Here is a 57,671-nt window from a genome sequence, read left to right on the forward strand (position 1 = left end):
AAATCGCCGTCATGGGCGCCGAAGGCGCCGCCAACGTCATCTTCCGACGCCAGATCGCCGACGCCGACGACCCCGAAGCCATGCGCCGGAAGATGGTCGACGAGTACAAGGCGGAACTGATGCACCCCTACTACGCGGCGGAACGCGGCCTCGTCCACGACGTCATCGATCCCGCCGAGACCCGCGAAGTCCTCATCAGGTCCCTCGCGATGCTCCGCACCAAGCACGCGGACCTGCCGTCCCGCAAGCACGGCAACCCGCCCCAGTGAGGCGTCCGCGACGGGGTACGGCGGCAGGACGACGATGACAGGAGAAAGGCTCGCAATGACCAAGCAGGAGCGGGCGGTCCGGACCCGGCACGCGCTGATACAGGCGGCGTCGGAGGTCTTCACCGAGGGGGCGTTCGCGTCCGCCTCGCTCTCCGCCGTCAGTGGCCGGGCCGGAGTGAGCAACGGCGCGCTGTACTTCCACTTCAGCAGCAAGAACGCCATGGCGGTCGCGGTGCAGGAGGAGGCGTCCGCGCGGCTCGCGGGGCTGACCGCGGCCGCCGAGGCGCGCGGCGGCGGAAGCCTGCACGTCCTGGTCGACGCCACCCACCTGCTCGTGTCGCTCCTGGAGTCGGACAGCGTCGTGCGGGCCGGCTTCCGCCTGGCCCACGGCAGGGACGTCGAGGGCGGTGTCGATCTGAGGCGGCAGTGGCACCGCTGGGTGGAGGACACCCTGCGGCGCGCACTGACCGAGGGGCGGCTCGCCGTGGACGCCCCGGTCGACGCCGCCGCCTCCGCCGTCGTGGCACTCACGACGGGGTGGGAACTGCTGAGCTCCCAGGACCTCGACTGGCTGTCCCCGGACACCGTCACGGCCTTCTGGCAGCTGCTCCTGCCCCGTCTGTCCGACGAGGCGGTCGCTTAACAGACCGCGTGGTCTCTTTGCGGGGTCGGAGTAACCGACCCGCTGGACGCATGTCGGCTGCTTCGACGGTCGACGCATGAACGAACCAGCACCCGCTGCACGCCAACTACCAGCGCGTACCGGTAAGTTTACCCTCGATAAAAACAGGACGGTCGGTTTCTTATTGACAAACCGTGCGTCCTGTTTTTAACCTCAGGTGCTCCCGCGAGCCGTCTGGCCGGCTCGTCCGTGCGGGGGGGAGGAAGCACCTACACATGCAGCGCATGGAGGAGAAGAGACCATGGACATCTCTGTGCTGGGCGGGCTGGTCGTCCGGGAGAACGGCGTCTCCATAGCGCCGACCGCCCCCAAGCCCCGACAGGTACTGGCGCTGCTGGCCTTCAACGCCGACCAGGTGGTGTCCGTGGCCACGCTGTCCGAGGAACTGTGGGGCGCGCGGCCTCCGCGCAGCGCCAAGGCCACCCTGCAGACCTACGTGCTGCAGCTGAGGGAACTGATCGCCTCCGCCCTGCTCCAGGACCCCGCCGAAGCGGCTCCCCGCACGGCGAAGGACGTCCTCGTCACCGCCCCCGGCGGCTACATGCTGAAGACCTCGCACGCCGACAGCGACGTCCAGGAGTTCGAGCGGCTGGCGGGGCTGGGATACCGCTCCATGGACGCCGGCGACTACACCGCGGCGGCACGGCAGCTCCGCGAGGCGCTGGCCCTGTGGAAGGGGGACGTGCTGACCGACGTGCAGACCGGACCGCAGCTCTCCCGCGAGGCCCGCAGGCTCGAGGAGAGCCGGCTGTGCGCCCTGGACCAGCGGATCGAGGCCGAACTCAGGATCGGCCGCCACCGGGAACTGCTGGGGGAGCTGTCCGCGCTGGTCAGCCGGTACCCCACGCACGAGGCGCTGCACGGCCAGTTCATGGTGGCGCTGCACCGCTCCGGCCGGCGCTCCGAGGCCCTGGAGACCTACCAGCGGCTGCGCCGCACGCTGGTCCGCGACCTGGGTCTGGAGCCGTCGCCCGGCATCCGCAAGCTGCAGCGTTCCCTGCTGATGACCGGCCCCGAGCAGGCGCCCCACACGGCGGTCGCCGTCGGGCACGGCGTCGACCGCCGCGCCCACGCGATCTGACGCGGTCCGGCGGGCCGTCCCGCGCCGCGCCTCCTCTTCCGTCCGACCGTCCTGGAGTTGCCCCCATGCTCAGTGTCCCTCCGCGCCCCGACGCTCCCGAGGGGTCCCTGCTCGCGCTCGTCAACCTCACCGCCGAGGTCGTGGCGGTGCTGGCCGACGTGCTCCAGCTGAAGCCCGAGCAGATCGACCCGCGGCAGACCTTCCGGGTCCTCGGCCTCGACTCCATGCTGGCCGTCGAGTTCGTGGCGGACGTCAACCGCCGGTGCGGGACCGCGGTCCGGGTAGGGGCCCTGGCGGACCACCCCACCCCCGTCGCGCTCGCCCGGCACGCCTCGTCCACCCTCCCCTCCGCACCCCTGGCGTCCCTGGCCTCCCCGCCGTCCGCCGAGCCGGAGGACGAGCGGCCGGTGGCGGACACGCGGACGGCGCCCGACGTGCTGGGCGTCCGGCACGTCCTCAAGGAGGAGCTCGCCGCCCTGCTGTCCTGCTCCCCGCACGACATCGACGAGCAGGCCCCGTTCCGCCTCCTGGGCGTCGACTCCATCCTGGGAGCGGAGTTCCTCGCCGCCGTGAACCGGGTGTACGGCACGGCGGAACGCGGTCCCGTCCTCCAGGACCACCCCACCGTGGCGGCGCTCGCCGCCCGTCTCGCCCGCACCCTGGCGCCCCGGCCCTGGGACGTCGACTCGGTCTTGGACTTCGTGCGCGACGGAAGGCTCGGCATCGACGAGGCAGTGACCCTCCTGTCGCAGCACGGCTGAGGCGGACGGCGATGGACGTACGCGACGTACTGACCCGCTACCGGGACGGACTGCTGGACCGCGCCGACGCGGCGCACCTGCTGAACTCCCTGACCGGCGCGACGGCCGAGACGCGGGAGACACCTCTCCCGCCCGACGACGCCCCTGCGCCGCACGGCCCTCCGGTCCGGGCGAGGCTCCGCCAACGCCCCGGCCCCGACGCCGTCGGGCCCGGCCCCGTCGGCCCCGACGCCGTCGCCGTCGTCGGCATGGCCGGCCGGTATCCCGGCGCGGACGGCCTCGACGCCTTCTGGGAGAGCCTGCGCGAGCCGGCGCCCGCCGTGCCGGCCGCACCCCTGCGGCCCGGCCCGCCGCTGCCCGAACAGGCCCGCGGCGCACTCCTGCTGGACGCGGTGGCGGAGTTCGACCCGGAGTTCTTCGGACTCGCCGAGGACGAGGCACGCCTGATGGACCCGCAGGAGCGACTCCTGCTGGAGACCGCCTGGGAGGCCCTCGAACAGGCCGGGCTCGCCGGATCACGGCTGGACACCCTCACCGGCCGGGACGGTCGGAGCCGGGACGTCGGGGTCTTCGTCGGGCTGTCGTCGGCCGACTACCACCTGCTGGGCGCCGAGGCATGGGCGCGCGGCGGGCGGGAGATGCCCCAGGGCCACTCCTGGGGTCCCGCGGGACGCCTGGTGCGACTGCTCGGCCTGAACGGTCCGCCGCGCAGCCTGTGGGGCTGCGGCCTCACCGCCGTGGAGATGGCGGTGGCGGCGGTGGCCGCCGGGGAGTGCGCGGCCGCCGTGGCCGGCGGGGCGGAACTGCTGCTGCATCCCTCACGCGCCCGGTCCGGCGCCGGCGAGGGAGTGGGCGCCCTGGTGCTGCGGCCCCTGGGGGACGCCCTCGCCGACGGGGACCCGGTGCTCGCCGTCGTCCGGACCACCCCGGCGGGCGCCTGGCCGCCCGCGCCGGACCGGGAGGCGGCGGCCCTCCACGAGAGCTGTGACGCGGCGGGGCGGCGGGTCGGCGACGCCGGTGCCGCCACCTCGATCGCCGCGATCACCGCCGCGGTGCTGCACCTCGACCGGGGCGAACGCGCACCCGCGAAGGACGACGGGCGGCTCCGGCCCCGGAACTCCCCCCGCCGCGCGGTCGTCGCACCCGCGCGCCGCCACGACGACCAGACCTCCGGATGGGGCGGCCCGGGCCCCCTGATCCTCGAGGAGTGCCCGCCGCTCCCACCGGAACCGGCACCGGGCCACCCCGCGGACGGTGACGAGGCGGTCCTGCTCTCCGGGCCGACCCCCGGCCACCTGGCGGCGTCGGCACAGCGGCTCGCCGACTGGCTGGACACCCAGGACCCGCAGACCCTCGACCTGCCGGGGCTCGCCGGGGAACTGCGGCTGCGCAGACTCACCGGGCCGTGCCGCCTGGCGATGGGCGTCCAGGACGCCCCGGGCCTGCGTGCCGCCCTGGAGGCGTTCCTGCGTACCGGCGAGGGCGCGGCCGACCTCCGCAAGGACACCGGTGACCCCCACCGGCTGAGCGGCCTGCCGGAGACGGACGCCTATCTCGCCGCGCTCTGGCGGGCAGGACACCGGGCGCAGGTGACCGGCCTGTGGCTGACGGGGGTCCAGGTCCGCTGGCCGGCTCTGGACGCCGGGCGGGCCCGCCGTCCCGGCGCCGCGCCGCCCACCTCGGTGTTCCTGCGGCGCCCCCTGTGGCTGCGCGACGGACAGGAGGCCGCAGGATGAGCGTGGCCGCACAGCCGGCGACCCGCACGGTACGGCTGTGGTTCTGCCCCGACGAGGAACTGGGCCCCGAGGTCGCCGCGGTGCTGGGCGACCACTGGCTGGACGAACACGAACGGCAGACCCTCGAGCAGTTCCTGTTCGACCGCGACCGCCGCCAGTACCTGCTCTCCCACGTGCTGGTGCGCCGGGTGCTGGCCCTGGAGTGCGGCGTCCCGGAGAAGGAGGCCGACATCTGGCGTTCCTCCCGCGGCCGGCCGTTCCTGCGGAAACCCGCGGGAGGACTGCCCCGTGACGGTCAGGAGCTCGACTTCAACCTCTCCCACGCGGGCGGCCACAACGTCGTCGGAGTGGTGCGCCGCCACCGGATCGGGGTGGACGTCGAACGGCTCGACCGGGGCGACCAGGGCTTCGACACCATCGTGCAGACCTTCGCGCGCAGCGAGCAGGACTGGGTCGCCCGCGCCGCACCCGGACGGAGCCGGGACCAGCGGGTGCTGCGCCTGTGGACCCTGAAGGAGGCGTACACCAAGGCGCGCGGACTGGGCCTGGGCCTGCCCTTCGACAGCTTCTCCTTCCGACTCGACGAGGACCGGGGCGTCCTCGGGTTCCGCCCGCCGGACGACGACCACGGGCACCGGTGGCGGTTCCTCGAACTCGAGCCGGTGCCGGGCGTGCTCGCCGCCGTGGCCGTGATGGCGGAGGAGAACGAGGAACTCGTCCTCGAACTGCGGCACGGCTTCCCCTGGAGCAGGAAGGCCCCCCGGACCCTGGCCGTTCCGGAGTACCTCGGGCCGGCCTGACCGGCCCGCCCAGCCCGGCGCGAGCGATCCTCCAGCGGCTCTCGAACACTCTTCCAGCGGTTCGTCGGACGGTGAGACATACCGATCCGACGAACCGTGGGGAGCGCTGGCCATGGGTGACCTTCCGCCGGTCCTCGACGCGCGGCGCGACAAGACGGACGGCCCGGCGGCCACACCCCGCCACCGGGTCGCCACACCGCCGGCCACACCGCCCGGCGCACCGTCCCGCACCCCACCCGGCAACCCGTCCCGCACCCGGCCGCAGCCCTGGACGCCACGAGCCCAGGAGCGTCCCGCACACCCGGACCGTCTGCCGACGGACACGGACGGCGCCTGCCCCCCGAACGGGGAACCGCTCCTCGGCGAGGACGTCACTGATCAGTTCGTCCCCGCCGAGGAAGGCGGGCGGCTGGTCCGCCCCGACATCCTCGCCACCGTGCTGCGCCCCCTGTTCCGCCACCACGCGGACCTCGCCCTCGTCCACCGGGTCACCTCGCTGTCCGCCGCGACTGCGGTGTGGGCGGCGGGAACCCCCGGCCAGCGCCGCCGGCTCGCGCGGCGACTGCTGGACGGCGGCCACCTGACACTCGTGCCCCCGGAGACCGGACCGCGGGGCACCGCGCGCTACGGCGGGATCCACGCCCGCAGGTCCGCGCGCGCCTACGTGCTGCACGGCAACAGCGACCTGGCCGTCGGCACGGCCCGGGCCGGCTCGAGCCTGGTGTACGCCCGCACCGCACAGGGCGACGTGCCGCACAGCCACACCGCCCTGCTGCTGGACACCGAACCGCTGTCCGGCCCGGCGCGCCGGCCGCACCGGACGTCGGCCGACCACTCCCGCACGACGCCGCACGCCGGGCCTCCGGCGAAGGACTGCCCGGTGCCGCTCGACGCCCTGGTGGGCGAGGAGGGCGAAGGCACCGCCCTCGCGCTGCGCACCCTCCCGTTCGGCCGTCTGCTGATCTGCGACGGACTCACCGCGGCGGCCGGCACGGCGCTCGGCGAGGCGGTCCGGGCGGCGACGGCGCACCGGGCGGGACCACCGCGCGACGAGCACCACGCCAGGGTGCTCTCGGGGTTCTTCGCCGACCTGCTGGCCTGCGCCGCGCTGACCGGAGCCGCCCTGCGGGCGACGAGCCTGACGCCCCGCCAGGCCGCCCTGCCGGCCGCGGCGGCCGGATGCCTGGTACCGGAGGTGCTGCGCGACGGCCTGGAGGAGCTGGCCATCGTGCTGGGTCCGGTGGGCCACCCCCGTCCGGGTACCGCACCGGCCGGGTACACGCGACTGAGCCGCCTCCTCCCGGCCGCCCTGGCCGGACCCGCCGGCCTCGCCCTCTGCCGGGCCGTCGTCATCCCCTGGCTACGGGGATCGACGGCCAGGCCCGCCGCGCCCGAACCCGACGGGCGGCTGTTCGCCTCGGGGGCCGGCCTTCCCCCCGCGGACCTCCGGCAGCTCGGCGCCGGGGGCGGGGACGACATCCTGGGGGCGGCGCTGGAAGCCTCCGCCCAACGCCTCGACGGGGCGCGCCGGCTCGGCGGGACGGTGGCGCTGCTCGCCGAACTGGCGCAGGCGTTCCTGACGGAACTGCGGCTGCTGCGTGAACGCCTCCCGCGCACGACGGTCATGCCCGGACCGGCCGCCGAGCACTCGCTGCGGGTCCTGGGCGACCGCTACGCCGTGATAACCGCCGCCGCGGCGGTCCTCGGCACCTGGGAGAGCCAGGACGGCCGCGACCCGTTCATGGCCGATCCGTCCTGGGCCGTGCTGGCCCTGTCCCGTCTGCTGGCGCGGATCGGCCGCCCGGCCGCGGGCGCCCAGGCCGACCCCGCCGGGCCGCTCGGCGCCGTGCTCGCGGAACTGACGGCCCGCCGGCGCACCGGGCGTTCCTACGACATCGACGGGCTGGTGCCGAGCACGGAGTGAGAAGTGCTGCACACGCACGCACCGACCGCCGTACGTCACGCGCACCGACCGTGTGGAGGAGCAATGCTGGAGATACTGGGTCTGTCCGCAAGGGCTGAGAGGGTCTACCGCGCCATGCTCGCCCATCCCGGCCATGGCGTCGCCGCCCTCGCCGAGGAGGCGTCGCTCGGCACCGCCGACGTGAGGCAAGCCCTGGACGAGCTGGGCGACCTGGCCCTGCTGCGAGCGTCGTCGACGGGCGCGAACGCGCTGCGCCCGGTCAGCCCGGAGGTGGGACTGACGGCTCTGCTGGCGACGGCGGAGTCGGAGGCGGCGAAGACGCAGGCCCGCATCGAGGCCACCCGGGCGGAGATCGCCGCGATCGCGGCCGAGCACGAACGCCACCGCGGGATTGACGGCGCTCTGCGGCTGGAGGGGATCGACGCGGTGCGCATCAGGCTGGAGGAGCTCCAGCGGATGACCCGCTCGGAGGTCCTCTCCCTCAATCCCGGGGGAGCGCACCGCCCCGACGCGCGGGCCGCCGCGCAGCCCCTCAACCAGCAGGCGCTGGAGCGGGGCGTGGTGATCCGGGCGATCTGCCGCGACAGCTTCCGCAACGACGCCGACACGCTCGCCTACGCCCAGTGGATGACCGGTCTCGGCGGCTTCATGAGGACCGTCCCCACCGTCCCGCTGCAGATGATCGTGATCGACCGCAAGGTGGTCGTCCTGCCGCTCGACCCCGGCGACCCGAGGGCGGGCGCCCTGGAGGTGCGCAACGCGGCGATGGTCGCGGTGGCGTGCGCCCTGTTCGAGCAGGTCTGGTCCGTGGGCACACCGTTCGGTGAGGCGCCCCAGGTCGACGACAAGGGATGCACCCCTGAGGAGACCACGCTGCTGAGGATGATCAGTCAGGGCGACACCGACGAGGCGGCGGCCAGGAAGCTGGGCGTCTCACTGCGCACCGTGCGCCGGAGGATGGCGGAGCTGATGGACCGCCTCGGCGCGTCCAGCCGTTTCCAGGCCGGCGTCAACGCGGCCAGAAGGGGCTGGATCTGACATGCAGGTGATCCGACCCGGCGAGCAGCCCGCCCGTCGCCGGCGCGGCGCGCCCCCCGGGATCCGTACCCTGGTGCCCATGCCGACCGTGTCCGAAGCAGCCGCCGGCCAGGACGACTGGAAGCGCCAGGACGCCCGCGCGGCGATCGACGACTTCCTCGAGAGCCTGCGACGCGAGGGGTACGCACCCGCGACCTGCCGACTGCGCGCCATCCTGCTGGCCGAGTTCCTGGAGCACGTCCTCGGCAAGGAGAAGACGGCCGCGCTGACCGCCGGCGAACTCCTGGAGCCCGACCGTGCCACGGCATGGCTGGAGGCGGCCGCCGAGGGAGCCACCCGCCGGCGCAACACGCTGCGCGGGCCGGACGCCCGGGCGGCGGAGGAGTCCCAGCGGGCCCGCGTGCAGAGCTACAACTCCCTCGCCTCCCACCTCGGCGCACCGGAACGCATCGAGATGCCCCCGCAGGGCGCCGGCGAACACCTCACTCCCGACGAGGCCGACCGCCTCCTGCACACGCTCGCCGTCAAACGCCCCACAGGCGCGAACGCCGCGACCAGCATCCGCACCGCCGCGGTCGCCGCCCTCGTCGCGGGCACCGGGCGCACGGTCCCCGAACTGCACAGGCTGCGCACCGACGACATCGACCTCGACCAGCGGGTCGTCCACCTCGACACCGGGTCCCATCCCCTCGACACCCGTGCCGTCGAGGTCCTGCGCCGCTGGCTGGACGTCCGCGGCCACATCACCGCCCGCCTCGAGGGCAGCGACCCGGGCCACCTCTGGATCCCCACCAAGCCCGGCCGCCCCCGCGACGGCGCCGAAGCTCTCAAACCGGGCATCAACCGCGCCGCCGTCCGCACCCTCCACGCCGCCCACCGCACCCTGGTGCTGCAGCTCCTCGGCCGCCCGGTGCGCCCGGGGGCACTGCTCCGGCGGGACTGAACGCGGGCTGGCTCCCGGGCGGGATTATCACGCCGTGATAGTTCCGCCGGTCGCCACGCCCGTCCCTGGCGGGGAGCCGGTGGCCACGGCGGAACCCTCCCCGGATTATCACGGCGTGATAATCCGGGCCCGCGGCGGTTCTCCGTCCCGGGTTGCGGTGCAGGGCGTTCACGTGCGAGAGCCCCGTCCCGGGATGCGGCTCCGGGGCGGGGCTCTTCGACTGGCGCGGGGAAGGTCACTCCCCCGCGTCGGCGGCTCGCAGGACCTCCGCCAGAAGCTCCGGGTCGTTCTGCCGGAACTGCTTCAGGAGGTAGGTCACCATGGCCTTCAGGTCACCGGGCGACATCTTCCGCTCGAGATGCATGCCGATGTAGAGCGGCTGGTCGTACGGCAGCCTCTTGGGCTGCTGCGCCGGCTCGGCATCGGGGACCGTCTGCGCGGCCCGGGGCACGGGAACCACGTCGGAGCTCTCCGCGGGAGCGGCGGCGGGTTCGTCACCCACCTCTCCCCCACCGTTCGGCCGGCCCGCTGCCGCGGCAGCGGTCACCGCTTCACCGACCGGCGCGGCGGCCGGAACCGCCGGAACAGTCGGTGCCTCCGGAGCAGACGGTGCCTCCGGAGCAGACGGCACCGATGCCCGGGCAGGTGCCGGCGTGAGCGTCTGCGTGGGCGTCTGGGCGGTCTCAGGGTCGCGAACTATCACGGCGTGATAATCCGTGCTCCGCTCCCCCGCCGTCGCCTCGGCGTCCGGCTCCCGCCGCGCGGCCGTGGCACGCTCGTCCGCCTTGGCCCTCTGCTCCTCCGGCGAGAGCTTGCCCAGGTTGCGGACGTGCTCGACCTTCCGCACCCCCTCGACCAGGTCGCGCTGCAGTTCCGGGCTCAGCTTCAGCAGCGACAGCTTGCTGGAGATGGTCCCCTGCGGAATGCCGAGCCGCTTGGCCGCCTTCGTCTGCGAGCCGTAGTGGTCGACCAGTGTCTGGAGTGCCTGGGCCTCCTCCAGATCGGTCATGTCGTCGCGGTGGTAGTTGGCGACGAACGCGGCCTCGAGCAGCGCCTCGTCGCTGCTGACGCGGGCGTTGTCCACGCGCACGGGAATGGTCGCGAGCCCGACCCGGCGGGCGGCCTCCAGCCGGCGGTGACCGTCGATCACGATGTACTGGGCGCCCTCCTCCAGGTCCCCGGCCCGCTCCGGCCGGTCCCGGAGATAGGCATCGACCGTGGCGACGACGATCGGCAGGATCACGCCGAGCTCGCGCACCGTCTCCACCGTGTCGTCGAGGTTGCGCAGGTGGTTGCGCGGGTTGTCCGGGTTCTCGCTGATGAGAGGGAGAGGAAGCTCCGTCAGCGAGGCCAGCTCGGAGGACTCCCCACCGGTCACGCGCTCGATCGCCGTCCGGCGGGAACTGCGCGCCCCACGGGCCGCCCCGAACGCGGGGGCGGCCCCCAACGTGTCCGCCTTGCTCATCGGCCTGCTCCCTTCGCGATCTGCCGCATGGCCTCGGCCTGGTCACTGTGCGGTGCGTACGCGAGCAGCGGCCTGCGCATGCGGACCGCCTCCCGCTGCTCCTTCAGATCACTGATGACGGCGAGGACCGGCGGGTCGCCGATGCTCTTCCACTGCTCCAGCGAGCTGGTGGCCACATAACCCCGGCGGGAGTCGTAGAGGTTGACGACGAGTCCGAGGTAGTCGATCTCCATCCGGAGGTCCTCGCAGAGGTCCTCGATCTGCTGCGACAGCATCGTGTAGGCCGTGGCCGACGAGTCCTCCGCGAGCACCGGGATCAGCACGCCGGAACGTCCCGCGGCCTCGCCACGGCGGCGTCGCCCGTAGTAGAGGCCGGCGTCCATGGCGATGCCGAGGCTGGGCGGGCAGTCCAGGATGATGACGTCGTACTCCGACTCGACCGGCCGCAGCGCCATCTCCAGCGCCGACTCCTTCTGGAAGCCGCGCTTCTGGGCGGACAGTATGCCCAGGCTGGAGTCGAGGAGGAACCCGTCGAAGCACGACGGGAGCAGGTGCAGCCGCTTCTCGAAGCGGTCCTCCTCTATCACCGTGACCAGCTCACGCAGGTCACCGTCGGACTCGCCCCGCATATGGGCGACGAGGCTGTCGTGGTCCGGCTCGATCTGCGGGACCCCGAGCTGCTCGCTGAGGTGGCCCTGCGGGTCGTAGTCGACGAGGAGAACACGCTTGCCGGCCTCGGCGTATGCCTGGGCGATACCGGCGGAGACGGCCGTCTTGCCGACGCCGCCCTTCTGGTTGCAGACAACGATGCGGGCGGGCTCGTCACCACGGACGTCGGAGCGGGGAGAGGGGTGGGCGTCGAGCCACCCGCGGACCGACTGCGCCAGCCCCTGCGTGTAGGAGACGCCCCGCTCCGCGCAGGTCTCCTTGAACCGGTCGTACAGCCCCGTCGGGAGCCACGTCGAGAACGACTTCGCCCCCGCGGTGTCGATGTCGGGTGCCGGCCGGCTGCTCGCACGCCAGTCGGTGACGGCTGCGGTGACCGCGTCCTGGATGTCCAGGCCGAGTTCGGCGCATCGGATCTTGAGCTGCTGCTGGAGAGCCGAGGGCAGCTTGGACGCTACCTTTTCCCGGTCTCCATCAGGGTAGGGAGAGGACATGACGTCAGCATACTGACGCCGGTGGGGAAATTGGTGCAGGCTTGCCGCTGATTGCTCAGGTTTCGCTCCCCGAGCTGGCCGCGTCGCCGCTCGCGGGTTGTGCGGGTGCGCTCCGGACCGGCCCCGAGCGTCGGCTCCAACTCGCCCTTCGCCCGGCAACTATCACGCCGTGATAATCCGCCGCCCCGGCGCCCACGGGCCACCGATCCCGCACCCGGCACCCGGCACCGGCACCGGCACCGGCGCCGGCACCGAACTATCACGCCGTGATAATCACGGGCCTTCCAGCGAGGCCCGCCTGCCGTTCGCGAGCCGACATCCGAAATGCCTGATCCAGTAGCTCCTGCGCGGTTCGTTCACGGTAGCGTCGAGACGTCAGCTTCACGGCAGCCGACGAGGAACGAGGCACCCATGCGGAGCCGGCCTGTGCTGGTCTATGACGGAGACTGCGGGTTCTGCAGCGTCTCGGTCGGGTTCGCCGAGCGGCTGCTCCGCCCCCGCTGCACGGCGACGCCGTGGCAGTTCGCGCCTCTGGAAGCGCTCGGCGTCACCCAGGATCGCGCCGAGCACGAAGCGTTGTGGGTGACCCCGACCGGGGCCGTGTACGGCGGGTCCCAGGCCGTCGCCAAACTGCTCCTGAGCGCGCGCGGCGGCTGGCCGGTTCTGGGGGCGCTGCTCACCCTGCCCCCCGTGCGGTGGGCCGCTCATGTCGTGTACCGGTGGGTGGCGGACAACCGCTCGCGGCTGCCGGGCAGCACGACGGCGTGTGCGCCGAGGACCCGGGGCGCTACCAGCCGGTGAGGTCGACCAGCCGGGAGCAGTGCGGGTCGGCGTCCCCCGGTGCGGTCCCTTCCTCCTCGGTCAGGGAGGGAAGCGCGGCGAGCACGGCCGTGAGGGCTCCGGAGAGACGAACGTCGGCGGCCACCACGGCGGTGTCCTCCTCGCGGTCGCAGTACAGGCGCATCCGGTCGGGGCCACGGAGCAGGAAGCCCCGCAGGCGGGGAACGGGCCTCTCCTCGGTCCACGGATGGACGAGGGTGCGCAGCACGACGAGCGCGAGGTCCCCCTCGTCCGGGTCGGCCGGCTCCACCGCGGCGGGATCCACCCGGACGAGCCGCATGCCCATCACCGTGTCCGTGCGGCTGCTGGAGAAGATCTGGGTCCCGGTGTGCAGGGCCCGCACCATGCCGAGCACGTCGTCCGCGCCCGCCAGATCCCCGGCATCGCCGGCCGTGCGCAGGGGAATCTCCCAGACCGTCATCTCCTCCGGCTCACCGCCCCCTGGAGGGCCCACGACGACACGGACCGCCTCGGAGGGAGGCGGCGACGGCAGGACACCCCGGATGAACTGCCCGTCGGGCAGCGGGGCGCGGAAGTAGGGAAGCAGCGGACCGACGATGTCCGCCTGCTGCTCCGCGATGTCGTCGTACGTGAGGGTCACGGGCGTCACCCTGTCACTGGTTGAGCCAGCTCGGGCACCTGTTCATGCCCTTGCAGTAGGCGGTGATGACGCCGATCGTCTGCCCGGGACCGGCGTCGTAGCGCGCGTCGGCGGTCTTGCGGGCGTGCTGGGCGATGACGACGACCTGCACCCGCCGGTTGCCGCTCCAGGCGTAGGCCCAGTACTCGAGGCGGGCGCCGCTCTTCCGGTCGGGCTTGCCGTCGATGGCGGCGTTGACGATCCTGCACTTCTTGATGTTGTGCGGGCCGGAGAAGTGCTTCCACCCCAGCTCGGTGTTGCCGGCACGGGTGGCGATCATCCTGCCGTCCCAGTCCTTCTGCCGGCACTTGACCGTCTTGTCCCAGGCCGGCCCTGCGTGGGCGGGCGTGACGAGGCATGCGGCGAGAAGAGCCGCTGCGGCCGTGGCCGTCACCGCCGTCGGTGCGAGCCTTTTCATGAGGCCACTGTGTCACTCCGTTGGCCGCGGGTCCTCCCGTCCTCCCCGCACATCACCGGTTCGGCCCAATGCCCGGTCACAACGGCAGCGTTATGCCCAGCTCCCGCATCGCGGTCGACGGAGGGCCGCCTTCGGAACGCTCCGTCTTGTAGCCCTTGACACCCGCGGCCACGGTCCGCGGGTCGACGGCCTCGGCCGGGGCGCCCTTGGTGTACAGCCCGGTGGGGTCGGTGTCCCGGTCGTGGGGGAGGAGCCAGAAGACCCGGCGGCGGAAGGTGCCGGAGGAGCGGGAGGGCTTGGCGCCGGGCCCGAGGATGGCGTAGCCGACCATGCGCCCGTCGCGGTGGTAGGCGGGCTTGCCCTTGCGGGTGGGGAGGCGGTCGAGACTCTGCCGGACGTAGTCGAGGGCCTGCGGGTCCTCGAGCCAGACCAGCTCGGTCTCGTGGGCGATCTCCTCCTCGCTGATCAGGGAGCTCATGCCGTTCCCTCACCTTCCTGGTCGGCGAGCAGTCCGATGCCCGGGTAGTACTTGCGCTGGTTGGAGGTCATCATCTGCCTCGGTGAGCTGAGCCCGACGAGTTCACGGGTGCGGGCCGCGAAGGCGCGGGACGTCATGGCGGGCGCGCCCTCGTTGCGGCACCACGCCCGGTAGGCCGCGTAGAGGCCGGACTGTTCGGCCCTCAGTTCGGCGCCGAGGACGCAGCGTTCGTCGTAGAACCGGCCGGTGTGGTCCTCGGTCTCGGCGTAGGCGCTGGTGGCGATGCGGACGCGTTCGGGGCCGGTCAGGTCCCGGGCACCGTTGACGTACCGGCGGGCGCCGTCGATGAGCCAGCCGAGGATGCCGGGGCCTTCCTCGGTGACGAGGATGTCGGCAAGGTTGTCGATCTTGCGGTCGTCGGAGACGGTCCGCTCGAAGGGGATCAGCCGCATCCGTCGCCAGAAGGCGAAGCCGCCGGTGCCGACCTCGGGGCGGTGGTTGCCGAGGAGCCAGAGCTTGTGGGTGGGCTGGAAGCTGAAGAAGTCCTGCCGCATACGGCGGGCCTTGATGCGGTCGCCGCCGGTGAGGAGCTTGACGCGCGCCTCGTCGAACTTGTCGCCGTGCTTGACCTCTGAGCAGACGATGACGCGACGTCCGTGGAGTTCGGCCAGGTCGGTGGGGTGGCCCTCGTAGGGGCGGGCCATCAGGAAGCCGGGCGGGGCGGCGTCGGCGTAGTCGCCGAGGAGCTTCATCAGCACGTCCAGGAGGACGGACTTGCCGTTCTTCCCCTCGCCGAAGAGGAACGGCAGGATCTGGCCGCCGACGTCGCCGGTGATCGAGTACCCGAGCAGCAGGTGCAGGAAGTCGATCATCTCCCGGCCTTCGGCGTCGTCGCCGAAGGTGTCGGTGAGGAAGCGGTCCCAGCGCGGGGTGCGGGTGTGGCTGGGGCCGACGGTGGTGGACCGGGAGTGGAAGTCCTTGTTCGGGTCGGGGGCCTTCACCAGGCCGGTGCGCAGGTCGACGATGCCGGCGGGGGTGCACAGGGCGTAGGGATCGGCGTCGAGGAGCGCGGCGTTGAGGACCATGCCGGGGGCGGACCGGGCCTGGGTGAGCATGGCGTTGATGCCGGTGGTGGACAGGGCGCGGCGGCGGTGCTGCTTGAGGGCGGCGGCCGTGAAGAGGCCCCGGGGGTCCTGGTCGGCGATGTTCTCGGCGAGGTCTCCGGCGGCCCACAGGACGGTGTCGTCCTCGTCGATCTGCCAGCGGGTGCCGTCCCAGCGGTACCAGCCGATGCCCGGGACGTGCCGGTAGTCGTTGGAGTAGAGCTTGACGAAGAGTTTGGCGTTGCCGCGGTCGCTGAGGGTGTCCGGGAGCAGCCCGGCGGCCGTGGCCTCCCCGGCGGCGGGAGAGGCCGCGGGGCCTCCCTGTGCGGGCAGCGGGAGGGGCATCTGGGCGCTGCGGATCTGCGCGGCGACGGCCTCGGCGTCGAAGAGTGTCCCGTTGCCGGGGCTGGGGGGCAGGTTGACGGTCACGGGCGGCGCCCTCGGCTGTAGAGGGGATGCCGCAGGCCTGCGGCCAGCCCGCTGCGGATGATCTGCTGGGCACGGCGTTCCTGTCCCGGGCGGACGGCCGCCGCGGTGTCGCGGAGCGCCTTCTCCGCGTCGTCCCGGGGCAGACGCCCGGCGGAGACGAGGCCTCCGAGGGTGTAGGCGGCCCGGTTGAGGGCGTCGGAGAACCCGGCGCCCTCGGATGCCTGCCCGCAGGCCCGCACAGGGGCCAGGACGGCCTCCAGAGTGCTTCCGATGCGCTTGGCGCCGCCTCCGGCCGCCAGGACCGCCTGCTGGGCCCTGGGCGGCACCGAGCGCGGCCCTGAGGGCTGCCGGGGCGTGGCGAGGTGCCCGGTGCGCTCGAGTTCCTGCGCGAGCCAGGCGGGGAGCGGGGCGGGGACGCGGGTGTCCCCGACGGGCGTGTAGGCGCCGTCACGGGTGACGGTCCCGGGGGCGACGATGTAGCCGCCGTGGCCACGGACGTCGACCTGCCAGGCGAGGGCACGGCCGGCGCTGGAGCCCGCGGAACTCTGCCAGCGGCGGCCGTCCGGGACCCGGTACCAGATGTGCATGCCGCCCGAGGGCGTGCGGACGCGCAGCGTGGTGACGTCCTCGGCGGGCGAGGGCCGGGAACGCAGCGCGGCGAGGACGGCGAGCGTGTGGAAGCCGCTGGACAGGCCGGTGAGGTCGACCTGCTCCCCGATCGGGATGCCCGGCAGCAGCCGGTCACGGGTCGGGGGTTCGGCGGCATGGGCGTCGACGTCGACGACGACCAGCCGGGCGGGACCGCAGGCGACTCCGACGCCGAAGTCCGGCCGGGCACCCCACCAGTCGTAGATGCGGGCGGGGTCGAGGGTTGCGGCGTGGAATCCGTGGCACCAGCGTCCCTGGGGGAGGCAAGGACACTCCGCCGGGGTGTGCGGGCGGGTGCGGCAGCTCGCGCAGTTGGCGGCGGGCGTCTTGCGGCCGGCGGACAGCGGGTGGACGGGCCAGCCCTGCTCGGCGCACCGGAGGGCGGTGCGGACGGCAGACTCGGCGACCGGGGGCCCAGAGGGCGACCCGGTTGAGTCGCTGCGAGAAAAACGCAGCTCAGCAGGCATCTGCGTCCCCCATCAGCGACCGAAGCGACTCAACGACGGACACAGCCTAGCGAAGAGTGGCGGTGGCTCCGCGTACCCCTGTGGAAACAGCGTCGGAGACGTGTCGAAGGGCCCTCGGAGACATCTGTGGAGCTGATGACGGGCATCGTCGCGCTCCGGTTCCCGGGCGTCGCGAACGGCAGCGACTGAAGGAAGAGCGAACAGCGACCGAAGCACTTCGGTCGCTGCTTCAGTCGCTCGACAAAACCGCAGGTCACAGGCTTGCCGCAGAGAAAACAGCGACTGAAGCGACTCAACCTCTCTATCTATCACGCACACACGCGCACGCACTAAGGGCTTATATACCCCGAAGTTTGGTCGCTTCGGTCGCTGCCCTTCAGTGAAACGCCCCCTGACCTGCGCTTTGTATGAGCGACTGAAGCAGCGACCGAAAGCCCTTCAGTCGCTGTTCTTCAGTCGCTGTGCGCCTCCGAGGGCCTCAGGAGGCCCTCTTCGCCCTCTGCGGGCTGATAAAAGCAGCGACCGAACGGCCGCGGCAGCGACTGAACACAGCGACCGAACGGGACGGGGCCCGCCCGCCCCCGCTGTGCTGGGGTTTTCCCCGAAGGAGCGTCGCTTCGGTCGCTGTCCGGCACCCCCTCGGGCCCCCGGTCCGGGCTGTCGGTCAGGCCAGTCATGATGGGTGCCGTGGACTACAGCCTCGTGATCGCCGCCGCACAGGCCGCCGGACCGTGCCCGGAGGGCCAGGAGGCCGACTGGGGCCGCCGTGTGCACTCCCTGACCGTGGACCTCCACATGCTCGCCCAGCAGGCCGCCCAGGACATCGCCCGCCTGGAGAGCGCCAAGCGCTTCGTCGCCTTCCTGGAAAAGGTGGAGATCGAGGAGACCAGCCGCCGGGGCCTGCTCACCCTGCGCTCCCCGGCAGGCGATGCCGAGCACATCCGCACCGAACAGCAGGAGACCGACCGCGGACGCCGCCTGATCGAACGGGCCCGTTCCCTCGAGGGCCGCTGGGTGCTCGTGTACCGCTACAACGAGGCCGCCGGCGCGGCCCGGAGCATCCGCATGCTCGCCCACCTCATGGATCTGGGCGAGGGCGCCCTCACGGTCAACCTGGCCAAGAAGATCCTCCTCGACGACACGGAGGGCTCCATCCCGCGCGCCCAGGCGGCATGGACGGCCGCGGGGCTCCCGGAGACCGGCAGCGTCACCGTGGAGCAGCTCCAGCGGGCCCGGGAGGAGATCACCCCGTGAGGAGCCCCGCCCGGGCCTCTGCGGGCGTGTGAGGCCGTCACGTCGAAGCCGCTCAGGAGGGGTTCGCCACCAGAGCGGCGACCGCTTGCAGCGCGGCGAGTGCGTGGGGGTGGGTGGTGGGGGGCTGACCGATGGTGCGGTGGTGGTGCTGGAGGTGGCGGAGGGCGGCGGCGAGGTAGCGCTGGAGGCTCTCCTGCTGGATGGCGGTGGTGCAGTCGGTGAGGACGTAGGCGGCTTCGTCGAGCCAGAAGTCGGTGTCGTCGTCGGCGGTGAGGTGTTCGCGGTGATCGAGGAGGCGATGGGCGGCGGCGGCGACGAGGGGGTGGCGTTCGGTGGCGGCCTGGCGGCGTTGATGGGTGGCGCGTTCGCGTGCGGCGTGGCGGAGGCGGGCGGCGGCGAGGGCTTCGGGGGTGCGGCGGACGGGGCGGTCGTCGTCGGTGGCGTCGGTGAGGGCGGCGGCGGCCAGGCGTTGGGCCTTGTTGTAGGCGGCGGAGGGGGCGCGGACGGCGAGGGGGGTGGTGAGGTCGGCCCAGGTGGCGCCGGCGTCGCGGGCGGCGGTGACGGCGCGCATCTGGTGCAGGTCGGTCTGTTCGCGCAGGTGTTCCCATAGCAGGACGCGGGTGAGGGCGGCGCGGCGGCGGACCTCGGGTGCGGCCGCATCGAGTTGAGCCGCGTGGCGTTCGGTCCATTGCAGGGCGGCGTACAGCTCGGTGTCGTCCGGCATGGTGTCCGCGCCGCCGGCCGCCTCGTGCAGTGCCCGCAACTCGCTGACCAGGGCGTTCGTGTTGACCTGGCCGATGCGCACGGGTGCCTTGCGCAAGGGTGCGGCGGCGTCGCGGGCGGTGTTCTTCTTCCTCGCCATGGTTGCTGATTGTGCCTCATCTGCTGGTTTCACATTCTGTGAATCTCCCTCGCCGGGTGGCCGACGGCGGGGGCTGGCGTCGGATAAGCTCTCCTTATCCGATGTCAGAAACCGTGGCCCGACGAGGCCTTCGGAGCCACCCCCGGGAGCAGGAGAGCGATCCGTTGCTCGACGTGAGCGTCACCACGGCGGCCGGCCGCGAGGCGGTCGTCCACGCCGAGAGCCTCACCCCGCCCGCCGCCGCACTCGACGACGCCCTGCAGGCCGAACTCTTCGACTTTCTCCTCGAGCGGTTCCGGGCCTCGGCCGCACGGCCGGACCGCCGTCACTGCCCGACCCTGCTTACCGCCTGCCCGGACCCCGTGCTGAGCGTCGAGGACGACGGATGGATCTGGGCGGACGCGGCCGTGGTGTGCACCGAACCGGACTGCATCGCCCGAGCCAGGGCCTACGAGGCCCGGTTCGCTCACTCGAACGCGCCCCGGCTGCGCCGGTCGGTCGCCCAGGACCCGCCCGAGGAGCACCGATGACCACCACCCCTCTCGTCCCGGGCCCCGCCGGCCCCGGCGACGACCGTGCCGCCCTCCTGCGGCGGTGGGCCGCACGGCACGGTGTCGACACCGCCCGGCGTTTGGCGGAGGCGGAGGACCTGGCCGACGCGGTCGCCGTCGAGACCACCCCGGCCAACACCCGCGACACGTATGCCAAGTCCTGGCGGGTGTGGGAGCGCTTCTGCGAGGCCGCCGGACTGCCGGCCGGCGAGGCCACCCGCGGCTCGCTGGTCGCCTTCGTGACCTGGATGCTCCGGGAGGGCCGCACCGACGCGTCCGGTTACGCGCCCACCTCCGCCTCCACGCACCTCGCCGGAGCCGTGACCGGCCTGCGGGCGCGCGGCCACGCGGTCAGCCGGGACGACCAGGCCGCCGCCCGCAAGGCCCTCGAGGGCCTCACCGTCCGGCTCCTCCAGCAGGGCGAACGCCGCGGCCGCGGCCAAGCCCCGGCCGCCACCGTCGCCGACCTGCGCGCCGTCGCCCGCGCCTGCCCCGACACCCTCGCCGGCCACCGCGACAAGGCCCTCGTCCTCACCTCCTTCCACTACGCCGCCCGCGCCCAGGACCCCGCCGGCCTGCTGGCCGCCGACGTCCGCCTCGAGTACCGCGGCCTGGTCGTCTCCGTCCTCACCGGCAAGACCAAACACACCGTGCGCGACGCCAAGATCCCCTACGCCGAGGACCCCGACCTCTGCCCCGTCCGCGCCTGGATCACCTACCGCCAGCGCCTCGCCGCGGAGGCCGACCCCCGCTGGAGCGCGCCCGACGCCCCGGCATTCCTCGGCATCGACCGCTGGGGCAACCCCACCGGCGGCCTCACCCCCGACTCCGTCACCCGCGCCGCCACCCGCATCAGCGACCGCGCCGGTGTCCCCCTCACCTGGACCGGCCACAGCCTGCGCATCGGCCTCGCCACCACCGCCCGCGCCCACGGCAAGGACACCATCACCATCGCCGACCAAGGCGGCTGGGCCCGCCACTCCCGCTCCCTCAACCGCTACATCCAACGCATCGACGGCTGGGACGACAACGCCGCCCAAGGCCTCGCCTGACAGGGGCCGCCGGCGCCGAGCCGTCCCTTCCGGGCGCTGCTCGGCGCCCTTTGACGTTCCGATGTTCCTCGAGTCCCGGCCGCGGCCCCGGTCACCTCCGGAGCGGGCCGGCCCCGGCCTACGGATGGTTCCTCGCGACGCCCTCGGCGGAGGACAGCCACTGAGCGGCGAGGTCGGTGACCATCGCTCCGCCGCGGTCGCTCAGGTGGATGTGATCGACGAACAGTTCGAGCCCGTTGTCGCGGGCAACCTCGTCCCAGCCGTTTCCGAGCAGGTAGTACTTGGCGGCCGCCCAGTACGCCGTGCCGAAGCCGAAGTCGTAGGTGGGCCGGTGGCTCCTGTTCCGGAGATGGCCGGTGAAGCGCTCGTTCACGGGCACGTGGCCGACCGCTGTGCGGGTGGCGATCTCCTTGATCGCGGCGTTGTAGCCGCGGAGCCTGTGATTGATCTCGGAGTCGAGGTCCTCGCCGAGCGGCGGCAGGGACATCAGCGCGATGCGGGCGGAGGTCCCGCTCCTGATGCGCTCGATGATCGCGGTCAGGTTCTCCCGGTACTCCCCCAGGGGAACGCCGTCACGGACGTCGTTGGTACCGATGAGGAGGATGACCGCATCCGGGTCGCAGGCCACGACGTCGCTGTCGATCCGTTCGCGGAGGTCCGCGCTGGTGTTGCCGTTGTCGCCGGCGTTGACGAACGCGTATCCGCGGAACTCGGGCCTCTCCCGCAGGTCGCCGACCCAGTCACGGCCGAGCGTGCCCTGCGTCATGCTCGCGCCGGCCGCGACGACCACCGGTCCGCCGCCCGCCGGGCGCCCGCCGGCACAGGCGTCGCCCGGCGGGTTGGAGGGCGCGCGCAGAAACGTCAGGTAGCCGACGCTGCCGGCGGCCCCCAGCACCGCCAGGGCCAGCGCGCACAGGGCGATGACGATCCACTTCCGCGCCGCCTGGCGCTCGAGGCGCCGTCCGTCGCTGCCAGGGATTCCTAAGACGGTGATACGCATGCCGACCCTCCAGATGGGGTTAGTGAACACTAACCCGAGGGTGCGCTAGTGTTCACTAACCTGTCAAGCGGGGGAGGATGGACGGCGATGAGCACACGGGAGCGGATCCTCGACGCGGCTGCGGGCATCCTGCGCACCCGTGGCGTCGTGTACGCCACGACCAAGGAGATCGCGCAGGAGACGGGCGTCTCGGAGCCCACGTTGTACAAGTACTTCGGGGACAAGGAGCGGCTGCTGCTCGCCGTCCTGGAGGAACGGCTGCCCGGCCTGTCGCGCCTCTCGGTCCGCCCGGGCGAGGGCGACGTCGAGGAGAACCTCGCCGAGCTCGCGCACGCGGTCCTGGACTTCTACCAGCGGTCGATCCCGATGCTGGGCGCGCTCCTGGCGGACCCGCAGCGCATGGCGGCACACCGGGTGGCCATGAGCCGGCACGGCGGCGGCCCCGAGAAGGCGGTCGCCGGCTTCGCCTCCTACCTGCGGGCCGAGCAGGGCCTCGGGCGCATCGCCGAGGACGCGGACCCGGACGCGGCGGCGGCCCTGCTGATCGGCGCGTGCTTCCAGGAGGCGTTCCTGCGCTACTACGCCCATGGCCCGGAGGCTGACGCCGCTCCGCGTTCCCGCGCCGAGGCCCTCGCCCGAGCGGTTGTCAGACCACTGCGGTGACCCGCGTGCGTCGTCGCCGATCCGGTTCGCGGGCGCGGCGTGCCCAGGACCTCGTCCGCCGCACCCGCAGCGTCCGCCACGCCCGGCATACTGGTGACATGAGTGCGTCCCCGTCGTCCGCGTCACGCCCGCTGCCGCCCGTCACCGGCGGACCGGCCGGGCACGCCGACGATCTGCGCCTCTACCGGGAGAAGTTCCGCCGCCGTCTGCCCGCCTCCCTGGACGAGATGCACGGCCCCCGCGAAGGCGTCGTCGAGCCGCCGCTGACGGTGGTGTGGTCGGGGCTGCGGGCTTTCGACCTCGGAAACGAGCGGCAGCGGATGAGCCTGTACCGCGTGGTCCTCGCCGAGGGCATGCGCCACGACCTGTGCACCCTGCTCAACCGCGACCTGCTGCTGCAGCTGTGGCCCACGCTGCGCACCCTGGTCTCCTCGTCCGTGCGCGACGTGTGGGAGGACACCTTCGCCGAGCTGCGTGCCCTCACCCACCTGCCGCCGACCGCGCCGCCCCCGGTCCGCCGGCACCGGACGGCCGCGTGAAACTGCCCGACCTGCACGCCCGGCTCCTCGCCGACGTCCTGGCCCTCGGGTCCCCGTATCCGCTGGTGATCACCGGGGGATACGGCGTCCAGGCCCACGAGCTCCTCGCCCGCCCCAGCCAGGACGTCGACGTCGCCACCGAGAACCCGGCCCCGATGGGCGACATCGTCCACAGCCTCGCCGAGGGCCTCACCGCACGCGGCTGGCGCATCGAGGTGATCGAGATCGCCCCGCTCTCCGCCCGCCTCACCGCTACCGGCGCCGACGGGCAGGAGTGCGAGGTCGACATCCTCAAGGAGTCCTTCACGCGGCCCCCGGCCGTCTGCGCCTACGGCCCGGTCCTCTCCGAACAGGACGTCGTCGGCACCAAGGTCCGCGCGCTGGCCGAACGGGGCGCGCCACGCGACGCCCTCGACGTCTTCGCCGCGTCCCGGCGCTGGACCACCGCCGACCTCGAACACTTCGGCCGCCTCCACGCCCGTGGCCGCTTCGACCTCGAGGAACTGCAGAGCCGCCTCACCGGCGTCGCCTGGCTCGACCCCCTCGAATTCGAGCAGTACGGAGCCGGGGAGGACATCGTCGACGCCCTCCTCGCCTGGGCCCAGCGGTGGGCCGACGACATCGGCCTCCGCCTGGCGCAGGACGACCTCGGCGACGACTGACGGGTGCCCGCCCTTCGCCCCGCCCGGCGCTGTTTGGCCTGCCCATGCCACCTTGGGCGCCTCTGGGATCTAGGATCCGCGCATGGCGACACGACTTGTACAGATCAACATGAAGGCCCACGACGACTCCGCGCTCGGTCGGTTCTGGGCGGAGGTACTCGGGTGGGGTATCGACAGCGAAGAGCCCACTGTGACCAACCTCGAACCCGTGGGTTTCTCCTACCCCGACCCCGCGGCGGTCTGCATCGACATCGTGGCGCGTCCGGAACCGAAGAAGGTGAAGAACCGGGTCCACCTCGACCTGGCCACCACCTCGACCGCCCACCAGGCGGAACTGGTGGCGCGTCTGAAGGGTCTTGGTGCGACGCTCGCCGACGTGGGTCAGGGCGACGTCCCCTGGACGGTCATGGCGGACCCGGAGGGCAACGAGTTCTGCGTCCTGGAGCCCCGCCCGATCCACCAGGACACCGGGCCGATCGCCGCGGTGGTGGTCGACTGCGCCGACCCCCGGGCGATGGCGCGGTTCTGGGGTGAGGCGATGGACTGGACGGTGCACGAGGTCTCCGACCGCCACGCGAGGATGCGTTCCGCCCAAGGCGTCGGTCCGTACCTGGAGTTCGTCCGTACCCCCGACACCAAGGTCGTGTGGAACCGCGTGCACCTCGACGTCCGCCCCTACCCCGGTGACGACATCGCGGCGGAGGAGGCCCGGCTGCTCGCCCTGGGCGCCACCGACCCCGGCGTCGACCGGTCCGCGATCCACTGGACGGTGCTGGCCGACCCGGAAGGCAACGAGTTCTGCCTCCTCGCCCCCCGCTGACTCGGAGCGGCGGCTCGGGCCGCGCGTTCAGACACGGGCTTCCAGGCGGTGGGCGCAGGCGCTGAGGTGGCGGCGCTCGGGGGCGCTGGTGGTGCGGCGGGCGGCTTCGCGGTAGGAGGCCGCCGCGGCCTCGTGCTCGCCGAGGAGCTCGAGGAGGTGGGCACGAGTGGCGAGCAGCCGGTGGTGGCGGGCCGTGCGGGGGTCGGTCTCCAGCGCCGTGACCAGGTCGAGTCCCGCGGCCGGGCCGTGGACCATGGCGACGGCGACCGCGCGGTTGAGCGTGACCATCGGGTTCGGCCCGAACCGTTCCAGGATCTCGTACAGGGCGAGGATCTGGGGCCAGTCGGTGGCGTCGGTGTCCTCGGCCTCGTCGTGCACGGCCGCGATGGCCGCCTGCAGCTGGTACGGGCCGACCCTGCCGCGCGGCAGGGTCCGGCTGATCAGGTCGACTCCCTCGGCGATGGCACGGCGGTCCCATCGGCCGCGGTCCTGTTCCGCCAGCGGCACCACCTCGCCGGAAGGACCGGTGCGGGCGGGGCGGCGCGCGTCGGTGAGCAGCATCAGCGCGAGGAGGCCCGCGGTCTCGGTGTCGTCGGGCATCAGACGGTGCAGCATCCGGGTGAGCCGGATGGCCTCGTCGGACAGTTCCGGAGCGGTCAGGCCGGTGTCGTCGGTACCGCCGGTGGTGGTGTACCCCTCGTTGAAGACCAGGTAGAGCACGTGCCGCACTTCGGCGAGCCGCTCGGTGAGTTCGGCGCCCTCGGGCACGGCCAGGGGTGTGCCGGACGCCTTGACGGTCTGCTTGGCGCGGCTGACGCGCTGGGCCATGGTCGCCTCGGGCACCAGGAAGGCCGCGGCGATCTGCCGGGTCGTCAGGCCACCGACCGCGCGCAGCGTAAGGGCGATCCGGCTGGCCTGCGACAGCGCGGGATGGCAGCACAGGAACAACAGGGCCAGCGAGTCGTCCCGGTCCGCGTCGGGCACGGTGTCGGCGGCGTGGCCGAGCAGTTCGGCCTGCGGGGTGGCCAGCGCGAGGGCGTCCTCGCGACGCCGGCGGGCGCTGTCGCCGCGGATCCGGTCGACCAGCCTGCGGGAGGCGACGGTCACCAGCCAGCCCCGGGGGTTGTCCGGGACCGTGGCCCCGGGCCACTGCAGGACGGCGGCCAGGAGGGCTTCCTGGACCGCGTCCTCGCACTCGTCGAAGAGGCCGTAGCGGCGTACGAGCGCGCCGAGGACCTGCGGCGCCAGCTCGCGCAGCAGGTCCTCGACGGCAGGACGCCCGGCGGTCACACGTCCGCCGCGGACTCGTGCAGCACCGGCCACAGCTCGACCGGGTCCACGTCGGCGAACGGCATGTCCGCGGCGATCGCCTGCGCCCGCTCCAGGCTGTCGCAGTCCAGCAGGTAGAAGCTGGCGATGTACTCCTTGGTCTCGAGGTACGGGCCGTCGGTGACCGCCGGGACCCCGTCCTCACAGCGCACGAGCTGTGCGTTGGCCGCGTCCGCCAGGCCGTAGGCGCCGAGGAGCTCACCGCTCTCGCGGTACTTCCTGTTGAACGCCTCCTGCCTGGCGATCGCCTCGGGCCATGCCTCGGCCGGGAAGGAGTCCCACTTGGCCTGGTTGCCGTAGATCATCGCGACGTACTTCATGTCGGGTCCCCTCGCTCCCGCGCGCCCCGTCGGCGCGCTGTCACCCCTCAGTCGGAGCGGGAATCGGGTCCTCGACATCCGACGACAACTTTCTTCGCCGAATTTTTCTGGTGCCGTCGTCGGCCCGTCCTCGCGCTCAGGAGCGACGCGGATGATCAACCTACAACCCGGCTCCCCGGCCCCGTGCTCCTCAGCGGCCGTCGGCCGGCGCGGAGCCGGCCCCGACGGAGGGACGCGCGCCGTCAGGGCGGGTGGATCCGCCCTTCGCCGCCCACAGGGGATGGCGATGAAGAGCAGTCGCTCGGGGATCCGGAATCACAGCGGTCCGAGACGCCGGATGTCACCGCCGCGGGCGGCCAGAGCCCGGGACCCGGCATCTGAGCCAGGTCCACCTTTGTCTCCGTGCCCGGTTTGCCCCGGAGCCCAAGCCGCACGATCAATTCCGCCACCGAGAATGCTGATGCACCTTCCTACACATCATCGGCGGTATCGGGGGCCCGCAGCGGGCGCAGGCCGCCAGGCAGGTCGGGCAACGATCTGACACGGATGTTCCTCGACCCCCGACGCCGCACGGCCGGTCGTCTCCCTACTGGCCTCCGCTCCCTGAGCACCGGACAGCATCCACGTCCGGGCCGCGTTGTCGGCGGTCGCCGGGAGACTGGACGGATGGACCGTGACGACGAACGGGAGTCGCTGCGCCGCCGGGTCTACGGCGCCGACCACGAACACCCGGACCCGCGGCCGGACCGCCGCTACGCCGAGCTCGTCGGCGGCCCGCTGGACGGGCTGCTGCTCGACATCACCGGCTGGACGCGGGGCGAGGCCGCCACCGGGGTCGTCCTCCCCACCGAGCTGGGCCGGTTCGGCCCCGGCGGCAGGGCGATGTACGACCCGCGCCCCGGCAACCCGGCCCGGTGGGACTGGACCGGTGACACTCCGTGACGCCTCCGGCCGGCCCGCGACCGGTGCCGACCGCCTTCGGGGAACCTCCCTCGCGCCGCTTCGCGCCGACAGCGGCTACCGGCCCAGTTCCGGGTAGTACCCCAGCTGGTAGGACGTCAGCTGGGACACCGCCAGCTGCCCCTCGCCCCGGCAGATGGGGCAGACACGCCGCGTGGCGCACTGGGGGCACCGGCGGCGCCCGCTCGGCTCGTCGGGCACCCATCCGCGTCCACCGCAGCAGTCGCAGGCGCCGAGGCCGTCGCACTCGTAGCACAGCACGTAGCCGGGCGAGAGCGTCCCCGGCGTGCGCACCGGCTCCGGCCACCGGTGGTCCTCCGGCTCGCGCAGCGCCCGGGCGGCGGTCTGCCCCCGGTACAGCACGGTCGGGTGCTCGCCCGTGGTGACCTCGATGAGGGTGCCGTCGCGGTGTGCGGTGAGGACGCACGTGCCGTCGCTCTCCTGCCACGGCCCGCTGACGTCCCAGCCGGCCCGGCCGAGAAGGTCGGCGGACCGCGAGGCGGCGTCGGCGGCGCCGACCCCATCGCGGCGTTCCCCGCGGAAGACGGCCGAGTAGCTGTAGCGCAGGGGATCGTGCCAGTCGACGACCTTCGGCTCGTCGAGGAGGAGCAGGCCCAGGTCGGCGCCGGGCGTCAGGTCGTCGATCAGCTCGACGAGCTGCGCACGCAGGGCCCGGCCGAGCCGGTCCAACCCGGCCCGAGCACCGGGTACTTCTCCCACCGGAACCCCCTCCTCCCGCCTGGTCTCCGCATCCTAGGCGCGGGGAAACGGCGGGAGAACAGGCACCGCGGCTGCCCGTGGCCCGACGAGGGACCGGGCCGTGGGACCGGCGGAATTATCACGCCGTGATAACCGGGCGGCACCACGCGCGAAAATCGGCCGTCCTCAGGAAGGAGCCGCCGGACGGGGCTCGCACATGTCCGCGATGGCCTGGTGACCACGGGCCGGGGGAGCCGCTGACCGGCGGCATTCCGGCCACCGGGGGCCGGACGCGGGGCGGGCACGCCCGCAGCGGCCGAGGCGGTGCTGTAAAGTTTGCAGCGAAACCAAGACACATCGGAGCCCCGCCTTCTCGGCGGGGCTCCGATGGTTTCCGGGGTCCTTCGGCCGTGGACCGTCAGGACGGCTGCCGCCGGGGGCGCCGCCTGGCGGTGGTGATGCTGACGACGTCGGCCTCGGCGACGGTCCGCTCCCGGCGGGTGTCCGGAGCCGACGACGCCTTCGCCCGGCCCTTGTTGCGGCGCTGACGGGCGATGGATGCCTCGGCGACGGCGCGGTCGTAGCGGTCCTGGAAGTGGTCGACGTCGAGACGGTCCTCGGGGTCCAGGTCGCGGATGGCCTCGAGGTGCTCCTCGAAGGTGCGGCCGCCGGCCAGCATGGGGTTGAGCCGGTAGGTGCCGCGGGCCTCGCGGAACACCATGCGGGCGTGGATGAGCGACTGCAGGCCGCGCCCGGCCATGGAGCGGTGCACGCCGAGCTGGGCCGCCAGTGCCTCCTCGGTCACCAGGCACAGCCCTCCGTTCTGCTGCGTGCCCAGCAGTTCGAAGAGAACCCGGTAGGCGATGCCTGGCATGGCGGGCATGTACGCGAAGACGTTGAACGTGCCGACGGACAGCTCCTGCTGAATCGGCGCAGGCAGCGGCATGGTCAGGCCTCCTCGGGTTTCTCCGGCAGCCGTGCGCCGGGCAGCCCCAGCGCACGGAACTCGTCCGGAACGTTCGGATCCAGCGCGAGGTCGCTCAGCAGGCTGAGCTGCTCGACGGGGACGGTGACCCTGCGACCCGAGCCCCTGCCGGGCTTGGGAACGGCTCGGTAGCCGCCGCGCAGGGTGACGGCGGGCTGGAGCTGATAGTGACCCCGCCTGGGCGAGAACACCAGGCCCAGGTTCTCCAGCTTGTGGATGCTGCGCGACACCTGAGGCCGGGTGAGCTGCAGGGCGTCGGCGATTTCCCGCTGCTTGAGGCACACGGCGCCGCCCACGTCCTGGCTGCCCATCAGCCAGAGCAGGACACGCAACGAGGTGTTGTCGTCGCGGAAGTACTGAGCCATCCAGCACAGGAACTCCAGCGAGTCCTGAGCGAAGTACCCGCCGATGAAGTTGCCCGCGCTGACCGGAGGACGGACCTCGGCCGAGTGCCCGGCCGGCAGGCGGACGAGATTGTCCCTGGGTCTGGGGGCGAGGTTGTAGGGGCTTTCGGGCGCGGGTGACGAGCGGGGTGACCGGTGGTCGTCCCGCTGCGGCTGGGCCATGAGCCCTCCTTTGTCGAAACCAAGACCCGCTCACCCTAGTCAGTTGCGCAGATAGGTAGCAACGATGCGACCTATCGGCGCGTTCGCGCCGCGAAGTTACCTCATGAGGTAACTTCCGGTGGTCGCACTATTGCGCACATAAGTCGCAATGGAAGGGCCGAAGTTACCTCATGAGGCAATCTCAGGGTGCCGAAGTTGCCTCATGAGGTAACTTCTGAGCCATACGCACCTCTCTGACCTGCGGAAACGTAGGCCTCTTCCTTATTAGAAGGTGCGGGCCGTCAGTGGTTCCCGCGCCGGGGTGCGATGGTGACGCAACGTCAGGAAACAGGGGCGCGGTCCGACCCCTGCGACCTGTGGAATCAGTGGTTCCGTCCGCGGACGGGCGGCTTCCGCCCCGGCGGGGGAGTTTTTCCTCCTGAAGCGCCCGGCCATTTCTCCAGCGAGGCTCAAGCGTTCCTCCAGCAGGGTGCGCCCCACACACCCGCTGACGTCTTCTCATGCTGCCGGCGGGGCCAAACCCGGCAGTGACGCCCGGCCCGGCAGCCCGTGTCCCGGGGGCGGGGCCGGAGGAGCCCCCGGGAGGTTCCGCGCGGCGCGGAGCGCCCAACGGCGCCGCACGGCCGCGCTTCGACGACGGAGGGCCGACCGCCGGCCCGCACCTGCGCGGCTCGACGACCGGGCGCGGCACCGCCGATCGCGCCGGAGGCGTGATGTCCCCCCGGTGACCTCAGCTGATCCGGCCAGGATGAGGCCCGCGAGTGGAAGCCGCCTGGAAAGCAATTGGAGAGGGACTGGAGGCCACCGCTCGACCGACACGTTTCGGACTAGCGTGCGACGCGAGTGGTCGACGGTATGCGAAGGGGGAGGCCGGCATGAAAATTCAGGTTCTGGGCCCGCTCGAGGCCCATGTCAACGGAGCGTCGATCGTGCCGTCCGCGGCCAAGCCACGACAGATCCTGTCGTTGCTGACGTTGTACCCAGGCAGAGTGGTGCCGGTACAGAGACTCATGGAGGAGATCTGGGGCAGCCACCCTCCGCAGAGCGCCCTCACCACGCTGCAGACGTACATCCTGCAGCTGCGACGCCGTCTGAGCGCCGCCATGGGGTGTGACGCCGGCACCAGCGCCAAGGACGTCCTGGCCACCCGGCACAACGGGTACGTGCTGCAGATCCCCTCCGGCTGCGTGGACGTGCACCGCTACGAGGAGCTGACCGCCCAGGGGCTGGCGGCCTTCGAGGCCGGCGACAACGAGGGGTCCGCCCGGTGCTACCGGCAGGCCCTCGAACTGTGGGACGGCAACGCCCTGGTGGACGTCCGGCTCGGCCCGGTCCTCGAGATCGAGGTGCTGCGGCTGGAGGAGAGCCGGCTGGTGGCGGTGGAACGGCGGATCGACGCCGACCTGCGGCTGGGCCGGCACAGCGAGCTGATCGCCGAGCTGACCGAGCTGACCGCGCGCCACCCGCATCACGAGGGGCTCCACTCGCAGGCCATGGTGGCCCTGTACCGGGCGGGGCGGCAGGGTTCCGCCCTGGAGATCTACCGCAGGCTGCGGATGCGGCTGATCGAGGAACTCGGGGTGGAACCGTCCCCGCAGCTCCAGCGCCTGCACCAGGCGATGCTCACCGTGGACCCCCAGCTGGACCAGATGGCCGGACCCCGGCGCACCTCCACGTTCGACCTCTTCGCGGCCTGAGAACACCGCCGGAACAGGACCGGACCGACGACCACACGAACCGGTGGGGACGAGCCGCGCAGGCCCCGTCCCCACCGGTTCACTTCGTCAGCGCAGTCGGCCGGCCACCTCCGAGACGTGTCGCAGGGTGGGGCGGGCGATGAAGCCGGCCAGGTGGGACATGAACTCCTTCTCCCCCTCGCGGCCCACGACGTCCGACGACACGCGCGCCAGCATGGTCAGCAGGGACACCGAGTCCCCGCCCAGGGCGTGGAAGTCGGGGTCCTGGCCCAGCCGGTCGGCGGGCAGCCCCAGGACCTCGGTCCAGATCTCGGCGATGGTCTCCTCCACTTCGTCGCGGCTCCCGGCGAACCCTCCGGCGTCGCCTGAGCCCTGGGAGGGGCCGGCGGAGCCGGAAGGCCTCGGCAGGGCGGAGACGTCCACCTTGCCGTTGTGCGTCAGGGGCAGTTCGGGGATGAGCAGGATGGTCGAGGGCACCATGTAGCGCGGCAGCCGCTCCCGCAGGTGGTCCTCGAGCAGGGGAAGCAGGACCGCGGGCGTGTCGTCGCCGGCGGGGACGGCCCAGGCGCACAGGGTCCGGTCGGTCGTCCCGGGGCGGGTCAGCCCCGCGGCGAAGGCGCTCGCCACCGACGGGTGTTCCTCCAGGATCCGGGCGATCTCCGCGGGTTCCACCCGGTGGCCGTGCACCTTGACCTGCTCGTCGGTGCGCCCCGCGGACTCCAGTTCCCCGGACGGCAGCAGCCGGGCGAGATCTCCGCTGCGGTACACGCGGGTCCCGTCGGCCAGGCGCACGAAGCGTTCCGCGTCGAGATCCGGCCGGCCCCGGTAGCCGCGGGCCAACTGGTCACCGGCCAGGAACATCTCGCCCACCTCGCCCGGTTCGACGAAACGGCCCCGGGTGTCGAGCAGGTGGATGGCGGTGTTCGGGGTAGGCAGGCCGATCGGCACCGACGGCAGCTCCGCGTCCCGTTCCGGGTCGAACCGGCGTGACATGCAGCCGATCGTCGTCTCGGTCGGCCCGTACTCGTTGAAGATCCGGCACTGCGGGCCGAAGATCTCCTGCGCCCGGGCGGCCACCGCTCCGCGCAGCAGCTCGCCGCCGGCGACGACCGTGCGGAAGCCCACCGGCCGCAGCCCCAGCCTGCTGATGAGATCGAGGTGGGTGGGGGTCAGCTTGAGGGCGTTCGCGCCCGAGGAGGTGAGCATGTCCCGGAGCACCGTGTGGTCGAGGTCGTCGGGGACCAGGGCGACGGAACCGCCCACCAGCAGCGGCAGGAACAGCGCCGTGTTGGACAGGTCGAAGGCCAGCGAAGTGAACAGCGGGAACCGGGTCGTGGCGTCCACGCCGTAGAGGGGGATCGCCCAGTCGGCGAACACGGACAGCTGGGCGTGCTCGATCTCGACACCCTTGGGGCGGCCCGTCGAACCGGACGTATAGATGACGTAGGCCAGGTCGTCCGGCCGTACCCCCGCCGGGACCGGGCGGCCGCCGCGGCCGGCCAGGTCCTCCACGACCGCCGCCTCGCAGCCCACCGGGACCAGGTCCCGCTTGGCCAGGTCCGACCCCACCAGGCAGACGGAGACCCGGGCGTCCCGCAGCAGGCCCTTCAGCCGCTGGTCGGGATGGGCCGGGTCCAGCGGCAGGTAGGCCGCGCCCGCCTTGAGCACGCCCCAGACGCCGGCCATCGCCGCGACGGTGCGGCCCACGGCGAGCCCCACCACCGAACCGCGCCCGACGCCCCGGTCCTGCAGTTCGGCGGCGACCGCGTCGGCCCGGCGGTTGAGCTCCGCGTAGTCCACCGGCCCCTCCGGGCCGGTCAGCGCCACCGCGTCGGGCGTACGCGCCACCTGGGCCTCGAACTGCTCCACCACCGTGCCGGTCCGCGACAGCGGACGGGGGGCGGCGTTGCCCGCCCAGCGCCGGCGGTGGGCGGGGGAGAGCTCCTCCTCGATGGCGTCGAGGAGGGCCTCGGCCCGCTGCGCCGTGCCCGGTTCGTCGTGCCAGCCGATGGTGATCTCGGTGCGGCCGCCGAACTCCATCAGGTCGATCTCGGGAGGGCCGACGGGGCCCGAGTTCGGCAGGACGAAGACCTCGGTGGCCCGGAAGGCATCGGTGCTCAGGGCCGCCTCGTCGACGCGGCCCATGTGGGAGACGATCGCCAGGGCCGCGTACTTGTTCCGTGCGGCGGAGTACCCGTCCAGCTCCGCGATCTGACGGCGCAGCACGTCCAACGGCACCTGGGTCATCACGGTGTCGGCGCGCGCCGCCAGGTCGTGGTTGCCGGCCAGCAGCGTCAGCATCCGCTCGTGCGCCTCCTCCCAGCCGGAGTCGGCGTCCACCTCCAGCAGCGGGTTGTGGGTGAGGTTGCCCGTCGAGCGCAGTTCGGGGGCGTGCCGGCGCAGGTCCACCGGCACCATGAAGCGTCCGGTGTCCAGGCCACGGGCCCGGGTGACGGCCAGGGCCACCTTGGCGACGGCGCCCGGGTGCGAGCCGTCGACGGTGCGGCGGCGCCAGAAGAACCCCCGGCCGCCGCCCGCACGCCGGGCGCCCAGCGCGGACGGCCACTCGAGGTCGGCCTCGACGCCCGGCGAGCTCGTCACACCCCGGGCGTCCAGCCGGTCCAGAAGCTCGGCCTCGCTCACCGCGTCGGGGGCACCCTGCAGGGGCTCGCCGCGCAGGGCGCGGAAGACCTCCTCGGCCCAGAACATCAGGCCCTTGCCGTCCAGGGCGCCGTGGAAGGCACGGAACACCACCCGGGTCCTGCCGTCCCCGGAGGACAGCAGCACCTCGCAGGTGGGGCCCGGGTCGCCCATCAGCGGACGGTGCAGTTCGGGCGGATCGGCGGCCAGGTCGAGGCCGCCCGGGGGCAGCTCACGGACCTCGGGGGCCGTCCCGCTGTCCTTCCAGGTCATCCCGTCCCGGGTGAGCCGGGTGCCCGGGCAGGACCGGGCGGCCTGCTCGACGGCGTCGGCGAGCTGGGGCCCGGTGATCACCCCGGTTCCTTCGACGAGCAGGTGCATGACTCCGGGCACCGAGTCCGGGTAGACCAGGAACCATGCCTCCATCGGGGAGACCGGCCGGGTGTAGGGGAGGGGGACTGCCCCGATGGCCATGACGTGTTACCTCTCGGTCGGGGTGGCGGCCGGCGCGGCGCTCTGCAGGACCTGGCCCCCGGTCGGGCGCAGGGCGCGCGACCGCCGGTGGTCGAAGTGCACGAAGATGCGCTGGAGCCAGCGGTCCGCGCCGTCGTAGCGCGGAACGAAGGCGCTGCGGCCGTGCAGCGCCATGCGGTTGTCGACGAAGGCCAGGTCGCCCGGCTGCAGCAGCAGCTCCCGGTAGCTGCGTTCGACCGCCTTCTCCAGCAGGAGGAGCGCGTCGGTGGCCTCGCCGTCGAGGGCCACGGTGCTGCTGAAGTCGACCGTCAGGTCCGGGTCGTCGGGGCTGCCGGTCAGCACACCGCGCGGCCGGGCGCTGCCGGAGGGCATGTCGAAGGAGGCCGGGGCCTCGACGAGGAAGCGCGGCTCGTGCAGCACCGCGCGAACGGGAGCGGGCAGCAACGGGACGATCCTGCGCACCGACGCCACCCGGAGCTTGGCCACGTTCTCGTGGTCGTTGCGCAGGCACATCAGGCCCACCAGGTCCGGACGCAGCGGGTGGAAGGCGTTCTCCGTGTGCATGTTCAGCTTCACGGAGCCGGCGTTGCCCTGGAAGGTCTCCATGCCCGGCACCGGCACCACGTCCTGCAGCAGGGCGCCCGACTTCTCCTTGTCGAAGGCGACGACCTCGCCCAGCGCCATGCCGATGAGCATGACGGCGGCGGCCGGCAGGGTCGCGGTGCGCTGCACCGAGCCGGGGACGGTCGGCGTCGCCGGCGGGCCGGCCGGCTCCAGTGGCAGGTTCCGCAGCAGCAGCATCGCGTCGGTGCCCGGGTCCCAGGTGAACTCGCGCAGCCGGGACCGCAGCCGGGCGGGCAGGTCGCCGGTGAGCCGGCGGGCGGCCGCCACCCAGCCGTCGTCGTCCACCAGACCGGGCGCGACGCCGGCCAGGGTGGCGGCCAGCTCGGCGAGCGCGTCGTGCTCGGCGCTGTCCAGGCGGAAGACCGCACCGGTGGGGTTCATCACCTCCGTGGGAGCTGACATGGTTCTCCAATCATTCGCCAGGATGGACTGAGGAATGCCAGGCGATTCCTCGAGCGAGGCTAGAAGCGGCCGGAAAGCCGGGCAACCCTTAACGAATCGGCCGGGGGTTTTCCGCATAGGGGTGGAAACCCCTAGAGGAATTGGCCGTTTGCTGCCAGGCCACTTGATGCCGTCCATTGCCCGGCGGGGGTGCCGTGGCCCGGATGTACGGTTGCCGCACTCACAGCTCGTGGCGGCGACCGGAAATGTGTGCCGGAATCAGCGGTCGGAAAGCGGTGCCGGCCGAAGCCGCTATCCGAGGAAGACCGAAACCGGAAAGCGTGGGCACCTCTTTGAAATCGACGATCGACATCGACGGCAGACGCGAACCGTTCCGTCCCCGCGCGGCGCCGCGGACCGACTGGTCCCGTGAGTTCGTCGGGGTCACCGGGCCGCAGGACGGCACGGAACCCGTGCGGCCCCGGGTGGGACACATCTCCTTCCTCAACTGCGTCCCCCTGCTGTGGGGGCTGGCCAAGTCGGGTGCCCTCTCCGACGTGGACCTGACGGAGGCCAGCCCCGACATCCTCAACACGGCCCTCGCCGAGGGCCGGCTGGACATGGGCGCCATCAGCGTCTTCGAGTTCCTCAAGCACGCCGAGGACCTGGTCGCCCTCTCGGACATCGCGGTCGGCAGCGACGGGGACGTCCAGTCCTGCCTGCTCTTCAGCAAGGTCCCGCTCGCCGACCTCGACGGCGCCAGGGTCGCCCTCGGCTCCACCAGCCGCACCTCGGTCCGGCTCGCCCAGCTGCTGCTCGCCGAACGGGTCGGGGTCCGCCCCGAATACCACGTGGCCCCGCCCGACCTGCCCCGGATGCTCGAGGACGCCCAGGCCGCCGTCGTCATCGGCGACGCCGCCCTGCGCGCCGCCCGCCACGACGCGCCCCGGCTCGGCCTGCACGTCCACGACCTCGGCGGGATGTGGCGCGAGTGGACGGGCCTCCCGTTCGTCTTCGCCGTGTTCGCCGCCCGCAAGGAGTTCCTCGCCCGGCAGCCCGACGTGGTCCGCCACGTGCATTCCTGCCTGATCGAGGCGCGCGACCTCTCCATCCAGGAGATCGACCTCATCTGTGAGCAGATCGCGGAGCGGGCCGAATTCGACGCGGAAAGACTGAAGGACTATTACCTCCGGGGTCTCCGCTTCGATTTCGGCGAGAGGGAGCTGGCGGCGCTCACCGAATTCGCCCGAAGGGTCGGCGGCCCCGGAGAGGGATTTCCGCCCGACGTGAGGATCGACGTGATCCCGGCCCCGTGACGACGGGCGACCGGCGACGGGAACAGGGGGTGGCAGGGGTTCGGCGGGGCCGACCCGGTCTGTGCACACTGACGGAAAAACACTCCCGGCCGGGGCGCTGCCGGACGGTGGGTGCCGCCGAGAGGCCGAGAGGCCGACTCGAGAGACGGACATGGTGACATGCTGCGTGCCGAGCTGATCCGCCCATTCCCCGACATCCTCAAGGGGCACGCCGAACGGCACGCCGGCAAGACGGCTTTCCGCGACGCACGCCGGTCACTCACCTACGCGGCCCTGGAGCGGCGCACCGCCCGGCTCGCCGGCCACCTGGCAGCCCTCGGGATCTCCCCCGGGGACCGGCTGGTGATCTTCCTCGGCAACCGTGTCGAGACCGTCGAGAGCTATCTCGCCGCCGTCCGCGCCGCCGCCGTCGGCGTGCCCGTCAACCCCCGCTCCTCGGACGACGAACTCGCGCACATCCTCGCCGACAGCGGCGCGCGGGCCGTCGTGACGGACGCCGCCCACCTCCCGCAGGTGCGCCGCGCGGCGGCCGGGGCGGACCCGCTGCTCGTGGTCGTCCCCGACGTCCTCCCCCCGGAGCCCGCCGCGCCCGGCACCCACTGCTTCGAGACGCTCGCCACCACGGAACCGTCCGTACCCGCCCCCGACAGCCTCGGCCTGGACGACATCACCTGGCAGCTCTACACCTCGGGCACCACCGGGCGCCCCAAGGGCGTCCTGTCCACCCAGCGCAACGGCCTCTGGGCGGTCGCCGCCTCCTACGCACCCGTCGCCGGGCTGTCCACCGACGACCGGGTCGTGTGGCCGCTGCCGCTGTTCCACAGCTTCTCCCACATCGCGTGCGTCGTCGGGGTGACCGCCGTCGGGGCCACGGCGCGGATCCTCGACGGCCTCGCCGCCGAGGACATCGCCCACGCCGTCCAGCAGGAGTCCGCCACCTTCCTGGCCGGCGTCCCGGCGCTGTACCACCACCTCGTCGCCGCGGCGGACGGACAGGGGTTCCGGACCCCGTCCCTGCGCACCTGCCTGGTGGCCGGCGCGGTCACCACGTCCAGTCTCCAGAGCGCCTTCGAGACCGCCTACGGAGTCCCCCTCCTCAACCTGTACGGAAGCACCGAGGCGTGCGGTGCCGTCACCATGAGCACGGTCGACGGCCCGCGCGTGGAGGGCTCCTGCGGACTGCCCGTCCCCGGCCTCGAGGTCCGCCTCGTCGACCCCGCCGACGGGCAGGACACGGCACCCGGGGAGGAGGGCGAGATCTGGGTCAAGGGCCCCAACGTCATGACCGGCTACCACAACCGCCCCGACGCCACGGCCGAGGTCCTGGTCGACGGGTGGTACCGCACCGGGGACCTGGCGCGCCGCTCGCCCTCCGGCCACGTCACCATCACCGGCCGCCTCAAGGAACTCATCATCCGCGGCGGCGAGAACATCCACCCCACGGAGGTCGAGGACGTCCTGCTGGGTCGGCCCGACGTGGCCGACGCCGGGGTCACCGGGCGGCCGCATCCCGTCCTCGGCGAGGTCCCGGTCGCCTTCGTGGTCCCCGGGCCCGAGGGCGTGGACCCCGCCGCCCTGTACCAGGCGTGCCGGCACCGGCTGTCGTCCTACAAGGTGCCCCACGAGCTGTACCAGGTGCGGGAGATCCCGCGCACCGGGTCCGGCAAGGTCAGCCGCCGGTCCCTGCTCGACGTCCCGGCCCGGCTGCTCGCGGTGTCCGACCGGCACGAGAGCCTGCACCGCACCCGCTGGACCGAACTGCCGCCCGCCCCGCGCCAGGCCCAGGTCTGGGCCGTCCACGACAGCGTCCCCCGGGGCCTCGCCGAGAGCCTGGCGGCCGCGGGGACCGACGTCCGGGCCTGGCCGCAGCCGGCACCGGGCGCTCCCGACCCCGACGTGGTGCTCCTCGGCCTCCCGGCCGAGGGATCCCAGGGCCTCACCGCGGTACTCGACCGGCTCGCCGGGGAAACCGGCCCCGGCCGGCCCCGCGCCGTCGTCGTCACCGAGGGCACGCTCTCCACCGGCCCCGAGGACCCGCCGCGCGACCTCGCCGGGGCGGCCGCGCGCGGCGTACTGCGCGAGCGTGCGGACGTGCGGGTCGTCGACGTCGACGACCCGCACGCCCCGGCCACCGCCGACGCCCTCCTGGCCGCCGTCGCGAGCGGTGAGGCGGAGACCGCCGTGCGGGAAGGCCGCGCGCTCGCGCCCGCACCGGGCGACGTCACGCACGGCGACCTGCGCCCGTCCGACGGCGCGACGGACACCGTCGTCGTCCCCGTGGCGAGCGACCCGGCCGCCGCGGACGTCGCCCGCCACCTGGCGCGGGCGCACGGCGTCCGCCGGTTCGTCCTCCCGGCCGGCCCCGACGCAGCCCCCTACGCCGACCCGGACGCCGACCCGGACCCGGGGCGAGCGGCGGCGGCGCGGGAGGAACTCGAGACGGACCTGCGCGCCGCCGGGGCCGACGTCACCGCCGCGCACGGGCAACTGGACGACCCGGCCTCGGCACTCGTCGTCCACGCCCTCCCCTCCGACGGCCGGCCGGCCGACCTGGACGCCCTGCGCCGGATCGACGCAATGGCCGGCCCGGCCCGACTCCTGCTCCTCAGCCCCCACGGGGCGGACCCCGCCGCCGACGCGCTCGCCCACGCCCTGACCGCGCACCGCCGCGGCCGAGGGCTGCCCGGCCTCGCCCTGACCTTCCGTGACGGCCTCACCGACCGCGAACGGTTCGCCGCCCTCGACGCGGCCCTGATGCTGGACGAGCCCGGCCTGGTGGCGGACCCCTCCGCCTCCCACGCCCGGCCCACCCCCGCCACCGCGGTCCAGGCCGACGCGGCGGCCGCCCTGCGGACGGTGCTCGCGACCCTCACCGGCACCGACCGGCAGCGCACCCTCCTCGAGATCGTCCGGTCCGAGGCCGTCACCGCCGCCGGCCTGCGCGACGCCGACGGCGTCGACCCCGACCGTGACTTCAAGTCCCTCGGCTTCAGCTCCACCACCGCCGTCCGCTTCCGGGACGGGATCGTCGCCGCGACGGGCCTCGCCCTGCCGGCCACCCTCGCCTTCGACCACCCCACGCCCCGCGCCGTCGCCCGCCACCTGGACGCCCTCCTGGGAGGCCGCGACGAGGCGGTCCCCGCCTACACGGTCGCCGAGGGCCACGGCCCGGGGCGCGGTGCCGGCGCGGACGAGCCCGTGGCGATCGTCTCCATGGCGTGCCGCCTCCCCGGCGGGGTCGCCTCGCCCGAGGACCTGTGGCGCATGGTGGCCGACGGCGGACACGGCATCACCCCGTTCCCGCAGGACCGGGGCTGGGACCTCGCCTCCCTCTACCACCCGGACCCGTCGCAGACCGGCACGATGTACGTCCGCGACGGCGGCTTCCTGCACGACGCCGCGGAGTTCGACGCCGAGTTCTTCGGTATCTCGCCGCGCGAGGCGCTCGCGATGGACCCGCAGCAGCGGCTGCTGCTCGAGGTGTCCTGGGAGGCGCTGGAACGGGCCGGAATCGCCCCCGCCACGCTGCGCGCCAGCCTCACGGGCGTGTACACGGGCCTCATGTACCACGACTACGGGACCGGGGCGAACGGCACCGCCACCGGCCCCGCCGAGGGGTACGTCTCCACCGGCACCGCGGGCAGCGTCGCCTCGGGCCGGGTGGCGTACACCCTGGGGCTGGAGGGGCCGGCGGTGACGGTGGACACGGCGTGCTCGTCGTCGCTCGTCGCCCTGCACCTGGCCGTCCAGGCGCTGCGCAGCGGCGAGTGCGACCTCGCCCTGGTGGGGGGCGTTGCGGTGATGGCGCAGACCACGTCGTTCATCGAGTTCTCCCGCCAGCGCGGCCTGGCCGTCGACGGTCACTGCAAGCCGTTCTCGGACGACGCGGACGGCACCGGCTGGTCCGAGGGCGTCGGCGTGCTGCTGGTCGAGCGGTTGTCGGACGCCCGCCGCAACGGTCACCGGGTTCTGGCGGTGGTGCGGGGCTCGGCGGTCAACCAGGACGGTGCGAGCAACGGGCTGACCGCGCCGAACGGGCCGTCGCAGCAGCGGGTGATCCGTGCGGCGCTCGCCGGGGCGGGACTGACCGGCGCCGACGTGGACGTGGTGGAGGCGCACGGCACGGGCACGACGCTGGGTGACCCGATCGAGGCGCAGGCGCTGCTGGCGACCTACGGCCAGGACCGCCCGGAGGACGGGCGGCCGCTGTGGCTGGGTTCGCTGAAGTCCAACATCGGCCACGCCCAGGCGGCGGCGGGTGTCGCGGGCGTGATCAAGATGGTCATGGCGATGCGTCACGGGGTTCTTCCCGCGACGCTGAACGTACGGGAGCCGTCGTCGAAGGTGGACTGGTCGGCCGGGGCGGTGGAGCTGCTGACGGAGGCGCGGGAGTGGCCGGAGACCGCTGAGCGCCCGCGCCGGGCCGCCGTCTCGTCGTTCGGCATCAGCGGGACCAACGCGCACGTCGTTCTGGAGTCGGCCGCGGAAGAGGCGGTGCTCCGGGAGGAGCTGGAGCCCGAGGCCGTGCTCCCCGTGGTGCCGTGGGTGCTGTCGGCGAAGTCGCCGGAGGCGCTGGCGGACCAGGCCGAACGCCTGCTGGCCCGGGTCCGGGAGGACGCGGAGCTCGCACCGCTGGACCTGGCCTGCTCGCTGGCCCTCACCCGTACGCATTTCGACCGGCGTGCGGCGGTGGTGGGCTCCGGCCACGAGGACCTCGTGCAGGGCCTGAAGGCGATCGCCTCCGGTGCGGTGACGGGCACGGCCGCGCGGGGCGGCGGGCGTTCGGCGTTCCTGTTCTCCGGTCAGGGCTCGCAGCGGGCCGGGATGGGCCGTGAGCTGTATGAAGCGTTCCCGGTGTTCGCGGACGCGTTCGACGCGGTGTGCGCGGAGCTGGACAAGCATCTGGACCGGCCGGTGAAGGAGCTGGTCTTCGACGCGGAGTCGGACCTGCTGGACAGGACTGTCTACACGCAGGCTGGGCTGTTCGCGGTCGAGGTGGCTCTGTTCCGGTTGGTGGAGCACTGGGGCGTCACGCCCGACTATCTGCTGGGCCACTCCATTGGTGAGCTGGCCGCCGCGCACGTCGCCGGCGTCTGGTCCCTCGAGGACGCCGCCGCTCTCGTCGCCGCCCGGGGTCGACTGATGCAGGCCCTGCCCGAAGGCGGCGCCATGGTCGCCGTCCAGGCGACCGAGGACGAGATCCTGCCCCTGCTCACCGACAACGTCTCCATCGCCGCCCTCAACGGGCCCACGTCCGTCGTCATCTCCGGCGACGAGGACGAAGTCACAGCGATCGCCGAGCGCTTCGCGAAGTCGAAGAAGCTCCGCGTCAGCCACGCGTTCCACTCGCCGCGCATGGAGCCCATGCTCGAGGAGTTCCGCACCCTCCTGCAGACGGCCACGTTCCACGCTCCCCGCATCCTGATCGTCTCCAACCTGACCGGTGAGACGGCCGGCGAGGAACTGCTGACCGCCGACTACTGGGTGCACCACGTCCGCCAGGCGGTCCGGTTCGCCGACGGCATCCGCCACCTCGACAAGCAGGGCGTGACCACCTATCTGGAGCTTGGCCCCGGCGGTGTCCTGTCCGCCATGGCCCAGGAAACGACCACCGACGCCACGTTCGTCCCGGCCCTGCGCAAGAACCGGCCCGAGACCGACGCCGTCGTCACCGCCCTCGCCGAACTCCACACCAACGGCACCACCGTCGATTGGGCGGCCTACTACGCGGACACCGACGCCCGACGCGTGGACCTGCCCACCTACGCCTTCCAGCACCAGCGCTACTGGCTGGAGTCCTCTCCCGCCGGGGCCGGTGACCCCGTGGGGCTCGGGCTGGACCGCACCGGGCATCCGCTGCTCGGTGCCGAGACGGAGGTCGCGGGGTCGGAGGCCGCCCTGTTCACGGGGTCCCTGTCCGCGTCCCACGCCTGGCTGGGCGATCACGTCGTCATGGGCACCCGCCTGGTGCCCGGCACGGCCTTGGTGGACTGGGCTTTGCACGCGGGTGGGCGGGTCGGTGCGCCGCTGCTGGAGGAACTGACGCTGCACGCGCCGCTGGTGCTGCCCGAGCGGGGAGGGGTGTCCCTCCAGATCGCGGTCGATACTCCTGGCGAGGACGGGCGGCGAGACGTTCGCGTCCACTCCCGTGTCTCCGGCGACGACGGGGACGGGTGGGTGCTCAACGCCGCGGGCGTGCTCACGGACGCGGACGCGGATGCCGGTGTGTCCGTGCGGGACACCGGATCCCTGGAGGTCTGGCCCCCGGCCGGCGCCCGAGAGGTCCCGACCGGGGCCGCGTACGGCGAACTGGCGGAGACGGGGCTGGAGTACGGCCCGGCGTTCCAGGGGCTCGGCGCCGTGTGGCGGCGCGGGGACGAGGTGTTCGCCGAGGTGGAGCTTCCCGAGGCGGCCGGCGGCGATGTCCACGGGTACGGCGTGCATCCCGCGCTGCTGGACGCCGCCCTGCACCCCGTGGCGCTCGGCCTGCTGCCGGCCCCGGAGCCCGGGGAGACGGACGGCCGGACCCGGCTGCCGTTCGCGTGGAGCGGGGTGAGGCTGCACGCCGTCGGGGCTCGGCGGCTCCGGGTGCGGCTGGCGCCTGCCGGGGCAGGGGGCCCGGGGGTCTCCGTCGTGTGCGCGGACGAGACCGGCGCCCCGGTGGCCTCGGTGGAGTCGCTGGAGCTCAGGCCGCTCGAGGCGGAGCAGCTCGGCCGGGCGGGAGGCGGCGGCGCGCCCGGGAACGACCTGTACCAGGTGGACTGGGTTCCGGTGGACGCACCGACCGTGCTCGAGGACGGCGCTCCTGACGCGCTGGTGCTCACCGTCCAGGCCGCCGCCGAAGGCGCGGACGTGGACCGTGCGGCCGAGGCCCGCCACCAGGTGACACGGGTGCTGGAGCGGCTTCAGGTGTGGCTCGGCGGGAACCCCCCGGACGACCGCCCCGTGCTGGTGGTCACCCGCGGCGCGGTCGCCGTCGACGGCGGTGACGTGCCGGACCCGGGCGCCGCCGGTGTGTGGGGCCTCGTGCGGTCGGTTCAGTCGGAGTACCCGGGGCGGGTCGTGCTCGTCGACACGGACGGCTCCGTCCGGGACCTCGCGTCCCTGGCACGCCTGGACGAGCCGCAACTCGCCGTGCGCGACGGAGTGCCGTACGCCGCCCGCCTGACACGGTCCGACGTGGCGGCCGGGTCCGGAAGCCGTCCGGACGTCGACGGCACCGTCCTGGTGACGGGGGCCTCCGGCACCCTGGGCGGTCTGATGGCACGGCACCTGGTCACCGCGTGGGGGGCCCGGGACCTCCTCCTGGTCAGCCGGCGCGGCGCGGCCGCGCCCGGTACGGACGAACTCGTCGCCGAGCTGCGCGAAGCGGGCGCGGCGGTGCGGGTGGAGGCGTGTGACGTCGGTGACCGTGCGGCGCTGTCCACCCTGCTGGCCACGGCCGTCACCGGCGGCCGGCTGGCCGGCGTGGTGCACACCGCGGGCGTGCTGGACGACGGTGTGGTCGCGTCGCTGACCGCGGAGCGCGTCGCGACGGTCTTCCGCCCCAAGGCGGACGCCGCCCGGTACCTGCACGAACTGACCGCCGACATGGACCTGTCGTTCTTCGTGCTGTTCTCCTCGGTCGCCGGTGTGATCGGCGCGCCCGGACAGGCCAACTACGCGGCGGCCAACGCCTACGTGGACGCCTTGGCGCTGCACCGCCGGGCGCGCGGGCTGCCCGCCGTGGCCCTCGCCTGGGGACCTTGGGCGGAGAGCGGCATGCTGGGGAACCTGGGGGAGGCGGACGTGCGGCGGCTGCGGCGCTCCGGGATGGCGCCGATGTCCGCCGCGCGCGGCCTCGAGCTGTTCGACGCGGCGGTGGACGCCCCCCACGGGGCGGTCGTGCCCGTGGTGCTGGACCTGTCGGCCGGGCGGCGGAACGCCGCCGAGACCGGGGTCGTCCCTCCGCTCATGCGGCGGCTGCTGCGGGCGGTTCCGCGCCGGGCCGCCGCGGGCAGCGGGACGGAGGCCGGACGGACGCTGGGGGACCGGCTCGCCGAGGCCGCCCCCGAGAGGCGTCAGGCGATGGTGGTCGACGTGGTCGTGAACGAGGTGGCGTCGGTGCTCGGCCACGCCCCCGGACACCGGGTCGCAGAGGGGCACGCCTTCAGCGAGCTGGGGTTCGACTCCTTGACCGCGGTCGAACTGCGCAACCGGCTCAACGCGCTGACCGGGCTGCGGCTGCCCGCGACCCTGGTCTTCAACCATCCGACGCCCCTGGACCTGGCCGCCCACGTCCTGTCCTTGCTGGCGCCCGCCCCCGACGCCCGGCCGGACGCGGGAGGACCGATCGACCTTGACGCGGAACTGCGGCGGCTGGAGGAGGCGTTCGAGACGCTGACACCGGAACGCGCCAAGGGACTCGCCCCGGACGGCGGGCCCGCGGAGTCCGTGGCACTGCGGCTGAGGAACCTGCTGGCACGGTGGGACGAGGTCCGGGAAGGGCCGGCCGGACACGTCCCGTTCGAGGAGGAGGGTGACGCGGACGTCCGGGAGGAAATCGACTCGGCCTCGGACGACGAACTGTTCGCGTTCATCGACCAGCGGTTCAGCACCACCTGAGGCACGGGCGAGGGGCGCGCGAGTGCCCCTCGCTCTGGCCTTGGCCTTGGCCCTCGCCCTCGCCTCGGCCTTCGTCCTCGCCGCGGTCGGCGTTCGCCCGCACAAGCTTCAGGGTCCGCCATCCGCGGTGGCGGAGGACGGACCCTGAGGCCTTGCGGGACTCGCCTGACTATTCGGCGATCTTGGTGCGGCCCACCCATTGGTAGACCCCTGGCGCGTTGCCGGACGGCGTGTAGTGCTCGTAGCCGTTGCCGTGCCGGATTTTGATCTTCTCGTCGGAGAAGATCAATTCGCGGAAATCCTTCAAATCCACGTTGCCGATGAGTTCGGCAGGGCCTCCTTCGAGTCGGACGGGGCTGTTCGTCGTGCCTGAGGGAAAGGGCAGGGTCTGTGTCATCGGCACACCTCTCGTCTCGATCCAGCCTCATTCTTCTTCGGATCCGCCCCTTTCAAGCACCCCTGACCGCCCCCGGTAGGGGGGCGGAATTCTTGGTAGGGGTCCCTCCCGAGTGCTTCTCTGAAGACCCTGGCCACAATTGTCTTTTCCGGCGCGCACGGAACCGCACGGAACCGTACCGACTTTCCGTGCGCAGCCTTCGGCGGGTGGATCGGCCGAATGTTCTCCGCGCCGTGCATCCGTCCGACCGATATCCCGATCCCGAACGATTCCTCTACGGAAGGCCCTCAGATGGCAGAGAAGTACGACGTGGTCGTCGTGGGCGGCGGGTCCGCCGGCGTCGCCGCCGCCGTGGGGGCGCGCCGCGCCGGTGCCCGCACCCTGCTGCTGGAGCGCGGCCCCTGCCTCGGCGGCGCCGCCACGCTGCGCAACGTCCTGACGTACTGCGGGATCTACACCCGCGAGGACGAGCCCCGGCAGGTGGTGTTCGGCGTGGCCGAGGAAGTCCTGTCCGCGCTCCGGGAGGAAGGCGCGGTCAGCGCTCCGCAGCGGTTCAACGGCGTGTGCGTCGTGTTCGAGCCGGAGGCCGTCAAGCGGGCCCTGGACACGCTGTGCGCCGCCGCGGGCGTCGACGTCCGCCTGCACAGCCATGTGTCCGGGGCGCACCGGGTGGACGGGAGGATCACCCGGGTGAGCGTCGCCGGCCACCGCGGCGTCACGGAGGTCGCCGCGGACGCCTTCGTCGACGCCAGCGGCGAGGCCGACCTCGCCGCCTTCGCCGGCGCGGCGGTCCGCTACGGAACGGACGGCATGGTGCAGAACGGGTCGCTCGGCGTCCGGTTCGGAGGCATCCCGCGGCACGTCGACGTCTCCAGGGCCCAGGTCTCCGCCGCCGTCCACACCGCTCGCGCCCGAGGCGTGAGCCCGCTGGTCTCCGCCCACGGACTGGTCGCCCGGCTGCCGGTGTCCGGGGACGTCATCGCCTACATCGTCGACGAGGCGTACGACGCCCGCGACGCCGCCGACGTCAGCCGCGCCGAGGCCCGCGCCCGCGTCCAGGCGCACGCCTACCTCGACGTCATCCGCTCCCTGCCCGGAGCCGAGGGCGCGTACATCGTCAGCACCGGTCCCGAGCTGGGGACGCGCGAGTCCCGTCACGTCATCGCCCGCTACCGGCTCGGCGTTGACGAGGTCCTGGGCGCCGCACGGTTCCACGACGCGGTGGCGGTCGGCGCCTGGCCGGTCGAGTACCACCCGGGCCCCGGCCGGCCGTCCGAGTGGCACTTCATCAAGGGGGACGGCTACTACGAGATCCCGCTGGGGTCGCTGTGGAGCGCCGACACGGACAACCTGTTCGCCGCCGGCCGCAACGTCGACGGCGACCGCCTCGCCGGGGCCTCGCTGCGGGTCATGGGCACCGCCTTCGCCACCGGGCAGGCGGCGGGTGTCGCCGCGGCCGTGGTGGCCGACGGCGGGACGCCGGACGGCTCCGAGGTCGGCGCCGAGCTGCGCCGTCAGGGCGCCGTACTGCCCGAGCCGGCTCTCCTCTGACGGCCGGCCGGCCCCTTCGGTCCGCCCCTTCGGCCCCGGCCCCCACCCGGGTCCGTCTCCGGGTCGCCCCCTACGCGGCGCCGGGGGAGTAGGGGGAACAGTCCGGACCGGAGGGGTTGGGCCGCCGGACTCCCCCTTCTACCGTCGACGGGAAGTGGCGGGAAAGCGGGAAAAGCGGAAAGGACCCACGTCTCACATGGCTGCTCCGGAAGTCGACCACACGCTGTGGCTCCGCAGATTCAGTGAAACGTCCGGACGGAGAACACGACTCGTCTGCCTGCCGCACGCCGGCGGCTCGGCGACGTTCTTCTTCCCGGTCGCCAGAGCCCTTTCCCCCGAACTGGACGTCATTTCCGTGCAGTACCCGGGGCGCCAGGACCGCCGCCACGAGAAATGCGTGGAAACGCTTCAGGAACTCGCCCGGCAGATCGTCGACGTGCTCTCCCCCGGCCCCGACGACCCGCCGACCGCCCTGTTCGGCCACAGCCTCGGTGCCACCCTCGGTTTCGAGATGGCCCGGCTGATGGAGGCCCGCGGCGCCGCCCCCGTCCACCTCTTCGCCTCCGGCCGCCGCGCACCCTCCCGCCCGCGCCACGAGACCGTGCACCTGCGGGACGACGAGGGCATGCTCGCCGAACTGCGCCTGCTCAGCGGCACGGACCCGCGTGTCCTCGGCGACGAGGAGGTGCTGCGCATGTCGCTCCCCGCGATCCGCGGCGACTACCGCGCCGCCGAGACCTACGCCTACGAGCCCGGTCCCGCGCTGTCGTGCCCCATCACCGTCTTCACGGGCGACGACGACCCGAAGGTAACCCTCGACGAGGCCCGGTCCTGGGAGGACCACACGGACGCCGCGTTCGAGATGCACACGTACACGGGCGGCCACTTCTTCCTCTCCAACCACCAGCCCGCCATGCTGAAGATCATCTCGGACCGGTTGGCGACCGCCGCCGTCGGCAGCCGCTAGGCGGGCGCCGCCCGGCGGCCCCCGCGCCGGACGACTCCCCTGACGGCCGTACGCCCGGAACAGGCGGGCGGCGTGGCCGGTGAGGCCCGCCCCCGCCTTTCCCCGTCTTCCCGGGCACTTTCCGTGCCGGACGCAGACCGGACCCCGGACGGACCCCGGACGGACCCCGACCGGATGTGGATCCGCCGCATCCCGCCCCGCCCCCGCCCCCGCCCTTCCGCCCCGCCCTCCGCCCCCGCCCCGTTTCTGCTCCCTCACGAAGTTCCAGCTCGTCGGTTATCCGGACAGGTGACGCTCTGATGGCGAACGAAGAAAAGCTCCGCTCCTACTTGAGGCGAGTCACAGCCGACCTGCACGAGACCAGCGAGCGACTGCGTCGCGCCGAGGCCAAGGACCGGGAGCCCGTCGCCATCATCGGCATGGCCTGTCGCTACCCCGGCGGGGTCTTTGACCCCGAGGCGCTGTGGAGGCTCGTCGCCACCGGCACCGACGCGGTCAGCGGCTTCCCCGCCGACCGCGGCTGGGACGCCGACAACCTCTACGACCCCAACGGGGTCCAGGCCGTCACCCCCGGGATGAGCGCGGGCGGTTTCCTGCACGACGCCGGCGACTTCGACCCCGCTCCCTTCCGGATCTCGCCGCGCGAGGCGCTCGCCATGAATCCCCAGCAGCGGCTGCTGCTGGAGACGTCCTGGGAGGCCGTGGAGCGTGCCGGCATCGGCCCGGCCGGCCTGCGCGGCAGTCGGACCGGCGTGTACGTCGGCCTCATGTACCACGACTACGCGGCGGGGATCGCCGACGAGGACGTCCCCGAGGGGGTCGCGGGGCTGCTGGGCATCGGGAACATCGGCAGCGTCGCCTCGGGCCGCGTCGCCTACACCCTGGGCCTGGAAGGGCCGGCGGTGACGGTGGACACGGCGTGCTCGTCGTCGCTGGTCGCCCTGCACCTGGCCGTCCAGGCGCTGCGCAACGGCGAGTGCGACATGGCCCTCGCGGGCGGAGCCACCGTCATGGCCACCCCCGCCGCCTTCACCGACTTCCAGCGCCAGGGCGGTCTGTCGACCGACGGGCGCTGCAAGTCGTTCTCCGAGGACGCGGACGGCACGGGCTGGGGCGAAGGCGTCGGCGTGCTGCTGGTGGAGCGTCTGTCGGACGCGCGCCGCAACGGTCACCGGGTGCTGGCGGTGGTGCGAGGTTCGGCCGTCAACCAGGACGGCGCCAGCAACGGGCTGACCGCGCCGAACGCGCCCGCGCAGGAACGTGTCATCCGCGCCGCCCTCGCCGGAGCCGGTCTGACCGGCGCCGACGTCGACGTGGTGGAGGCGCACGGCACGGGCACGACGCTGGGCGACCCGATCGAGGCGCAGGCGCTGCTGGCGACCTACGGCCAGGAGCGCCCCGAGGGCGGACGGCCGCTGTGGCTCGGCTCGCTGAAGTCCAACATCGGGCACACACAGGCCGCCGCGGGCGTCGGTGGCGTGATCAAGATGGTCATGGCGATGCACCACGGGGTTCTGCCCCGGACCCTGCACGCGGAACGGCCGTCGTCGAAGGTCGACTGGGCCGCCGGCGGCGTGGAGCTGCTGACGGAGGCGCGGGAGTGGCCGGAGGCGGGTGACCGGCCGCGTCGTGCGGGTGTGTCGTCGTTCGGTGTGAGCGGGACGAACGCGCACGTCATCCTGGAGTCCGTCGAGGAGGAGCCGGAGCCCACCCACGAGGCGGGGGCCGTGCTTCCGGTGGTGCCGTGGGTGCTGTCGGCGAAGTCGCCGGAGGCGCTGGCCGGTCAGGCGCGGCGTCTGTTGTCGCGGGTGCGTGAGGACGAGGAGACGTCGACCGGCGACAACGGCTGGTCCCTGGTCTCCACCCGCTCGCACTTCGAGCACCGGGCCGCCGTGGTGGCGGCGGGCCGGGAGGACTTCGTCCGGGGGCTGGAAATCCTGGTCTCCGGCGGCACCGCGCCCGGTGTGGTCCGGGGCACGGCCGTGAGTGGGCGTTCGGCGTTCCTCTTCTCCGGCCAGGGCTCGCAGCGGGCCGGGATGGGACGCGAGCTGTACGACGCGTTCCCGGTGTTCGCCGAGGCGTTCGACGCCGTCTGCGCGGAACTCGACAGGCACCTGGACCGGCCGGTCAAGGACCTGGTCTTCGACCCGGAGTCGGACCTGCTGGACAGGACCGTCTACACGCAGGCCGGTCTGTTCGCGGTCGAGGTGGCCCTGTTCCGGCTGGTCGAGCACTGGGGCGTCACCCCCGACTACCTTCTCGGCCACTCGATCGGTGAACTCGCCGCCGCGCACGTTGCCGGTGTCTGGTCCCTCGAGGACGCTGCCGCTCTGGTGGCCGCACGCGGTCGGCTGATGCAGGCGCTGCCGGAGGGCGGGGCGATGGTCGCCGTCCAGGCGACCGAGGACGAGATCCTGCCCCTGCTCACCGACAACGTGTCCATCGCCGCCCTGAACGGCCCGAACTCCGTCGTCATCTCCGGCGACGAGGACGAGGTGCTGGCCATCGCGGGCCGTTTCGAGAAGTCGAAGCGGCTGCGCGTCAGTCACGCGTTCCACTCGCCGCGCATGGAACCCATGCTCGAGGAGTTCCGCGCCCTCCTGCGGGCGGCCACCTTCCACGCGCCCCGCATTCCGATCGTCTCCAACCTGAGCGGCACCACCGCGGGTGAGGAGTTGCTGACCGCCGACTACTGGGTGAACCACGTCCGCCAGGCGGTCCGGTTCGCGGACGGCATCCGCCACCTGGACGCCCAGGGCGTGACCACCTACCTGGAGCTGGGCCCGGGCGGGGTTCTGTCCGCCATGGCCCAGGAAAGCGTGGCCGATGCCGCGTTCGTGCCGGCCCTGCGGAAGAACCGCCCCGAGACCGACGCCGTCGTCACCGCCCTCGCCGAACTCCACACCCACGGCACCACCGTCGACTGGACCGCCTACTACACCGGCACCAACCCCCGACGCGTCGACCTCCCCACCTACGCCTTCCAGCGTGAACGCTATTGGCTCAACGCCGCTCAGGCGGCGCGCCTCGTCGCGGAGGCGGCCGAGGGAGACGACGCCTTCTGGGAGGCCGTCGGAGAAGGTGATCTCGAGTCGCTCGCCCGGGCCTTGGACGTCGGTCTCGACGACCCGTTCACCGCCGTCGTGCCGGCCCTGTCGGACTGGAGACGTCGGCGCAGAGCGGCGGACGCTCTGGACTCCTGGCGGTACCGGACCACCTGGCAGCGTCTGTCGGGCTCTACCGGCCCGACGTCCGCGCTGCCCGGCACCACCCTCGTCGTTGTCACCGACCGCACCGAATCGCCCCTGACGGACGCGTGCCTCGCCGCGCTGGGTGACGGCGCCGCGGTTCTCCGCGTTCCCGCCGACGCCTCCCGGGCCACGATCGCCGACCGGCTGGCAGAGGCGACCGGAGAGCTGCCGACCGCCGTCGGACGCGTCCTCTCCCTGCTCCCGCTCGACGAACGCGAGCACCCCGGAGTACCGGATCTCCCCGCCGGTTACGCGGCCTCGGTCGCTCTTGCTCAGGCCATGGACGACGTCCGGCTCGACGCACCGCTGTGGACCGCCACCTGCGGAGCGGTCGCCGTCTGGCCGTACGAACCCGTCGTCGGGGCCTCACAGGCACTGTGCTGGGGCCTGGGCGAAGTCGTCGCCACCGAGTACCCGCAGCGCTGGGGCGGCCTCATCGACCTGCCGGAGGACCTTGACGAGCGCGGCCACGAGCGGCTGCGCCAGGTGCTCGCGGGCAACGAGGACGAGGATCACCTCGCGATCCGGTCGGCCGGAACGTTCGCCCGACGCCTCGTCCGGGCGCCGTCGTCGGCACAGAAGCGGAACCGGGCCACGGACACGAACCTCGCTACGGACACCGGCCGGGCCACGGACTGGAACCCGGACGGAACCGTCCTCGTCACCGGCGGCACGGGTGCGCTCGGCGCCCACGTCGCCCGCCGCCTCGCGAGCCGTGGCGTGCGCCGGCTCGTCCTCACCAGCCGTCGTGGGCTCGACGCACCCGGTGCGGCGGACCTCGCCGCCGAGCTCGAGGGCCTGGGCTGCCGGGTGCGGGTCGAGGCGTGCCCGGTGGAGGACCGGGACGCCCTGGCCGCGGTCATCTCCTCGATCCCCGAGGAGTCTGCGCTGACGGCCGTCGTGCACACCGCGGCCGCCCTCGACGACGCTCTCATCGACGCCCTGACGCCCGAACGCCTCGCGCACGCGCTGCGTGCCAAGGTCGACGGAGCGCGCAACCTGCACGACCTCACCGTCGGGCTGAACCTGTCCGCGTTCGTGCTCTTCTCCTCCCTCAGCGGTGTCGTCGGGGCTCCGGGGCAGGGGAACTACGCTCCCGGCAACGCCTTCCTCGACGCGCTCGCCCAAGCCCGGCGGGCCGCGGGTCTGCCCGCCACGTCCGTCGCCTGGGGCCGTTGGGGCGGGGCGGGGCTCGCCCAGGGCAGCGCGGAGGAGCGCTTCGACCGGGTCGGCGCCCACGCCATGGACCCCGAGCAGGCGCTCGCCGGGCTGGAGCAGGCACTCGAGGACGACGAGACCTGCCTCGTGGTGGCCGACGTCGACTGGCGACGCATGGTCGCCCACACCGCGACGCGCCGCCCGAGCCCGCTGATCCGTGAACTCCCGGACTTCCGCGACGACGAGCGTGCCGCGTCGGCCGACGCCCCCGCCGACGGCGGCAAGGGCCGCTTCTCCTCGCAGGTCGACGGGCTCCTCGCGCTGCCGGCGGCCGAGCGGGCGCGTGCCGTGCTCGATCTGGTGCTGGCCGAGACGGCCACCGTGCTCGGCCACAGCGACACCAGCAGGATTCCCAAGGACCGGACGTTCCAGGACCTCGGCTTCAACTCGATGAGCGCCGTGGACCTGCGGAACCACCTGGGCGCAGCCACCGGGCTCTCCATGCCCGCCACCCTCGTCTTCGACTACCCGACGCCCACCGCGCTCGCAGCACACCTGGTCGCCCATCTCGACGGCATCGGGACGCCCTCGCAGGACGCGGGCCCCGTGACCGTTGGGCACGCTGCCTCCGCCACCGCCGACGACCCGGTCGTGGTGGTCGGGATGAGCTGCCGGTTCCCCGGGGGCGTGACGTCGCCCGAGGAGCTGTGGCAGATGCTGGTGGCCGGGCGTGACGGCCTCAGCGGCTTCCCCGCCGACCGTGGCTGGGACGTCGCCGCCCTGTACGACCCGACACGCGGCACACCGAACACGTCCTACGTCGGCCACGGTTGCTTCCTGCACGACGCCCCCGCGTTCGATCCCGCGTTCTTCGGCATCTCGCCGCGTGAGGCACTCGCCATGGACCCCCAGCAGCGGCTGCTGCTGGAGACGTCCTGGGAGGCCTTCGAACGCGCGGGAGTCGACCCGCTGTCCCTCCGCGGCAGCCGTACCGGGGTGTTCGCGGGCACCAACGGACAGGATTACGCGAACGTCGTCCAGGCGGCCGAGGACTCCACCGCGGGGCACGGCGCCATCGGAAGCCTGGCCAGCGTGCTTTCCGGTCGGCTGTCCTACGCCTTCGGGCTGGAGGGCCCGGCGGTGACGGTGGACACGGCGTGCTCGTCGTCGCTGGTCGCCCTGCACCTGGCGGCGCAGGCGCTGCGCTCCGGCGAGTGCGACCTGGCCGTGGTGGGTGGCGTCACGGTGATGGCGACACCGGCCGGCTTCGTGGAGTTCTCCCGTCAGGGCGGCCTTGCCCCGGACGGCCGGGTGAAGGCCTTCTCGGACGACGCGGACGGCACCGGCTGGGGCGAGGGTGTCGGCGTGCTGCTGGTGGAGCTGCTGTCCGACGCCCGCCGCAACGGGCATCAGGTGCTGGCGGTGGTGCGGGGCTCGGCCGTCAACCAGGACGGCGCCAGCAACGGCCTCACCGCACCCAACGGGCCGTCGCAGCAGCGCGTCATCCGCGCGGCGCTCGCCGGGGCGGGTCTGACCGGCGCCGACGTGGACGCCGTCGACGCGCACGGCACGGGCACGAAGTTGGGCGACCCGATCGAGGCGCAGGCGCTGCTGGCCACGTACGGTCAGGAACGCCCGGAGGACGGCCGGCCGCTGTGGCTGGGTTCGATCAAGTCCAACATCGGGCACACGCAGGCGGCCGCGGGCGTCGCGAGTGTGATCAAGATGGTCATGGCGATGCGCCACGGTGTGCTGCCGGGGACCTTGCACGTCGGTGAGCCGTCGTCGAAGGTGGACTGGTCGGCGGGTGCGGTGGAGCTGCTGACGGAGGCGCGGGAGTGGCCGGAGACCGGTGAGCGTCCGCGCCGTGCGGGTGTGTCGTCGTTCGGCATCAGCGGGACCAACGCGCACGTCATCCTGGAGTCCGCCGAGGAGGAGCCGGAGCCCATCCGCGAGGTGGGGGCCGTGCTGCCTGTGGTGCCGTGGGCCTTGTCGGGCAGGACCCCGGAGGCGCTGGCCGCACAGGCCGGTCGCCTGCTCGAGGCGGTGAGCGCCGCCGAACTCTCCACGTCCGACGTGGGCCTGACCCTCGCGCTGCATCGCGCTCACCTGGAGCACCGTGCGGTGGTCTTCGGCGAGGACAGCGAGGAACTGCTGCGCGCGGTGGCCGAGGGGCGTTCGGCCGCGGGTGTCGTGTCGGGTGTGGCCGGGGGCGGGCGTTCGGCGTTCCTGTTCTCGGGCCAGGGTTCGCAGCGGGCCGGGATGGGACGCGAGCTGTACGAGGCGTTCCCGGTGTTCGCCGACGCGTTCGACGCCGTCTGCGCGGAGCTCGACAAGCACCTGGACCGGCCGGTCAAGGACCTGGTCTTCGACATCGAGTCCGACTTGCTGGACCGGACCGTCTACACGCAGGCGGGTCTGTTCGCGGTCGAGGTGGCGCTGTTCCGGCTGATGGAGCGTTGGGGCGTGACGCCCGACTATCTGCTGGGCCACTCCATCGGCGAACTCGCCGCCGCACACGTCGCGGGCGTCTGGTCCCTCGAGGACGCTGCTGCACTCGTGGCCGCACGCGGCCGGCTGATGCAGGCCCTGCCCGAGGGCGGGGCGATGGTCGCCGTGCAGGCGACCGAGGACGATGTCCTCCCGCTGCTGACGGACAACGTGTCCATCGCCGCCCTCAACGGGCCGGCCTCGGTCGTCATCTCCGGCGACGAGGACGAGGTGCTGGCGATCGCTGGCCGGTTCGAGAAGTCGAAGAAGCTCCGCGTCAGTCACGCCTTCCACTCCCCGCGCATGGAGCCGATGCTCGAGGAGTTCCGGCAGGTCGTGCAGGCCGCCACCTTCCACGCCCCGCGGATCCCGATCGTCTCCAACCTGAGCGGCACCGTCGCCGGGGAGGAGTTGCTGACCGCGGACTACTGGGTGGACCACGTCCGCCAGGCGGTCCGGTTCGCGGACGGTATCGGTCACCTGGACGCCCAGGGCGTGAGCACCTATCTGGAGCTGGGCCCGGGCGGGGTTCTGTCCGCCATGGCCCAGGCGTCGGTGGCCGACGCCGCCGTGTTCGTGCCGGCGTTGCGGAAGAACCGGTCGGAGACCGACGCGGTGGTGGCCGCGTTGGCCGAGTTGCATGTCGGTGGCGTGGTCGTGGACTGGGCGGCTTACTTTGCGGGTGCCGACGCCCGTCGGGCCGATCTGCCCACGTACGCGTTCCAGCACGAACGGTTCTGGCCCGAGGCACCCCTGCGGGACACCCGCACCGGCGCGGATCCGGTCGACGAGGCGTTCTGGAACGCCGTGGACAGCGAGGACCTGTCCGCACTCGACGTCAGCGGCGACCTCAGCCTCAAGGACGCCCTGCCGGCCCTGTCGTCCTGGCGTGACCGGCAGCGGCAGCACTCCACCCTCGACCAGTGGCGCTACCACGTCACCTGGAAGCCCGTCCCCACCACCAACCCCACCCTCGAGGGTGTCTGGCTGCTGGCCGTGCCCGAAAACCTGGACACGACAATCACCGACTGGGCCACCGAGGGCCTGACAGCCACCGGCGCCGACATCGTGAGAATCGACACCGACACCGACCTCACCGCACACACCGACGCCACCGGTGTCCTCTCCCTCCTGGCGGTCGGCGACGACGATGACGTGTCGGACGCCGGTGTCGCTCCTGGTCTTGCCGCGACGCTCGAGCTGGTCCAGCGTCTGGGTGAGGCCGGTGTGCAGGCTCCGTTGTGGTCCCTGACCCAGGGCGCCGTCACCACCGGCGATGCGGACCCGATCCGCAACACCGCCCAGGCCCAGGTCTGGGGCTTCGGCCGGGTCGCCGCACTGGAGGAACCCACCCGGTGGGGCGGACTCATCGACCTCCCCGAGGTCCTGGACGGGCAGGCGTGGCAGCACACCGCCGCCGTCCTCGCCGGAAGTGCCGGTGAGGACCAGACCGCGATACGCCCCGGCGGTGTCCTCGCCCGCCGCGTCACGCGGGCGGCCCCCGCTCCCGCGGGCGGGGTGTGGAAGGTGCGGGGCACGGTCCTGATCACCGGCGGCACCGGCGGCCTGGGCGCCCGGGTCGCCTGCTGGGCCGCCGAGAACGGAGCCGAGCGCGTCGTCCTGACCAGCCGTCGCGGCCCCGACGCGCCCGGCGCGGCGGAACTGTGCACACGGATCGAGGAACTGGGCGCCACGGCCACCGTCGTGGCCTGCGACGCCACCGACCGCGACGCCCTCACCGCCCTCGCCGACACCCTCCGCGCCGACGGCACCCCGGTGCGCGCGGTGGTACATGCGGCGGGCGTCGGGCAGATCACGCCGCTGAAGGAGATCGGTGCGGCGGAGCTGGCGGACGTGCTGCACGCGAAGGTGACCGGCGCCGCCAACCTGCACGCCGTCTTCGCCGACGCCGATGCCGACCTCGACGCGTTCGTCCTGTTCTCCTCCATCGCCGCCACCTGGGGCAGCGGCGGCCAGGCCGCGTACGCCGCCGCCAACACCTACCTCGACGCCCTCGCCCAACACCGCCACGCCCACAACCTGCCCGCCACCTCCATCGCCTGGGGCCCCTGGGCCGGTGGAGGGCTGGTGACCAGTGAGGGTGAGCAGCGGCTGGGCCGGCAGGGGCTTCCGGTGATGGATCCGGAACACGCCCTGGCCGCGCTCGGCATGGCGGTCGCGGCAAAGCAGCCGTCCGTGGCGGTGGCGGACGTGGACTGGGCGCGGTTCGTCCAGCCCTTCACCGCCCTCCGCCCCAGCCCACTCCTCGCCGATCTCCCCGAAGCGGCCATCAGCCAGGACGCGACGGACAGCGCCTCTCCCGAGCGGTCCTCGGCCCGTTCGGCCTTGAAGGAGCGTCTGCGGGGGCTCGAGGAGCAGGAGATCCTGGCGGCGTTGCGCGAGGTGGTCCGCGAACACGCCGCAGCCGTGCTGGGGCATCGCGACGTTTCCGCCGTTGCCCCCACGACGGCGTTCCGCGACCTCGGGTTCGACTCGCTGATGGCAGTCGAGCTCCGCAACCGCCTTGCCGAGGAGACCGGGCTGCAGCTGCCCGCAACCTTGGTGTTCGACTACCCGGACACGCAGGCCCTGGCCGCTCACCTCGCCGAACACCTCATGGACGATTCGGTCCGGACCATCGCCGTGCCCGATGTCCGGACGATGCCCGTTGACGATGATCCGATCGCGATCGTCGGTATGGGGTGCCGGTTGCCGGGTGGGGTGGCATCGCCCGAGGACTTGTGGCAGATGGTCAGTTCCGGGCTGGAGGGCATCACCGGGTTCCCCGTGGACCGTGGCTGGGAGGGCGTCTCTCTCGCGGATCTGGACACCGGGGCCGGTGGGTTCGCGCGGGTCGGAGGGTTCCTGCACGACGCCGGTTCCTTCGACCCCGAGTTCTTCGGCATCTCGCCCCGCGAGGCCCTGGCCATGGATCCGCAGCAGCGGCTGGCCTTGGAGACGGCCTGGGCGACGGTCG

The 57,671-nt window shown here is 73.0% G+C and carries 40 protein-coding genes and 1 pseudogene (1 of these 41 running past the window's edge); 24 read left to right on the top strand and 17 right to left on the bottom strand.

The features are described from left to right. The 9 genes from GBN72_RS08005 to GBN72_RS08045 form a co-directional block, all read left to right on the top strand. The coding region (locus GBN72_RS08005) for a carboxyl transferase domain-containing protein (RefSeq protein WP_281371492.1) at positions 1-269 on the top strand (269 nt) is incomplete at its 5' end. Positions 270-324: 55 nt separating this feature from the next. Then, a complete protein-coding gene (locus GBN72_RS08010) occupies positions 325-912 on the top strand; it encodes a ScbR family autoregulator-binding transcription factor (RefSeq protein ID WP_164540492.1) in 588 nt (195 codons plus the stop codon). Positions 913-1,192: 280 nt separating this feature from the next. Beyond that, a complete protein-coding gene (locus tag GBN72_RS08015; RefSeq protein ID WP_151771029.1) occupies positions 1,193-2,032 on the top strand; it encodes an AfsR/SARP family transcriptional regulator in 840 nt (279 codons plus the stop codon). 65 nt (positions 2,033-2,097) lie between these two features. Further along, positions 2,098-2,793, top strand: coding sequence for a phosphopantetheine-binding protein (locus GBN72_RS08020; protein ID WP_151771030.1), 696 nt, complete (start codon positions 2,098-2,100; stop codon positions 2,791-2,793). A gap of 11 nt (positions 2,794-2,804) precedes the next feature. Continuing rightward, a complete protein-coding gene (locus GBN72_RS08025; RefSeq protein WP_151771031.1) occupies positions 2,805-4,529 on the top strand; it encodes a beta-ketoacyl synthase N-terminal-like domain-containing protein in 1,725 nt (574 codons plus the stop codon). Then, on the top strand, positions 4,526-5,329 hold the full coding sequence (locus tag GBN72_RS08030) for a 4'-phosphopantetheinyl transferase family protein (RefSeq protein ID WP_151771032.1): 804 nt from the start codon (positions 4,526-4,528) through the stop codon (positions 5,327-5,329). Before GBN72_RS08025 ends, GBN72_RS08030 begins: the two co-directional genes overlap by 4 nt. 112 nt (positions 5,330-5,441) lie before the next feature. Continuing rightward, the gene (locus tag GBN72_RS08035) at positions 5,442-7,253 is read left to right on the top strand and encodes an acyl-CoA dehydrogenase family protein (protein ID WP_151771033.1); all 1,812 of its coding nucleotides are present in this window, start codon (positions 5,442-5,444) and stop codon (positions 7,251-7,253) included. A gap of 63 nt (positions 7,254-7,316) precedes the next feature. Continuing rightward, positions 7,317-8,291 (top strand): helix-turn-helix transcriptional regulator, encoded by a 975-nt coding sequence (locus tag GBN72_RS08040; protein ID WP_151771034.1) that lies wholly within the window; start codon positions 7,317-7,319, stop codon positions 8,289-8,291. Positions 8,292-8,370: 79 nt separating this feature from the next. Continuing rightward, entirely contained in the window at positions 8,371-9,234 is an 864-nt protein-coding gene (locus tag GBN72_RS08045) for a tyrosine-type recombinase/integrase (RefSeq protein WP_151771035.1), read from the top strand. Between the two features lie 235 nt (positions 9,235-9,469). Here the strand turns inward: GBN72_RS08045 and GBN72_RS08050 are convergent, their stop codons facing one another. Both GBN72_RS08050 and GBN72_RS08055 read right to left on the bottom strand, forming a co-directional pair. Continuing rightward, positions 9,470-10,699: a ParB/RepB/Spo0J family partition protein gene (locus GBN72_RS08050; protein ID WP_151771036.1), complete on the bottom strand. Its 1,230-nt coding sequence runs from the start codon at positions 10,697-10,699 to the stop codon at positions 9,470-9,472. Further along, on the bottom strand, positions 10,696-11,859 hold the full coding sequence (locus GBN72_RS08055; protein WP_151771037.1) for a ParA family protein: 1,164 nt from the start codon (positions 11,857-11,859) through the stop codon (positions 10,696-10,698). Before GBN72_RS08055 ends, GBN72_RS08050 begins: the two co-directional genes overlap by 4 nt. A gap of 411 nt (positions 11,860-12,270) precedes the next feature. Here GBN72_RS08055 and GBN72_RS08060 point away from each other — a divergent pair, with 411 nt between their 5' ends. Continuing rightward, on the top strand, positions 12,271-12,660 hold the full coding sequence (locus GBN72_RS08060; RefSeq protein ID WP_151771038.1) for a thiol-disulfide oxidoreductase DCC family protein: 390 nt from the start codon (positions 12,271-12,273) through the stop codon (positions 12,658-12,660). Here GBN72_RS08060 and GBN72_RS08065 read toward each other — a convergent pair. The 5 genes from GBN72_RS08065 to GBN72_RS08085 all read right to left on the bottom strand — a co-directional run bounded on the left by GBN72_RS08065 (position 12,647) and on the right by GBN72_RS08085 (position 16,882). Beyond that, entirely contained in the window at positions 12,647-13,300 is a 654-nt protein-coding gene (locus tag GBN72_RS08065) for a hypothetical protein (RefSeq protein ID WP_151771039.1), read from the bottom strand. The two genes, GBN72_RS08060 and GBN72_RS08065, sit on opposite strands and share 14 nt — an antisense overlap. 13 nt (positions 13,301-13,313) lie before the next feature. Continuing rightward, positions 13,314-13,757 carry a hypothetical protein gene (locus GBN72_RS08070; protein ID WP_246212362.1) on the bottom strand — a complete coding sequence of 148 codons (444 nt, stop codon included), beginning with the start codon at positions 13,755-13,757 and terminating at the stop codon, positions 13,314-13,316. A 76-nt stretch (positions 13,758-13,833) separates the two neighbouring features. Next, entirely contained in the window at positions 13,834-14,235 is a 402-nt protein-coding gene (locus GBN72_RS08075; protein WP_151771040.1) for a DUF6009 family protein, read from the bottom strand. Further along, positions 14,232-15,683: a DNA primase family protein gene (locus GBN72_RS08080; RefSeq protein ID WP_164540586.1), complete on the bottom strand. Its 1,452-nt coding sequence runs from the start codon at positions 15,681-15,683 to the stop codon at positions 14,232-14,234. The genes GBN72_RS08075 and GBN72_RS08080 overlap by 4 nt, the downstream gene beginning before the upstream one ends. Before the next feature lie 80 nt (positions 15,684-15,763). Continuing rightward, the gene (locus tag GBN72_RS08085; protein WP_151771041.1) at positions 15,764-16,882 is read right to left on the bottom strand and encodes a bifunctional DNA primase/polymerase; all 1,119 of its coding nucleotides are present in this window, start codon (positions 16,880-16,882) and stop codon (positions 15,764-15,766) included. A 678-nt stretch (positions 16,883-17,560) separates the two neighbouring features. Between GBN72_RS08085 and GBN72_RS08090 the strand changes: the two genes are divergently transcribed. Next, the gene (locus GBN72_RS08090) at positions 17,561-18,136 is read left to right on the top strand and encodes a hypothetical protein (protein ID WP_439959756.1); all 576 of its coding nucleotides are present in this window, start codon (positions 17,561-17,563) and stop codon (positions 18,134-18,136) included. A 52-nt stretch (positions 18,137-18,188) separates the two neighbouring features. Here the strand turns inward: GBN72_RS08090 and GBN72_RS08095 are convergent, their stop codons facing one another. Beyond that, entirely contained in the window at positions 18,189-18,998 is an 810-nt protein-coding gene (locus tag GBN72_RS08095; protein WP_246212364.1) for a hypothetical protein, read from the bottom strand. Between the two features lie 164 nt (positions 18,999-19,162). Here GBN72_RS08095 and GBN72_RS08100 point away from each other — a divergent pair, with 164 nt between their 5' ends. Together GBN72_RS08100 and GBN72_RS08105 are read left to right on the top strand one after the other, a co-directional pair. Beyond that, complete coding sequence (locus GBN72_RS08100; RefSeq protein WP_164540495.1) at positions 19,163-19,528, top strand: hypothetical protein; 366 nt, start codon at positions 19,163-19,165, stop codon at positions 19,526-19,528. Then, entirely contained in the window at positions 19,525-20,601 is a 1,077-nt protein-coding gene (locus tag GBN72_RS08105) for a site-specific integrase (RefSeq protein WP_151771044.1), read from the top strand. Before GBN72_RS08100 ends, GBN72_RS08105 begins: the two co-directional genes overlap by 4 nt. Before the next feature lie 118 nt (positions 20,602-20,719). Here the strand turns inward: GBN72_RS08105 and GBN72_RS08110 are convergent, their stop codons facing one another. Beyond that, on the bottom strand, positions 20,720-21,601 hold the full coding sequence (locus GBN72_RS08110; RefSeq protein WP_151771045.1) for an SGNH/GDSL hydrolase family protein: 882 nt from the start codon (positions 21,599-21,601) through the stop codon (positions 20,720-20,722). A gap of 87 nt (positions 21,602-21,688) precedes the next feature. Here GBN72_RS08110 and GBN72_RS08115 point away from each other — a divergent pair, with 87 nt between their 5' ends. From GBN72_RS08115 to GBN72_RS08130, 4 genes are all read left to right on the top strand, one after another. Continuing rightward, entirely contained in the window at positions 21,689-22,264 is a 576-nt protein-coding gene (locus GBN72_RS08115) for a TetR/AcrR family transcriptional regulator (RefSeq protein WP_151771046.1), read from the top strand. A gap of 98 nt (positions 22,265-22,362) precedes the next feature. Further along, on the top strand, positions 22,363-22,803 hold the full coding sequence (locus GBN72_RS08120) for a hypothetical protein (protein WP_246212365.1): 441 nt from the start codon (positions 22,363-22,365) through the stop codon (positions 22,801-22,803). Next, positions 22,800-23,465 carry a nucleotidyl transferase AbiEii/AbiGii toxin family protein gene (locus tag GBN72_RS08125; RefSeq protein WP_151771047.1) on the top strand — a complete coding sequence of 222 codons (666 nt, stop codon included), beginning with the start codon at positions 22,800-22,802 and terminating at the stop codon, positions 23,463-23,465. Before GBN72_RS08120 ends, GBN72_RS08125 begins: the two co-directional genes overlap by 4 nt. Before the next feature lie 82 nt (positions 23,466-23,547). Next, entirely contained in the window at positions 23,548-24,285 is a 738-nt protein-coding gene (locus GBN72_RS08130) for a VOC family protein (RefSeq protein ID WP_151771048.1), read from the top strand. Positions 24,286-24,312: 27 nt separating this feature from the next. Here the strand turns inward: GBN72_RS08130 and GBN72_RS08135 are convergent, their stop codons facing one another. Continuing rightward, on the bottom strand, positions 24,313-25,575 hold the full coding sequence (locus GBN72_RS08135) for an RNA polymerase sigma factor (RefSeq protein WP_151771049.1): 1,263 nt from the start codon (positions 25,573-25,575) through the stop codon (positions 24,313-24,315). Then, positions 25,572-25,934: a YciI family protein gene (locus tag GBN72_RS08140; protein ID WP_151771050.1), complete on the bottom strand. Its 363-nt coding sequence runs from the start codon at positions 25,932-25,934 to the stop codon at positions 25,572-25,574. The genes GBN72_RS08135 and GBN72_RS08140 overlap by 4 nt, the downstream gene beginning before the upstream one ends. Positions 25,935-26,600: 666 nt before the next feature. Between GBN72_RS08140 and GBN72_RS08145 the strand changes: the two genes are divergently transcribed. Then, positions 26,601-26,876, top strand: a complete 276-nt coding sequence (locus GBN72_RS08145; RefSeq protein WP_151771051.1) for an MDR/zinc-dependent alcohol dehydrogenase-like family protein — start codon at positions 26,601-26,603, stop codon at positions 26,874-26,876. A 75-nt stretch (positions 26,877-26,951) separates the two neighbouring features. On the opposite strand, the gene GBN72_RS08150 is transcribed toward GBN72_RS08145, so the two are convergent. From GBN72_RS08150 to GBN72_RS08160, 3 genes are all read right to left on the bottom strand, one after another. Continuing rightward, a complete protein-coding gene (locus GBN72_RS08150; RefSeq protein WP_151771052.1) occupies positions 26,952-27,614 on the bottom strand; it encodes a hypothetical protein in 663 nt (220 codons plus the stop codon). 397 nt (positions 27,615-28,011) lie between these two features. Next, a complete protein-coding gene (locus GBN72_RS08155) occupies positions 28,012-28,539 on the bottom strand; it encodes a hypothetical protein (RefSeq protein ID WP_151771053.1) in 528 nt (175 codons plus the stop codon). A gap of 2 nt (positions 28,540-28,541) precedes the next feature. Then, complete coding sequence (locus GBN72_RS08160; protein ID WP_151771054.1) at positions 28,542-29,144, bottom strand: helix-turn-helix domain-containing protein; 603 nt, start codon at positions 29,142-29,144, stop codon at positions 28,542-28,544. A gap of 875 nt (positions 29,145-30,019) precedes the next feature. Between GBN72_RS08160 and GBN72_RS08165 the strand changes: the two genes are divergently transcribed. Further along, positions 30,020-30,841, top strand: coding sequence for an AfsR/SARP family transcriptional regulator (locus GBN72_RS08165; RefSeq protein WP_151771055.1), 822 nt, complete (start codon positions 30,020-30,022; stop codon positions 30,839-30,841). 87 nt (positions 30,842-30,928) lie between these two features. Here the strand turns inward: GBN72_RS08165 and GBN72_RS08170 are convergent, their stop codons facing one another. Next, on the bottom strand, positions 30,929-33,955 hold the full coding sequence (locus GBN72_RS08170) for a non-ribosomal peptide synthetase (protein WP_151771056.1): 3,027 nt from the start codon (positions 33,953-33,955) through the stop codon (positions 30,929-30,931). A 6-nt stretch (positions 33,956-33,961) separates the two neighbouring features. Beyond that, entirely contained in the window at positions 33,962-34,981 is a 1,020-nt protein-coding gene (locus tag GBN72_RS08175) for a TauD/TfdA family dioxygenase (RefSeq protein WP_246212366.1), read from the bottom strand. Positions 34,982-35,433: 452 nt separating this feature from the next. Between GBN72_RS08175 and GBN72_RS08180 the strand changes: the two genes are divergently transcribed. Further along, the gene (locus tag GBN72_RS08180; protein ID WP_246212446.1) at positions 35,434-36,276 is read left to right on the top strand and encodes a menaquinone biosynthetic enzyme MqnA/MqnD family protein; all 843 of its coding nucleotides are present in this window, start codon (positions 35,434-35,436) and stop codon (positions 36,274-36,276) included. A 159-nt stretch (positions 36,277-36,435) separates the two neighbouring features. After that, positions 36,436-44,880 carry a type I polyketide synthase gene (locus GBN72_RS35845; RefSeq protein WP_151771058.1) on the top strand — a complete coding sequence of 2,815 codons (8,445 nt, stop codon included), beginning with the start codon at positions 36,436-36,438 and terminating at the stop codon, positions 44,878-44,880. A 169-nt stretch (positions 44,881-45,049) separates the two neighbouring features. Here the strand turns inward: GBN72_RS35845 and GBN72_RS08190 are convergent, their stop codons facing one another. Further along, a complete protein-coding gene (locus tag GBN72_RS08190) occupies positions 45,050-45,277 on the bottom strand; it encodes a DUF5988 family protein (RefSeq protein WP_151771059.1) in 228 nt (75 codons plus the stop codon). Between the two features lie 291 nt (positions 45,278-45,568). Between GBN72_RS08190 and GBN72_RS08195 the strand changes: the two genes are divergently transcribed. The 3 genes and pseudogenes from GBN72_RS08195 to GBN72_RS08205 all read left to right on the top strand — a co-directional run. After that, the gene (locus GBN72_RS08195; RefSeq protein ID WP_151771060.1) at positions 45,569-46,828 is read left to right on the top strand and encodes an FAD-dependent oxidoreductase; all 1,260 of its coding nucleotides are present in this window, start codon (positions 45,569-45,571) and stop codon (positions 46,826-46,828) included. 196 nt (positions 46,829-47,024) lie between these two features. After that, positions 47,025-47,795: a thioesterase II family protein gene (locus GBN72_RS08200; protein WP_151771061.1), complete on the top strand. Its 771-nt coding sequence runs from the start codon at positions 47,025-47,027 to the stop codon at positions 47,793-47,795. A 317-nt stretch (positions 47,796-48,112) separates the two neighbouring features. Further along, a pseudogene (locus GBN72_RS08205) lies at positions 48,113-57,671 on the top strand (type I polyketide synthase) (its annotated part continues 4,472 nt past the right edge of the window); the annotation flags it as partial.

Source organism: Streptomyces abyssomicinicus (assembly GCF_008974245.1).
Lineage (GTDB): Bacteria > Actinomycetota > Actinomycetes > Streptomycetales > Streptomycetaceae > Streptomyces > Streptomyces abyssomicinicus.

Excerpts from the sequence above, each read along its gene's own strand:
- GBN72_RS08010 (WP_164540492.1), top strand. The coding sequence starts at position 325 with ATGACCAAGCAGGAGCGGGCGGTCCGGACCCGGCACGCGCTGATACAG.
- GBN72_RS08015 (WP_151771029.1), top strand. The coding sequence starts at position 1,193 with ATGGACATCTCTGTGCTGGGCGGGCTGGTCGTCCGGGAGAACGGCGTC.
- GBN72_RS08020 (WP_151771030.1), top strand. The coding sequence starts at position 2,098 with ATGCTCAGTGTCCCTCCGCGCCCCGACGCTCCCGAGGGGTCCCTGCTC.
- GBN72_RS08025 (WP_151771031.1), top strand. The coding sequence starts at position 2,805 with ATGGACGTACGCGACGTACTGACCCGCTACCGGGACGGACTGCTGGAC.
- GBN72_RS08030 (WP_151771032.1), top strand. The coding sequence starts at position 4,526 with ATGAGCGTGGCCGCACAGCCGGCGACCCGCACGGTACGGCTGTGGTTC.
- GBN72_RS08035 (WP_151771033.1), top strand. The coding sequence starts at position 5,442 with ATGGGTGACCTTCCGCCGGTCCTCGACGCGCGGCGCGACAAGACGGAC.
- GBN72_RS08040 (WP_151771034.1), top strand. The coding sequence starts at position 7,317 with ATGCTGGAGATACTGGGTCTGTCCGCAAGGGCTGAGAGGGTCTACCGC.
- GBN72_RS08045 (WP_151771035.1), top strand. The coding sequence starts at position 8,371 with ATGCCGACCGTGTCCGAAGCAGCCGCCGGCCAGGACGACTGGAAGCGC.
- GBN72_RS08050 (WP_151771036.1), bottom strand. The coding sequence starts at position 10,699 with ATGAGCAAGGCGGACACGTTGGGGGCCGCCCCCGCGTTCGGGGCGGCC.
- GBN72_RS08055 (WP_151771037.1), bottom strand. The coding sequence starts at position 11,859 with ATGTCCTCTCCCTACCCTGATGGAGACCGGGAAAAGGTAGCGTCCAAG.
- GBN72_RS08060 (WP_151771038.1), top strand. The coding sequence starts at position 12,271 with ATGCGGAGCCGGCCTGTGCTGGTCTATGACGGAGACTGCGGGTTCTGC.
- GBN72_RS08070 (WP_246212362.1), bottom strand. The coding sequence starts at position 13,757 with ATGAAAAGGCTCGCACCGACGGCGGTGACGGCCACGGCCGCAGCGGCT.
- GBN72_RS08075 (WP_151771040.1), bottom strand. The coding sequence starts at position 14,235 with ATGAGCTCCCTGATCAGCGAGGAGGAGATCGCCCACGAGACCGAGCTG.
- GBN72_RS08080 (WP_164540586.1), bottom strand. The coding sequence starts at position 15,683 with ATGCCCCTCCCGCTGCCCGCACAGGGAGGCCCCGCGGCCTCTCCCGCC.
- GBN72_RS08085 (WP_151771041.1), bottom strand. The coding sequence starts at position 16,882 with ATGCCTGCTGAGCTGCGTTTTTCTCGCAGCGACTCAACCGGGTCGCCC.
- GBN72_RS08090 (WP_439959756.1), top strand. The coding sequence starts at position 17,561 with ATGGGTGCCGTGGACTACAGCCTCGTGATCGCCGCCGCACAGGCCGCC.
- GBN72_RS08095 (WP_246212364.1), bottom strand. The coding sequence starts at position 18,998 with ATGGCGAGGAAGAAGAACACCGCCCGCGACGCCGCCGCACCCTTGCGC.
- GBN72_RS08105 (WP_151771044.1), top strand. The coding sequence starts at position 19,525 with ATGACCACCACCCCTCTCGTCCCGGGCCCCGCCGGCCCCGGCGACGAC.
- GBN72_RS08110 (WP_151771045.1), bottom strand. The coding sequence starts at position 21,601 with ATGCGTATCACCGTCTTAGGAATCCCTGGCAGCGACGGACGGCGCCTC.
- GBN72_RS08115 (WP_151771046.1), top strand. The coding sequence starts at position 21,689 with ATGAGCACACGGGAGCGGATCCTCGACGCGGCTGCGGGCATCCTGCGC.
- GBN72_RS08120 (WP_246212365.1), top strand. The coding sequence starts at position 22,363 with ATGAGTGCGTCCCCGTCGTCCGCGTCACGCCCGCTGCCGCCCGTCACC.
- GBN72_RS08130 (WP_151771048.1), top strand. The coding sequence starts at position 23,548 with ATGGCGACACGACTTGTACAGATCAACATGAAGGCCCACGACGACTCC.
- GBN72_RS08140 (WP_151771050.1), bottom strand. The coding sequence starts at position 25,934 with ATGAAGTACGTCGCGATGATCTACGGCAACCAGGCCAAGTGGGACTCC.
- GBN72_RS08145 (WP_151771051.1), top strand. The coding sequence starts at position 26,601 with ATGGACCGTGACGACGAACGGGAGTCGCTGCGCCGCCGGGTCTACGGC.
- GBN72_RS08155 (WP_151771053.1), bottom strand. The coding sequence starts at position 28,539 with ATGCCGCTGCCTGCGCCGATTCAGCAGGAGCTGTCCGTCGGCACGTTC.
- GBN72_RS08160 (WP_151771054.1), bottom strand. The coding sequence starts at position 29,144 with ATGGCCCAGCCGCAGCGGGACGACCACCGGTCACCCCGCTCGTCACCC.
- GBN72_RS08165 (WP_151771055.1), top strand. The coding sequence starts at position 30,020 with ATGAAAATTCAGGTTCTGGGCCCGCTCGAGGCCCATGTCAACGGAGCG.
- GBN72_RS08170 (WP_151771056.1), bottom strand. The coding sequence starts at position 33,955 with ATGGCCATCGGGGCAGTCCCCCTCCCCTACACCCGGCCGGTCTCCCCG.
- GBN72_RS08175 (WP_246212366.1), bottom strand. The coding sequence starts at position 34,981 with ATGTCAGCTCCCACGGAGGTGATGAACCCCACCGGTGCGGTCTTCCGC.
- GBN72_RS35845 (WP_151771058.1), top strand. The coding sequence starts at position 36,436 with ATGCTGCGTGCCGAGCTGATCCGCCCATTCCCCGACATCCTCAAGGGG.
- GBN72_RS08190 (WP_151771059.1), bottom strand. The coding sequence starts at position 45,277 with ATGACACAGACCCTGCCCTTTCCCTCAGGCACGACGAACAGCCCCGTC.
- GBN72_RS08195 (WP_151771060.1), top strand. The coding sequence starts at position 45,569 with ATGGCAGAGAAGTACGACGTGGTCGTCGTGGGCGGCGGGTCCGCCGGC.
- GBN72_RS08200 (WP_151771061.1), top strand. The coding sequence starts at position 47,025 with ATGGCTGCTCCGGAAGTCGACCACACGCTGTGGCTCCGCAGATTCAGT.